The 57671-nt window shown below is 69.2% G+C and carries 47 protein-coding genes and 2 pseudogenes (2 of these 49 only partly in view); 25 read left to right on the top strand and 24 right to left on the bottom strand.

The window, feature by feature from the left end; genetic code table 11:
* The 6 genes from ACQEXA_RS55770 to ACQEXA_RS55745 all read left to right on the top strand — a co-directional run.
* Nucleotides 1-603, top strand: partial view of a bile acid:sodium symporter family protein gene (locus ACQEXA_RS55770; protein WP_433134101.1) — the 3' portion only. It extends 285 nt beyond the left edge of the window; the window shows 603 of its 888 coding nt (coding positions 286-888); the start codon falls outside the window, past its left edge; its stop codon occupies nt 601-603.
* 66 nt (nt 604-669) lie between these two features.
* A complete protein-coding gene (locus ACQEXA_RS55765) occupies nt 670-1224 on the top strand; it encodes a 2,4'-dihydroxyacetophenone dioxygenase family protein (RefSeq protein ID WP_433134099.1) in 555 nt (184 codons plus the stop codon).
* Nucleotides 1225-1241: 17 nt separating this feature from the next.
* Nucleotides 1242-2456: a CaiB/BaiF CoA transferase family protein gene (locus ACQEXA_RS55760; protein ID WP_433134096.1), complete on the top strand. Its 1215-nt coding sequence runs from the start codon at nt 1242-1244 to the stop codon at nt 2454-2456.
* Nucleotides 2443-2988: an FAS1-like dehydratase domain-containing protein gene (locus tag ACQEXA_RS55755; RefSeq protein WP_433134094.1), complete on the top strand. Its 546-nt coding sequence runs from the start codon at nt 2443-2445 to the stop codon at nt 2986-2988. The genes ACQEXA_RS55760 and ACQEXA_RS55755 overlap by 14 nt, the downstream gene beginning before the upstream one ends.
* Nucleotides 2988-3434: a MaoC/PaaZ C-terminal domain-containing protein gene (locus ACQEXA_RS55750; protein WP_433134092.1), complete on the top strand. Its 447-nt coding sequence runs from the start codon at nt 2988-2990 to the stop codon at nt 3432-3434. Before ACQEXA_RS55755 ends, ACQEXA_RS55750 begins: the two co-directional genes overlap by 1 nt.
* Entirely contained in the window at nt 3431-5227 is a 1797-nt protein-coding gene (locus tag ACQEXA_RS55745; RefSeq protein WP_433134090.1) for an acyclic terpene utilization AtuA family protein, read from the top strand. The genes ACQEXA_RS55750 and ACQEXA_RS55745 overlap by 4 nt, the downstream gene beginning before the upstream one ends.
* 216 nt (nt 5228-5443) lie before the next feature.
* On the opposite strand, the pseudogene ACQEXA_RS55740 reads toward ACQEXA_RS55745, so the two are convergent.
* The 3 genes and pseudogenes from ACQEXA_RS55740 to ACQEXA_RS55730 form a co-directional block, all read right to left on the bottom strand.
* Nucleotides 5444-6429 (bottom strand): annotated as a pseudogene (locus ACQEXA_RS55740) (transposase family protein).
* A 106-nt stretch (nt 6430-6535) separates the two neighbouring features.
* Entirely contained in the window at nt 6536-6760 is a 225-nt protein-coding gene (locus ACQEXA_RS55735) for a hypothetical protein (protein WP_433134088.1), read from the bottom strand.
* A gap of 1314 nt (nt 6761-8074) precedes the next feature.
* Nucleotides 8075-8731 (bottom strand): TetR/AcrR family transcriptional regulator, encoded by a 657-nt coding sequence (locus tag ACQEXA_RS55730; RefSeq protein WP_433134085.1) that lies wholly within the window; start codon nt 8729-8731, stop codon nt 8075-8077.
* A 156-nt stretch (nt 8732-8887) separates the two neighbouring features.
* Here ACQEXA_RS55730 and ACQEXA_RS55725 point away from each other — a divergent pair, with 156 nt between their 5' ends.
* The 7 genes from ACQEXA_RS55725 (at nt 8888) to ACQEXA_RS55695 (ending at nt 17521) form a co-directional block, all read left to right on the top strand.
* Nucleotides 8888-9841, top strand: coding sequence for a fumarylacetoacetate hydrolase family protein (locus ACQEXA_RS55725; RefSeq protein ID WP_433134082.1), 954 nt, complete (start codon nt 8888-8890; stop codon nt 9839-9841).
* A 94-nt stretch (nt 9842-9935) separates the two neighbouring features.
* Nucleotides 9936-11855, top strand: a complete 1920-nt coding sequence (locus tag ACQEXA_RS55720; RefSeq protein WP_433134079.1) for an acyl-CoA synthetase — start codon at nt 9936-9938, stop codon at nt 11853-11855.
* 65 nt (nt 11856-11920) lie between these two features.
* Nucleotides 11921-12271 carry a DoxX family protein gene (locus ACQEXA_RS55715; RefSeq protein WP_433134077.1) on the top strand — a complete coding sequence of 117 codons (351 nt, stop codon included), beginning with the start codon at nt 11921-11923 and terminating at the stop codon, nt 12269-12271.
* 251 nt (nt 12272-12522) lie between these two features.
* Complete coding sequence (locus ACQEXA_RS55710; protein ID WP_433134075.1) at nt 12523-12768, top strand: hypothetical protein; 246 nt, start codon at nt 12523-12525, stop codon at nt 12766-12768.
* 48 nt (nt 12769-12816) lie between these two features.
* Nucleotides 12817-14583, top strand: a complete 1767-nt coding sequence (locus ACQEXA_RS55705; protein WP_433134072.1) for an FAD-dependent monooxygenase — start codon at nt 12817-12819, stop codon at nt 14581-14583.
* A gap of 134 nt (nt 14584-14717) precedes the next feature.
* Nucleotides 14718-15863, top strand: a complete 1146-nt coding sequence (locus tag ACQEXA_RS55700; RefSeq protein WP_433134069.1) for a VOC family protein — start codon at nt 14718-14720, stop codon at nt 15861-15863.
* Nucleotides 15860-17521 carry a bifunctional 3-(3-hydroxy-phenyl)propionate/3-hydroxycinnamic acid hydroxylase gene (locus ACQEXA_RS55695; RefSeq protein ID WP_433134067.1) on the top strand — a complete coding sequence of 554 codons (1662 nt, stop codon included), beginning with the start codon at nt 15860-15862 and terminating at the stop codon, nt 17519-17521. Before ACQEXA_RS55700 ends, ACQEXA_RS55695 begins: the two co-directional genes overlap by 4 nt.
* Here ACQEXA_RS55695 and ACQEXA_RS55690 read toward each other — a convergent pair.
* The 8 genes from ACQEXA_RS55690 to ACQEXA_RS55655 form a co-directional block, all read right to left on the bottom strand.
* The gene (locus ACQEXA_RS55690; RefSeq protein WP_433134064.1) at nt 17518-17916 is read right to left on the bottom strand and encodes an ATP-binding protein; all 399 of its coding nucleotides are present in this window, start codon (nt 17914-17916) and stop codon (nt 17518-17520) included. The genes ACQEXA_RS55695 and ACQEXA_RS55690 overlap by 4 nt on opposite strands.
* A 278-nt stretch (nt 17917-18194) precedes the next feature.
* Nucleotides 18195-18755, bottom strand: coding sequence for a TetR/AcrR family transcriptional regulator (locus ACQEXA_RS55685; protein ID WP_433134809.1), 561 nt, complete (start codon nt 18753-18755; stop codon nt 18195-18197).
* A 331-nt stretch (nt 18756-19086) separates the two neighbouring features.
* The gene (locus ACQEXA_RS55680; RefSeq protein WP_359404251.1) at nt 19087-19608 is read right to left on the bottom strand and encodes a hypothetical protein; all 522 of its coding nucleotides are present in this window, start codon (nt 19606-19608) and stop codon (nt 19087-19089) included.
* A 152-nt stretch (nt 19609-19760) separates the two neighbouring features.
* Entirely contained in the window at nt 19761-20378 is a 618-nt protein-coding gene (locus tag ACQEXA_RS55675; protein ID WP_433134062.1) for a malonic semialdehyde reductase, read from the bottom strand.
* A 157-nt stretch (nt 20379-20535) separates the two neighbouring features.
* Nucleotides 20536-22554, bottom strand: a complete 2019-nt coding sequence (locus tag ACQEXA_RS55670; protein ID WP_433134060.1) for an acetoacetate--CoA ligase — start codon at nt 22552-22554, stop codon at nt 20536-20538.
* Nucleotides 22551-24182, bottom strand: a complete 1632-nt coding sequence (locus ACQEXA_RS55665; protein WP_433134058.1) for a bifunctional 3-(3-hydroxy-phenyl)propionate/3-hydroxycinnamic acid hydroxylase — start codon at nt 24180-24182, stop codon at nt 22551-22553. Before ACQEXA_RS55665 ends, ACQEXA_RS55670 begins: the two co-directional genes overlap by 4 nt.
* Entirely contained in the window at nt 24179-25117 is a 939-nt protein-coding gene (locus ACQEXA_RS55660; RefSeq protein ID WP_433134056.1) for a fumarylacetoacetate hydrolase family protein, read from the bottom strand. Before ACQEXA_RS55660 ends, ACQEXA_RS55665 begins: the two co-directional genes overlap by 4 nt.
* Nucleotides 25114-26259, bottom strand: a complete 1146-nt coding sequence (locus ACQEXA_RS55655) for a VOC family protein (RefSeq protein ID WP_433134054.1) — start codon at nt 26257-26259, stop codon at nt 25114-25116. The genes ACQEXA_RS55660 and ACQEXA_RS55655 overlap by 4 nt, the downstream gene beginning before the upstream one ends.
* A 137-nt stretch (nt 26260-26396) precedes the next feature.
* On the opposite strand from ACQEXA_RS55655, the gene ACQEXA_RS55650 reads away from it, so the two are divergent.
* Nucleotides 26397-27032 (top strand): TetR/AcrR family transcriptional regulator, encoded by a 636-nt coding sequence (locus tag ACQEXA_RS55650; protein ID WP_433134051.1) that lies wholly within the window; start codon nt 26397-26399, stop codon nt 27030-27032.
* 120 nt (nt 27033-27152) lie between these two features.
* Here ACQEXA_RS55650 and ACQEXA_RS55645 read toward each other — a convergent pair whose 3' ends face one another.
* From ACQEXA_RS55645 to ACQEXA_RS55635, 3 genes are all read right to left on the bottom strand, one after another.
* Nucleotides 27153-27785 carry a hypothetical protein gene (locus tag ACQEXA_RS55645; protein ID WP_433134048.1) on the bottom strand — a complete coding sequence of 211 codons (633 nt, stop codon included), beginning with the start codon at nt 27783-27785 and terminating at the stop codon, nt 27153-27155.
* A gap of 375 nt (nt 27786-28160) precedes the next feature.
* Nucleotides 28161-29207 carry a zinc-binding dehydrogenase gene (locus ACQEXA_RS55640; protein WP_433134045.1) on the bottom strand — a complete coding sequence of 349 codons (1047 nt, stop codon included), beginning with the start codon at nt 29205-29207 and terminating at the stop codon, nt 28161-28163.
* A 135-nt stretch (nt 29208-29342) separates the two neighbouring features.
* Nucleotides 29343-32564: a bifunctional cytochrome P450/NADPH--P450 reductase gene (locus tag ACQEXA_RS55635; protein ID WP_433134043.1), complete on the bottom strand. Its 3222-nt coding sequence runs from the start codon at nt 32562-32564 to the stop codon at nt 29343-29345.
* Nucleotides 32565-32808: 244 nt separating this feature from the next.
* On the opposite strand from ACQEXA_RS55635, the gene ACQEXA_RS55630 reads away from it, so the two are divergent.
* From ACQEXA_RS55630 to ACQEXA_RS55620, 3 genes are all read left to right on the top strand, one after another.
* Nucleotides 32809-33429, top strand: a complete 621-nt coding sequence (locus ACQEXA_RS55630) for a TetR/AcrR family transcriptional regulator (protein WP_433134040.1) — start codon at nt 32809-32811, stop codon at nt 33427-33429.
* A 108-nt stretch (nt 33430-33537) separates the two neighbouring features.
* Complete coding sequence (locus ACQEXA_RS55625; RefSeq protein ID WP_433134038.1) at nt 33538-34080, top strand: hypothetical protein; 543 nt, start codon at nt 33538-33540, stop codon at nt 34078-34080.
* Nucleotides 34065-35171 (top strand): FUSC family protein, encoded by a 1107-nt coding sequence (locus ACQEXA_RS55620; protein ID WP_433134036.1) that lies wholly within the window; start codon nt 34065-34067, stop codon nt 35169-35171. The genes ACQEXA_RS55625 and ACQEXA_RS55620 overlap by 16 nt, the downstream gene beginning before the upstream one ends.
* Before the next feature lie 142 nt (nt 35172-35313).
* On the opposite strand, the gene ACQEXA_RS55615 is transcribed toward ACQEXA_RS55620, so the two are convergent.
* The 3 genes from ACQEXA_RS55615 to ACQEXA_RS55605 form a co-directional block, all read right to left on the bottom strand.
* Nucleotides 35314-35643, bottom strand: a complete 330-nt coding sequence (locus ACQEXA_RS55615) for an NIPSNAP family protein (protein WP_433134033.1) — start codon at nt 35641-35643, stop codon at nt 35314-35316.
* A 222-nt stretch (nt 35644-35865) separates the two neighbouring features.
* Nucleotides 35866-36261 carry an SsgA family sporulation/cell division regulator gene (locus ACQEXA_RS55610; RefSeq protein WP_433134031.1) on the bottom strand — a complete coding sequence of 132 codons (396 nt, stop codon included), beginning with the start codon at nt 36259-36261 and terminating at the stop codon, nt 35866-35868.
* Between the two features lie 370 nt (nt 36262-36631).
* Nucleotides 36632-37030: a hypothetical protein gene (locus ACQEXA_RS55605; protein ID WP_433134028.1), complete on the bottom strand. Its 399-nt coding sequence runs from the start codon at nt 37028-37030 to the stop codon at nt 36632-36634.
* A 518-nt stretch (nt 37031-37548) separates the two neighbouring features.
* Between ACQEXA_RS55605 and ACQEXA_RS55600 the strand changes: the two genes are divergently transcribed.
* The gene (locus ACQEXA_RS55600) at nt 37549-39981 is read left to right on the top strand and encodes a SpoIIE family protein phosphatase (RefSeq protein ID WP_433134025.1); all 2433 of its coding nucleotides are present in this window, start codon (nt 37549-37551) and stop codon (nt 39979-39981) included.
* 130 nt (nt 39982-40111) lie between these two features.
* On the opposite strand, the gene ACQEXA_RS55595 is transcribed toward ACQEXA_RS55600, so the two are convergent.
* Together ACQEXA_RS55595 and ACQEXA_RS55590 are read right to left on the bottom strand one after the other, a co-directional pair.
* Nucleotides 40112-42268, bottom strand: a complete 2157-nt coding sequence (locus ACQEXA_RS55595) for an ATP-binding SpoIIE family protein phosphatase (protein ID WP_433134023.1) — start codon at nt 42266-42268, stop codon at nt 40112-40114.
* 399 nt (nt 42269-42667) lie between these two features.
* Nucleotides 42668-44809 carry a zinc ribbon domain-containing protein gene (locus ACQEXA_RS55590; RefSeq protein WP_433134020.1) on the bottom strand — a complete coding sequence of 714 codons (2142 nt, stop codon included), beginning with the start codon at nt 44807-44809 and terminating at the stop codon, nt 42668-42670.
* Between the two features lie 138 nt (nt 44810-44947).
* On the opposite strand from ACQEXA_RS55590, the gene ACQEXA_RS55585 reads away from it, so the two are divergent.
* Nucleotides 44948-45712, top strand: coding sequence for a transposase (locus ACQEXA_RS55585; RefSeq protein WP_433134017.1), 765 nt, complete (start codon nt 44948-44950; stop codon nt 45710-45712).
* A 65-nt stretch (nt 45713-45777) separates the two neighbouring features.
* Here the strand turns inward: ACQEXA_RS55585 and ACQEXA_RS55580 are convergent, their stop codons facing one another.
* The 4 genes from ACQEXA_RS55580 to ACQEXA_RS55565 all read right to left on the bottom strand — a co-directional run bounded on the left by ACQEXA_RS55580 (nt 45778) and on the right by ACQEXA_RS55565 (nt 50896).
* Nucleotides 45778-47217, bottom strand: a complete 1440-nt coding sequence (locus ACQEXA_RS55580) for an NF041680 family putative transposase (RefSeq protein ID WP_433134015.1) — start codon at nt 47215-47217, stop codon at nt 45778-45780.
* Between the two features lie 146 nt (nt 47218-47363).
* Nucleotides 47364-48287: an IS5 family transposase gene (locus ACQEXA_RS55575; protein WP_432929601.1), complete on the bottom strand. Its 924-nt coding sequence runs from the start codon at nt 48285-48287 to the stop codon at nt 47364-47366.
* A 143-nt stretch (nt 48288-48430) separates the two neighbouring features.
* Nucleotides 48431-48871 (bottom strand): hypothetical protein, encoded by a 441-nt coding sequence (locus tag ACQEXA_RS55570; RefSeq protein ID WP_432920757.1) that lies wholly within the window; start codon nt 48869-48871, stop codon nt 48431-48433.
* Between the two features lie 108 nt (nt 48872-48979).
* Nucleotides 48980-50896, bottom strand: coding sequence for a putative Ig domain-containing protein (locus ACQEXA_RS55565; RefSeq protein ID WP_433134012.1), 1917 nt, complete (start codon nt 50894-50896; stop codon nt 48980-48982).
* Nucleotides 50897-51228: 332 nt separating this feature from the next.
* Here ACQEXA_RS55565 and ACQEXA_RS55560 point away from each other — a divergent pair, with 332 nt between their 5' ends.
* The 4 genes from ACQEXA_RS55560 to ACQEXA_RS55545 all read left to right on the top strand — a co-directional run bounded on the left by ACQEXA_RS55560 (nt 51229) and on the right by ACQEXA_RS55545 (nt 54189).
* Complete coding sequence (locus ACQEXA_RS55560; RefSeq protein WP_432920762.1) at nt 51229-52065, top strand: TrmB family transcriptional regulator; 837 nt, start codon at nt 51229-51231, stop codon at nt 52063-52065.
* A 95-nt stretch (nt 52066-52160) separates the two neighbouring features.
* On the top strand, nt 52161-52619 hold the full coding sequence (locus ACQEXA_RS55555; protein WP_432920768.1) for a hypothetical protein: 459 nt from the start codon (nt 52161-52163) through the stop codon (nt 52617-52619).
* A gap of 124 nt (nt 52620-52743) precedes the next feature.
* A complete protein-coding gene (locus ACQEXA_RS55550) occupies nt 52744-53247 on the top strand; it encodes a hypothetical protein (RefSeq protein ID WP_432920771.1) in 504 nt (167 codons plus the stop codon).
* A 9-nt stretch (nt 53248-53256) separates the two neighbouring features.
* Nucleotides 53257-54189 (top strand): IS481 family transposase, encoded by a 933-nt coding sequence (locus ACQEXA_RS55545; RefSeq protein WP_432920774.1) that lies wholly within the window; start codon nt 53257-53259, stop codon nt 54187-54189.
* A gap of 1069 nt (nt 54190-55258) precedes the next feature.
* Here ACQEXA_RS55545 and ACQEXA_RS55540 read toward each other — a convergent pair.
* Entirely contained in the window at nt 55259-56089 is an 831-nt protein-coding gene (locus tag ACQEXA_RS55540; RefSeq protein ID WP_433134009.1) for a dienelactone hydrolase family protein, read from the bottom strand.
* Between the two features lie 32 nt (nt 56090-56121).
* On the opposite strand from ACQEXA_RS55540, the gene ACQEXA_RS55535 reads away from it, so the two are divergent.
* Both ACQEXA_RS55535 and ACQEXA_RS55530 read left to right on the top strand, forming a co-directional pair.
* Complete coding sequence (locus tag ACQEXA_RS55535) at nt 56122-57276, top strand: GlxA family transcriptional regulator (RefSeq protein ID WP_432920780.1); 1155 nt, start codon at nt 56122-56124, stop codon at nt 57274-57276.
* A gap of 231 nt (nt 57277-57507) precedes the next feature.
* Nucleotides 57508-57671, top strand: a pseudogene (locus ACQEXA_RS55530) (IS110 family transposase); its annotated part runs 16 nt beyond the window's last position; the annotation flags it as partial.

The raw sequence follows: 57671 nt of genomic DNA, 5'->3' as shown, positions 1-57671 counted from the left end.
GCGCTGAACATCACGCTGACCGCGATCAACTCCCTGCTGGCCGCGTTCACGCTGCCGGTCGTCGTCGCGCTGGCGACGTGGAGATTCCTGGGAGATGAGGCCTCGATCGGTCTGCAGTTCGGGAAGTTCGTTCAGGTGCTGGCCATCGTGCTAGTCCCGGTCGCCATCGGGGTCTGGACACGTCATCGGTTCAGCGCCTGGGCAGACGCCATGCGTCAACCCGCCAAGATCGCCTCGGTGTTGGTGCTGGCGCTGGCGACCGTTGGCGCCCTCACGCAATCCTTCGACGTCTTCGCAGCGAACATGGGCAGGCTCGGCGGAATCGCCCTGGTGCTCTGCACGCTGAGCTTGGTGATCGGCTACGTCGTGACTCGTCTCTTCCGGGTCAGCCGCCGCCAGTCGATCGCCGCGGCGATGGAGATCGGCCTCCACAACTCCACGCTGGCCATCATTGTCAGCGTCTCGGTGATCGGCGACGAGGTGATGGCCGTCCCCGCGGCTCTCTACGGAGTACTGATGTTCGTGCCGGCGGGCCTCGCCTCCTATCTGTTCTCCCGGCGCGCCGAGCCGATCATTGCGCCGGTTCCGGTACAGGGGCGGTAGTCCGGCTCCGCCGAAACCTGACAGCACTGTCCATACCGATGCACTCACATGGAAAGGCTCGAAAACATGACCGCACCCGTCTCTCCCGGCGTGGCCACCACCCGCGGCGGCGTTCCGCTGCCGTTGGTCGCTCTGCCGCAGGGTGAGCTTCTGACCGTCAACATCGACCAGATCCCGCTGCTCAAGGATCTCGTCGGCCCCGGCATTCACATCCAGACGCTGCGCCTGGACCCCGAGCGCGGCGAGTGGGTGTTCCTGGCCACCTTGGCACCCGGTTGCAAGCTGCCGCTCCACTACCACACCGGTCCGGCTCAGGTGTGGACAATCCAGGGCCGCTGGCTGTACCACGAGTACTCCGACCAGCCGCAGACGGCCGGCTCCTACCTGTACGAGCCCGGCGGCTCGGTGCACACCTTCTACTGCCCCGAGGGCAACACCGAGGACACCGTTGCCCTGGCCTGGATCGAGGGTGCGCAGGTCAGCTTCAACGAGGACGGCACCTTCCACTCGGTCATGGACTCGGTGGCCCTCCAGCACCTGACCGAGACCGGGGCGGCGGCACAGGGTGTGGAACCAGTCGGCTACCTCCACGGCGGCGCCGCCGGTGTGATCAAGTCCTGATCGGCAGGGGAGCAGCCATGCGACCGGCGTTCGACGGCATCCGGGTCCTGGAACTGGGCCAGATCTACAACGGCCCCTACTGCGGGCTCCTGCTCGCACAACTGGGTGCCGACGTCATCAAGGTCGAGCCACCCGGCGGTGAGCCACTGCGCTTCCGCTCGCACGAGCCGATCGAGTCCCACGAGTTCGTGATGCTCAACTCCCATAAGCGGAGTGTGGTGCTCGACCTGAAGACCGACGCCGGTCGCCAGGCGCTGCTCGACCTGGTCGAGACCGCCGACGTGCTCATCGAGAACTACGCGCCGGGCACGATGGAGCGCCTCCAGCTCAGCCCGGCGCGGCTCCTCGAACACAACCCGCGTCTGGTCGTGGCCTCCGGCAAGGGCTACGGGTCCACCGGCCCCTACGCCCACATGTCGGCCATGGACATCACCGTGCAGGCGATGTCCGGCAGCGCCTCGGCCACCGGGGAGCCCGACGGGCCGCCCACCAAGGGCGGCGCCGCGTTCGTGGACTTCTCCGGCGGCATCCACCTGTTCGGGGCGATCAGCGCGGCCCTGTTCCAGCGCGAGCGCACGGGACGGGGGCAGATCGTCGAGGTCTCGATGCACGACACCGTCTACCCGATGCTCGCATCCAGCCTGGGCGGCCTGCACAACAACCCCGGCCGAGAGCTCCCCGAGCGCACCGGGAACCGGCACACGGGCATGGCGATCGCGCCGTACAACATCTATGAGGCCAGCGACGGATGGCTGGCGATCATCTGCATCGCCGAGCGGCACTGGCGCGGCGTGGCAACCGCACTGGGCCGGCCCGAGCTGATCGACGACCCCAGGTTCCGCACGCGGAAGGACCGGGTCGCCCACATCGACGCGGTCGACGAGCAGATCTCTTCCCGCACCAGGACGCGGACGCGTGCCGAGCTGGTGCGGGACCTGCAGGCCGCTGGTATGCCCTGCGCGCCGGTCAAGTCGATCCGCGAGGTCGACACGGATGAGCATCTGATCCAGCGCGGCATGATCCAGTACGTCGAGCACCCGGCCAGGGGCCGGGTGCCGGTTGCGGGATGCCCTCTGAGGCTCAGCGACTCGCCGGTGGGCCCGCTGCGGACCGCCCCGCCGCTGGGCGAGTCGACGCGGGAGGTTCTCGCGGAGCTTGCCGGCCACGCGGATGCGGCCGGCGAAGCCGGCACCCAGATCAATGATGAGGATCCCAGGCATGTTCACACCTGAACCCGGTACTCCGCTGGCGGAGTACTACGCCCAGACCCAGCCGCTGACCGGCGCCGTCCTCTCGCGCCGGAGCCTCGGCACGCTGGACGCGGTGACCATCGGCCGCTACGCACTGACCATCGGCGCCACCGACCCGATCCACTACGACCCGGCGGCCGCACGCTCGGCGGGGTACGCGGATGTCGTGGCGCCACCGAACATGCTCGCCGCGATCGTGGAGTGGGGGATCGGCACTCCCGAGGCCCGGCTCCAGCCCGACGGAACCCCCGTCAGCGGTGACACACCCCTCGGTAACGGCGACCTCGGGCTGCGCGTGATGGGCGCCGGCGAAGAGATGGAGCTGGTCACTCCCCCGACCGCGGGGACGGAGGTGGTGCTCGAGAGCGTCCTCGAGGCGGTCACTCCCAAACAGACCCGCGCCGGTACCTGCGTGTTCGTCACCACCGTCAACACGTTCATGTCCGCCGAGGGTGCCGTCCTCAACCGCAACCGGCGCACCGTCGTACTGCGCAACCCACTGCAGGAGTCCTAGTGTCCATCAGCTTCCAGGTCGGGGACATGCTCCCGCGACTCAAGCACACGGCCACGCCATTCCAGCTGTTCCGCTACAGCGCGGTCACCTGGAACCCCCACCGCATCCACTTCGACGACCGCTATGCACGCGAGGAGGGCCACGCCGGTGTCGTCCTGCACTCCCACCTGCGGGCGGCGCTTGCCCTGCGCTGCGTCACCGAAGCTCTCGGCCCCGAGTGGCATGTGGTGAAGGTCGCCTACCGTTTGCGCAAGCCCGTCTACGCGCCGGCCAACCTGGCGTACACCGCCCGAGTGACCCATATCGAGGGCGAGAGCATGACCCTTGAGCTGGCCGAGGAGCACCTCTCCGGCGAGGTGGGGTTCGAAGGGACGGTACGGGTCAACAGGACCGGGGGCGAGAACACCGGCGGCCTTCGTCCCTCGACATCGGAAGAGTCAGCATGACGTCAGCATCAGGACAGGGGCAGCGTCCCCTCCGCGTCGGGAACTGCTCCGGCTTCTACGGCGACCGCGCATCGGCCATGGCCGACATGGCCCGAGCGGGCGACATCGACGTCCTCACCGGTGACTACCTCGCCGAGGTCACGATGCTGATCCTCGGCAAGGCGCGCGCCAAGGACAGCACGAAGGGCCACGCGACCACCTTCCTGCAGCACCTCGACGCGGCGCTCGAACACCTGGTCGCGCACAGGATCAGGCTCGTCGTCAACGCCGGAGGACTCAACCCCGCCGGACTGGCCGCCGCGACCCGCGAACTGATCGCACGCCACGGTCACGACCTGCGGGTCTCCCACATCGAGGGCGACGACGTCTTCGGCAGCCTCGACGGTCTGCGGCAGGCGGGCCATTGCCTGTCGCACCTGACGAGTGGTCAGCCGCTGTCGGACTGGCCGCACCAGCCGCTGACGGCCAACGCCTACCTGGGCGGATTCGGCATCGCGCGCGCCCTCCACGACGGCGCCGACATCGTCGTCACCGGCCGGGTCGCCGACGCCTCCCTGCTCGTCGGTCCCGCCGCCTGGTGGTGGGGGTGGACGCCTGATGACCACGACGCCCTCGCCGGCGCGGTCGCCGCCGGACACGTCATCGAGTGCGGGCCTCAAGCGACCGGCGGCAACTTCTCCGGGTTCCGTACGGTCCCCGACCTCGTGGAGCCGGGGTTCCCGATCGCCGAGATCGCCGCGGACGGCTCCTCGGTGATCACCAAGAACCCGGGCACCGGCGGTGTGGTCACCCGGGACACGGTCACCGCTCAACTGCTCTACGAGATCGGTGAGCCCGCCTATCTCAACCCCGACGTGACCGCCCACCTGGACACCGCCACGCTGACGGACCTCGGCGAGGACCGCGTCGGGGTCAGCGGCGTGCGAGGCTCGGCGCCACCCGGGACGACCAAGGTCGCGATCACCGGGGTGGGAGGCTGGACGAACAGCGCGACCCTCGCGCTCACCGGCCCGGACCTCGACGCGAAGGCCGCCCTCGTGGAGCGATTCGTCCACCGCTACACCGAGGCCGCCCGCGGGCTCGACGCGGTCGCCATCGAGCGCATCGGGCAGGCCCAGCCCGATCCCGACACCCAGAACGCGGGAACCGAGCTGCTCAGGATCACCGTGCAGGGGACGCAGCAGGCCGCTGGGCGCGTCTTCTCGTCGTGCGTGGTCGAGCTGGCCCTGTCCAGCTACCCCGGGCTGTACTCCCTCGGCCCTCCACAATCAGGGTCCGCATTCGGTGTCTACTGGCCTGCACTGCTCGACCAGCGACTGCTCCACCACACGGTCCACCACTACGACGGCACGACCGAGACCGTCGCCCCCGGCAACCCGGACGGCGCCGGTGGGGAGGTGACGCCGCAGGCCGAGCCGGCGCTCGCGCCATCGGTGCCTGCGCCGCGAGCAGACGAACTCGTCGTCGCCCCACTCGGTGAGATCGTGCATGCCCGCTCCGGCGACAAGGGCGGCGACGCGAATCTCGGCGTCTGGGTACGCGACCGTGCGGCATGGGACTGGCTCAGGTCCACCCTCACCATCGAAGAACTGCGACGCCTTCTTCCCGAAACACGCGCACTGGAGATCTCGCGCCACGAACTCCCCAACCTGGGCGCAGTCAACTTCGTCGTCCGAGGACTGCTCGGGACCGGCGCCACCTCGACACTGCGGCTGGACTCGCAGGCCAAAGCACTCGGCGAATGGCTCCGCTCACGCAGCATCAAGGTGCCTCGCTCTCTTGCCAAGACGTAGCTCAACTGTCCCGCGCGGGAGAGCCGTTCGTGAGGTTTTGAATGGTTCTGCCGTCGCCTGATTGGGGTGGGTGTGGGCGGAGTCGGCTGGTCCGCGGGCTTGGGCGTGTTGGGGGTGGCGGAGTAAGTGAGCGCAAGCCGTACCCCCGGTGACTTACGCGCTGCCCTGCGATTGATCTTGGGGCGTGCTGGCCTGGAGGTTCGGCTGGTGGGCGATTCAGCAGGCCGTCGGGCGGGCGAGTACGAGTTCGATGCTCGGCTTGCGGCGGGTGGCCCTGCGGGCGGCGCGGTCGGAGACGAGTCCGGCGACGGCACGGTGGGTCTCGGCGTAGGTCTCCCGGCGTCCGGTGTATCGCTGGAGCGGACGCCACTGACGGTGCTCGGCGTTGGCGTGCTCGACACAGATCCTGCGCGAGGACTGTCGGCGCTTCATCTCGCGCCAGCCGTACTTCTCGGTCAGCGGGGCGTCGTCCTTCTCGTGCTCCTTCGGTTTCTTCGGCGGGGCCGAGACCTGCTCGGGGAACTCGTTGGCCAGGCCCCGGTATCCGTCATCGACCTCGGCCTTCACGCCTGGGTGCTGGCGGAACTGCTCGGCAATGCCCTCGGTACGCATCACGGTCTGGTCGTGCATGCGGCCGGGCCGGGTGGCCCCGGACCACAGGGTGCGGCCCTGGCCGTCGCTGATCGTGGTGGTCTTGATGGTGTTCTGCTTGCGCTTGCCGGAGACAAACACCCGCCGTCCGGGCCTGCCCGCCTTCGGACGGCGGACCTGGCTCTCCATCCCGCGATCCGCAAGGTGACGTTCTCGGCCTCGGCGTAGGCGAACACGTCCTCCAACGTGCGCAACCGCAGCCCGGGCCGCTCCGGGACAGCGAAGCCGCGCTCAGCGAGCAGCGGGCGGATCTCACCGATCGCGCGGCCGATCGTGGACGAGCCCACCTCGTAGATCACGCCCAGCGCCGCGTGGGTGAGCCCGGTCCGCAGATGCACCAGCGTGGCCAGCAACCGGTCGACGAAGACCAGTTCGTACCTCGGCCCCGCCCCCGCCTCCCGGCGGCGGGCATTGCCACGTCGCTCGTGACGCCCGGACTCGCACCGCGCCTCCCAGCGCGGCGCGAGCTCGGCTACCAGCTCACCCAGGTGCTCCTCCGACAAGCCGCAGAAGGCAGAATGGGACATGGCCGCGCGGGCCTGACTCGTCATCACACCCGGATCAACTCGCGCGGCCTTCGCCATGTCCCCACCTGTGACCAAGATCAATCGCGGGGCAGCCCGTTAGACACTCCTGTTGCTGCCCGTTGATTCCTGCTCAATCGGGCATACGGTGGATACGACGGAGTCGCCAGGCGCGGACCTCGCCGTAGAGCACGGATGCCGCAAGTATGAAGAGCACGGTCTCTATGCTCGCTGACCACGGTTCAGGCACCCACCAGTGACCTATGACCGCCACCCCAGCGAGGATCGGCACGGCGAGGAGGTAGCCGCGCACACGCATACGCAGCCGACGCACATCGTGCCGTGGTTCAACTGCCATGATGACCCTGTGTCATCGCGGGATGATGCCTGATCACAAGCGTATGCTCCTAACCTTTGACCGGGAGGTCAATGCTCCAGCAAGGACTCGGGGTTGGATCACCTATCGGCTGGTTCTACTGGAAGTGATTCGGCCAGTCGCCCACTTGGGCCGATGCTCCAGCTTACCGCTGTGGCCTGCGCTGATCCGCTGGGTGGTTGTCATCGCCTGTCATCGTTGGCCGCCCTCGGACGGCTTGGAGACGGCCCCGTGGCTACTCGCGTCCGAGGCTCGGGGCATCTGGGCTTGCTGCCGCACGTCGTACGGGGCCTCTCGATGCCGAGCGCGTCGCCACTCCCGGGTCAGAAGTGCGCTGGCCACGAGAAACAGGACCCAACCCGGCCAAGTGATGTGGGCCATGTCGATGAAGGTGGAGATTGGGGCAGCCACCCAACCACAAGACACCAAGGCGAGCACTACGATGCGCCCTGCTCGGCCAGGGAACCTCGACGCGTCGGCCATACCGTCCCCACATGTTGCTTCTCGGGCTGCGAGCGGCAGTGTACGCGCGCTCGGTGGAGTCTCAAGGCCGAACACCTCTATAAACAATCTTGAAAACCGTCGTGGTGGCGACACCACCGTGGGTTTCAAATCCACTCTCCGCAGACAGGCCGGCCCCTGACCAGGATGAACGGTCGCGGGTCATCTGCGTGTCGGTGCACCGTGATCGCCCGTGGTTGGTTTCCCGCTCGATGGGCACGGAAGGGGTACGGGGTTAGGACTTGTTGCGCTTCTCTCGCCGGACGTCTCTGATCCAGTCCCGGATACCCAGCAAGTCGACTACGAAGGACACTGCGGAGCCGACGGCTCTCAGCACACGAGTAACAGCTGATGCCGTCAGGTCTTCCATGGCATCTCCTGGCTTGTTGGTCCGCACAGAGTACCTGTCGTCGTGCCCTTGTTCAGAAGCCGGAGTACTCATCAGCCATCGGCTGACCTCATACGGCTCAGAGATGGCCCCAGACTTGTCGCCGGGTCGCCGCCACTGTGGCGGCATGGGAGCTGCGCGTCGATCTGTGCGGTTGTCTTGGGCCCCTCGCTGTTCCAGTACTGGCCGGACTTCAATCTCGCTGCCGGCTGGCAGGCCGCCAACCATATGCGGACCGAACTCCCTCTGGACGCACTGGAGATGGCCCTGTGGCGGCGCCGGATCAAGACGGACTCCGGCCTGATCCACCCCAGCGACAATGAGTATGTGAAGTACCGGATGTCCCGGAGGAGGCCACACCACAGCCAGCGGTGCACTACCTCCAAGCCCGGTCCCTTAGGACCGGGTCAAGTTGACGTCGCGGGCAGGGGCCGGGTGGCGATCTCCTGTGCTTCGGTGCGCGTCAGGCCGAACATGCGCAGTAGGCGGGCGGCCAGTTGATCGGTGACGCGCTCGGCATCGAGGTCGGGGCGGGTCTCCAGGAGGTGCAGCACTCCGAGCAGGGCGCCGCCGGTCATGGCGACGGCGGTATGGGGGTCGTCGATGTCCAGCCGCCCGCTGTCGGCGGCAGCCTGCAGGTCCCGCATCGCCTGCGGGGCCAGGCCGCCCTCGGAAGTCAGGTAGGGCATGCCCGTACGCACGAAGATCCTGGCCATCTGCGGGTGGGTGCGCTGCAGTCGGCCGGTCAGGCGGACGCTCGCGGCGAATACCTCCGCCGGGTCCTTCAGATCTCCTACGACGGAGTCCAGAAGGGCGCCGTGTTCTTCCAAGGTGAGAGCGACGGCGGCGTCGAACAGCTCGTCCTTGCTGGTGAAGTGGTTGTAGAAGGAGCCAAAGCCTACGTCCGCCGCCTCGGTGATCTCCTGGATGCTCACGTCGGCCCGCCCCTGCTCGGAGAGAAGCCTCTGCGCGGCGGCGACCAGTGCGGCCCGGGTGCGTGCCTTGCGCCGATCCAGGCGGTTGGGCACCTGGCTGTTGGCCCTGCCCTGTCCGTCGATAGTCATCCCCACACCTTACCCATTGATCATGATGATTTATTCATCAGTGATTGAAACACCTCTTGACGAGTTCACCATCTGGACTGATTCTTTCATCACTAGTGACCGGAGGTTGCTCGCGGGAGCAGTTCGGTCGACGCTGTCCAGGACTCGGGAGAGCCGATGAGTATCCAGGTCGTCCGCACCTCAGACGGCTGGTGGGTGGAGAGCGGCACAGGATGGCTGCACCGCGTCGCAACCGATGCGGACACCACTGCCGGCCTGCTCGCCGACCGCTCCGCCGTGCGGGAGGCGGCCGCCCGCGCCGCGGCCGACCCAGACGCTGGGGTTTCCGCTGGAGAAGGGGAGCTGCTGTCGCCCGTCACCACCCCCTGCCGGGTAGTGGCGCAGATGGTCAACTACCGCTCCCACGCAGTGGACTCCGGATTCGACCCGGACACCGTCCCGCCCGCGTTCTTCCGCAAGGCCTCCGGGTCCGTCAGCGGCCCCTACCAGGACATCGTGCGTCCACAGCACGTGCGGTTCCTGGACTACGAGGTCGAACTCGGTCTCGTGATGGGCGCGGACCTGCCGGTCGGCACCGAGGTCACCGACTCCACCCTGCCGGAGTATGTCGCCGCGCTGGTCGTCGCCGACGACGTCAGCGCCCGCGACGTGCAGCTGCCCAAGACCCAGTTCTACGAGTCCAAGTCGTACCCCACCTTCACCCCGCTCGGCCCCCGCCTGCTTCTGGTCGACGCCGACGACCTGGCCCGACTGCCGGACCTGCGGCTCACGTTGAAGGTCAATGGGACCACCCGGCAGGACCACACCACCACTGACATGATCGTCCGGCCCGCGCGCGCACTCAGCCTGCTGGCCCGCTTCCAGACCCTGAAGTCCGGTGACGTCCTGCTCACCGGAACTCCCGGTGGCACCGCCCTCAAGTCCCCGGGCAAGCTCCTGGCCACGCTTGCCGCCCTGCTGCCCCCGCACAAGCGCTGGCAGAAGTTCTTCGCCCGCCAGCAGAAGAACCCTAACTACCTCAAGGACGGCGACGTCGTCACGGCCCGCATCGCGACCGACGACGGCGTCCTCGATCTCGGTGAGCAGCGCACGGTGGTGCGCGCCCGCTGACGACTCCCGGGATCCCCGCCCGGGACCGGCCGGCCCGGTTCCCCCGTACCGGGTCGGCCACTGACCCCATCTCTCACCCTGCAAAGGCGCACTGGTGACGCTGACACCCACCGACCTGCTGTGGCCCGCCTATGACAGTCCCGCGGACCTGCCTGCCATCGAGGCCGTCCCGCTGCACGAGCGCGGCCTGCCCGCCACCACCTACGACACTCTGCTCCGGGCCGCCCGATTGTGGCCTGACCGCCCGGCCCTGACAGTCCTGCCCGATGCCGCACGCTTCCTGCGTCCCGCCACCGCGACCTTCGCGCAGCTGCGCGACCGGGTGCATCGCACCGCCAACCTGCTGCGCTCTCTCGGCGTCACCCGCCGCGACGCCGTGGCCCTGCTCTCGCCGAACACCGCAGAACTGCCCCCCGCGCTTCTGGCCGCGCAAGCCGCCGGTATCGCCGCCCCGGTCAACCCGGGCCTGGCGCCCGAACACGTCGAGCAGTTGCTGCGGCGCGGCGGGGCAAGAGTGCTCATTGCCGCCGGTCCGCAGCTGGATGCGCAAGTGTGGGCCACAGCGCGGCAGGTCGCCGCCGCTCTGCGCCTGGACGCGCTGCTGGCCTTGGCCCCCACCGCGGCCGACGGTCCCGCCCTGGCCCTGGAGCCGGTCGAGGGCGTACGCGTGGGCTACCTCGCGGAGCTGGCCGCGGCGCACCCGGCCGAGAAGCTGGTGGACATCAAGCCCCCGGCCGCCGACGATCTGGCGGCCTACTTCCACACCGGTGGCACCACCGGGACGCCCAAGCTCGCCGCGCACACGCACGCCAACGAGGTCGTCGATGCTTGGATGGTGGCTGCGAGCATCCCGCTGGACACGGACTCGGTGATGTTCGCGGCGCTGCCGTTGTTCCACGTCAACGCCCTGATCGTCACCCTGCTCGGCCCGCTGCTGCGCGGCCAGCGGGTGGTGTGGGCCGGGCCGTTGGGCTATCGCGATCCCAAGTTGTACGGGGTGTTCTGGAAGCTGGTGGAGCACTACCGCATCGCCGCCATGTCCGGCGTACCCACCGTGTACTCCGTCCTCGCACGCGTCCCCGTCGACGCGGACGTCTCCAGCATGCGGTTCGCCGCCGTCGGCGCCTCCCCGCTCCCGCCCGCCGTACGGGAGTCCTTCGAGGAACACACCGGCATCCCGCTGTGCGAGGGCTACGGGCTGACCGAAGCGACCTGCGCCTCCGCCCTCGGCCTGCCCGGTCACACCCGACCCGGCACCGTCGGTCGGCGCCTGCCCTACCAGCAGGTCAAGACAGTGCGAATCGACCCGGACACCGGCCAGTGGCACGACCTGCCGCCAGGCACCACCGGGGTGCTCGCCGTCAGTGGCCCCGTGGTCTTCGCTGGCTACGTCACCGAGCACACCGCCCACGGGCCGTGCCTGCAGACTGCCGGGAAGATCTGCGACGGCTGGCTGGAGACCGGCGACCTGGCCCGCATCGACGCCGACGGCTTCATCTGTCTCGCCGGCCGCGCCAAGGACCTGATCATCCGCGGGGGCCACAACATCGACCCCGCCGGAATCGAGGACGCCCTCCTCGCCCACCCCGAGGTCACCGCCGCCGCGGCGGTCGGCCGTCCCGACCCGCACGCCGGCGAGGTGCCCGTCGCCTACGTCACCCTCACCCCCGGCGCCCGCGTGGACCCCGCCGAGCTGCTCACCTGGGCCACCGAACGGGTCCCCGAGCGCGCCGCCGCCCCGCGGGAAGTGCTCGTGATCGACGCCATCCCGCTCACCGCCGTCGGCAAGCCCTACAAGCTCGGGCTGCGCCTGGACGCCACCCGCCGCGCGGTCCACGCCGAACTGGCCGCCCACGGCGCGGACTGCGACCCGGAACGGATCGTGTGCCGGCCGCACGACGGCGGGGTCCGCGTCGTGCTGCCCGCCCCCGCCGACGAGTCGGTACGGCACAGGGTCACCGCAGCCCTTGACCGGTACGTCCTGCACTGGCAGTACGCCCCCCAGCACGCCTGACCTGGGCCACAGCGACCCGCTTCCGGATGGCAGCGAGCCATCCCTTCCGCACAGAGAGAACCTCCATGAGGACCACCACCATCGTCCTGGCCATCGTCCTGGCCGGGATCTTCCTCCTGCTGGGGTCGGCCAAGCTCGCGGCAGTGCCCGCGATGCGCCAGGCCGCAGCCCACGTTGGCATGACCACCACCCACTACCGCCTGCTGGGCGCTCTGGAGGCGGCGGCAGCGGCCGGGCTGCTGGCCGGCCTGCGGATCACAGCACTCGGCGCCGCCGCCTCAGCAGGCCTGATCCTGCTCATGGCCGGAGCCGTCGTCGTACACCTGCGCAGCGGCGACCCGGCCGCCCGCTGCCTGCCGGCCGCCGTCATGGGCGCCCTGGCCGCAGCCCATCTCGTCCTTCTGGTCGGCGGCTAGCCGACCGCACACCCGTGGCCGACGCCGACGTGTCGCCGTGACCGCCCAGCCGCCGCCTGGGACCCAAGGAGCATCACCATGAGCCGCATCGACGTCCGCCAGCATCTGCCGCCTCGCGCCTCCACGTGGTGGCCGAAGTAGCACAGCGTCCACGCTCCCGGCCGCCGCGAAGAAGGGCGGTTTCCTCTAGTACGCCGCCGACCGCATCATCGCCGCCCTGGGCGCCGAGACCAGCCGGCTGAGGCTTCGAGGTGATCCTCGAGGACCTGCGCGGCTTCTGGCTGGACACCGCTGCGTGTGGCAACGCCTCCGCGCTGCCCCGCCTGCCGGTCTTCACCCACCCCGACCGGGCGCTCTTCGGAACCGACCGGCCCCTTCGCACTGAACTCGCCGTCGCTCACTTCACCGGCGAGTACGACCGCCACCCGGCCTCGACACCGTCAGCCACCACGCCACCGGCCGGGCAAACGCCCTCGCGCTGTTCCTGCCTCTCCTGAGCCGTCCCCACCCACTGCCCGCGAGCCGCCACACCCCACGGAGTAGCCATGAACGACATCGACGTCCCCGTCCTCATCGTCGGCGGAGGCGGCGCGGGACTCACCGCCTCCATGCTCCTCAGCCGCATCGGCATCGAATCCCTGCTGGTCACCGCCTGGCCCAGCACCTCGGTCCTGCCCAAGGCCCACGTCCTGAACCAACGCGCCATGGAGGTCATGCGCGACGTCGACGTGGCCGACACCATCTACGCCGCCTCCACCCCGGCCGAGCAGATGTCCCACACCGCCTGGTACGTCGGCCTGGCCGGCGAGGGCGAGAACTGGGGCCGCCAGGTCGCCAAAATGGAGGCCTGGGGCGCCGGCGGCCACTCCCCGGAGTGGGTCGCGGCCAGCCCCGAGCGGCAGGCCAACCTGCCCCAGATCCGCCTGGAGCCGGTCCTGCGCGCCCGCGCCGAAAAACTCGCGCCCGGCCGGGTCCGGTTCCACCACGAGCTGACCGAACTCGCCCAGGACAACGAGGGCGTCACCGCCACCGTCACCGACCGCGACACCGGCGAGAGCTACCGGGTGCGGGCCCGTTACCTGTTGGGCTGCGACGGCGGCCGCACCGTCGGTCCCGCCGTGGGCATCGTGCAGGAGGGCGTGCGCAACCTCGCCCGCGTGGTCTCCTTCCACCTCTCCGCCGACCTGTCCCAAGTGGCGGCCGACCCCGATGTGCTGATCCGCTGGCTGTGGCTGCCCAACCTCGGCATCCCCGGCGTTCTCGTGCCCATGGGCCCCGACCACTGGGGACCCGCGTCCGAGGAGTGGGTCTTCCACCTCAACTACGGGCCCGAAGACGACCGCGCGCTGGACGACGAGTCCGTGCTGGCCGACCTGCGCACCGCGCTGGGGCTGACCGAGCAGCAGACGACGGTCCACATGATCTCCCGCTGGTCCCTGGAGGGCGTGGTCGCCGACCGCTACCGCTCCGGCCGCGTCCTGATCGCCGGCGACGCCGCCCACCGACACCCGCCCACCGGCGGCCTCGGCCTGACCTCGGCCATACACGACGTCCAGAACCTCACCTGGAAGGTCGCCGCCGTCCTGAACGGCCAGGCCGGCGACACCCTGCTGGACACCTACGAGGCCGAGCGGCGACCGGCGGACGCCGCCAACGTCCAGCGCTCGCTGGAGAACGCCATGAACCACATTGCGATCAACGCCCTCTTCGGCGGCGGGCCGCAGGCCGACGAGAAGGAGAACTGGCGGCAGGCCCGCCGCCTGTGGAGCGAGGACCCCGCGGACACCGACTTCCGCCGCACCTTCCTGGCCACCGTGGCCGCCCAGTCCATGGAGTTCAACGAACTGGGCATCGAGTTCGGCTACACCTACGACTCCGCGGCGATCGTGCCCGACGGCACTCCCGCCCCCGAGAACCCCGACCCCATCCGCGTCTACAAGCCCGCCGCCCGCCCCGGACACCCACTGCCCCACGCCTGGCTGGAAGACCTCGACGGCAATCGCCTGGCCCTGGCCCGCCTGGTCCGCCCCGGCCGCTTCCTGCTGATCGCCGGGGAGGACGGCCAGGCCTGGTGCGAGGCCGCCGAGAAGGCCGCCGCACAGAGCGGGCTACCGCTGGACGCGATCCGTGTCGGCCACCTCGACGGCGACTACCGCGACCTGCGCTCCACCTGGACCGCCGCACGCGGGCACACCCCGCGAGGCGCCGTCCTGGTGCGCCCTGACCGCTTCATCGGCTGGCGCGCCCAGGACGAGGCCACCGACCCGCTCGCCGAACTCACCACCGCGCTGAACACCGTGCTCGCACGGTAGGGGCCCCTCACCACCGCCCACGCCCGGCCCGCCGACCGCTCTCGCACCAGACGAGCCGGGCATCCCCACCGCCACCCAGCCCGCACCCGCCACCACTGCAACCGGTCGCGGGAGCCGCCGGAAGGGAATCCGCCATGAACGATCCCGCACCCACCCCCGTCCCCACGGCCGACGCCCACCAGGGCCTGCACAGCGAGCAGGGCGCTCTGCGCGGGGAACACCCCGGCCGCGCGGCCCAGCCCGTCATCAAGGTGGTCGACCTGGCCTGGCTCGAGTTCACCAAGCCCGACCTGGACCGCGCCGAGACCTTCGCCCACGACTTCGGCTTCACCACCGCCGCCCGTACCGACGACACCCTCTACCTGCGCGGTGCCCTGGCCGGCACCCACTGCCTGGTGATCCGCCGCGGCCCTGCCTCCCGGTTCGTCGGACCCGTCTTCCAGGCCGCCGACGCCGCCGACCTCGACCGTCTGGCCCGCGCCACCGGACACGAGGTCCGACCCCTCACCGAGCACGGCGGCGGCCGGGCCGTGGACCTGCTCGACCCCTCCGGCATCCCGGTCCGCGTCGTACACGGCGTCGCCGAGCAACCCGCACGCCCTGTGCAACAGCCCCTGGTCTTCAACACCGGCGCCACCGCCGCCCGGGTCAACGCCACCCAGCGTCCGCCCCGCAAGCCCGCTCAAGCGGAGCGCCTGGGCCACCTCGTGCTTTCCACTCGCGTCTTTCACCGCGCCTTGGACTGGTACCTGCAGCACCTGGGCCTGATCGTCAGCGACTTCCTCTACCTGGACGGGCAGCGCGACCGCGGCCCCACCATGGCCTTCATCCGCTGCGACCGCGGCAGCGAACCGGCCGACCACCACACCCTGGCCATGCACCTGGGCCCGGACAACGGCTACGTCCACTCGGCCTACCAGGTCGCTGACCTTGACGCGCTGGCGGCCGGCGGTGAGTACCTGCGCGAGCGCGGCTACCGCCACTCCTGGGGCATCGGCCGACACATCCAGGGCAGCCAGATCTTCGACTACTGGCGCGACCCGGACCGCTTCATGCTGGAGCACTTCACCGACGGCGACCTCTTCGACAACACGCTGGAACCTGGCTGGGCCGCCATGTCCGCCTCCGGCCTGGCCCAGTGGGGCCCGCCTGCCAGCCGGGACTTCCTCGGCACCTCCCCCTCGCCCGGCATGCTATTCCAGGCGATCTCCGCGCTGCGCGAGGACAACGAAATCGACCGCACCCGTCTGCTGGGGCTGATGAAGGCGCTGAACTCGTGACCGCCACCGCCCCCGAGCACGTGCCCGTCGCGGTGATCGGTGCCGGGCCCACCGGGCTGACCGCCGCCACCCTCCTCGCCCGCCACGGCGTGCCCACCCTGGTCTTGGAGCGCCACCGCGCCCCGTATCCGCTGCCGCGCGCCGTCCACCTGGACGACGAGGTGCACCGCATCCTCCAAGCCGTGGGCATCCATGAGACGTTCAGTGAGATCACCCGCCCCGCCCGCGGTATGCGGCTGCTGGACGGCTCCCATCGGGTGCTGGCCGAGTTCCTGCGCGACAACCCGTGCGGCCGGCACGGCTTTCCCCAGGCCAACATGTTCGACCAGCCCGAACTCGAGCAGCTGCTCCGGGACAACCTCACAAACCACCCGCGGGTGACGCTGCGCGGAGGCATCGAGGTCACCGCCGTGACTGCGCCCCCGCACAGCGGCGCTCCGGTGAAGGTGTCCTTCCGGGACGAGGACACCGGTGTCTCCCACACGCTCCTGGCCGACGCGGTCCTGGGATGCGACGGCGCCAACAGCCTGGTCCGCGCCTCCATCGGCTCCCGGATGCAGGACCTCGCCACCGCCCAGCAGTGGCTGGTCGTCGACATCCGCTGCCGCCGGCCGCTGCCTGCCTGGGACGGCGTCCACCAGATATGCGACCCGCAGCGGGCGGCCACCTACATGCGGGTGGGCGAGGACCGCTACCGCTGGGAGTTCCGCCTGCGCGCGGGCGAGCAGCCGCAGGAGCTCACCGACCGCAAGCGTCTGCTCGAGCTGATCGCCCCCTGGACGCCGGGCATCTCCGAGGACGAACTGCACGTCCTGCGCACCGCCTCCTACACCTTCCGTGCCCAGGTCGCCGACCGCTGGCGCAAGGGCCGCATCTTCCTGCTCGGTGACGCCGCCCACCTCACGCCGCCCTTCATCGGCCAGGGCATGGGCTCGGGTCTTCGTGACGCCCACAACCTCGCCTGGAAGCTCGCCCGTGTCCTCACCGGACGGGCGAACGAGGTTCTGCTGAACACCTACCAGGTCGAACGCCGCCGCCACGCGCGGCAGCTGATCCGCACCGCCGTAAATATCGGCGTCCTCATGACCGGGGGTGGAACGGGCACCGCACTGGCCCGCAATGCCGTCCTGCCCGCCATCGCCCGCCTGCCAGGTGCCTCCGGTCTCGTGCTGTCCGCCGTCAGCCCGCCGCTGAGGCCGGGCCCCCTGGTCAGCTCCCGCCGCCGCCTCGGCCACCCGCGTCCCGGGACCCTGTGTCCCCAGCCCCTGATCCCCGGCACCGACGGCAGCCAACGCCCGCTGGACGACCTGCTCGGCGAAGACTTCGCGCTCCTGGCCGGCGCACCGCTCAGCCCGGCCCTGCACGCGCTGGTGCGGGCGCTGGACGTCCGCGTCATCCACCTGCACGACCCCCGGCGACCGGAGCCCGGCACAGGCGGCGCCGACCTTGGTGCCGATCCGGGCACCACCGCGCTGGTCCACTGGATGGGCACCGCAGGCGCTGTCCTGCTCCGTCCCGACCGGGTCGTCCTCGCCACCGCGGCCCGGCCCCGCCTCAGTAGGACGTGCGGAGACGACCTCGCGGCGGCCGTAACGGCCTGGGCTCCCATGCTGTGCAGCCGCGGCCGGGCAGCAGGGGGCGTCATCACCGCTAATTAGCCGTCCGGGTGCGGCGTGGGCGTGCTCGGCCCGTCGGATAGTGGCTGCTCGGCCCAGATGGTCTTGCCGTCCCCGGTGTGGCGGGTGCCCCAGCGGTCGGTCAGCTGGGCGACGAGCAGCAGCCCGCGTCCGCCCTCGTCCGTGGTGCGCGGGTGGCGCAGGTGCGGGGCGGCGGGGTTTCGGTCGGTCACCTCGCAGATCAGGGCCCGGTCGCGGATGAGGCGCAGTTGGACGGTGCCGCCCGCGTAGCGGATGGCGTTGGTGACCAGCTCGCTGACCACCAGCTCGGTGGTGAGCGCCAGCTCGGACAGACTCCAACTGGCCGACTGCCGCTCGGCCAGGGTACGGGCCGTGGCCACGATCGCCGGATCACTGGGGAACGTCCAGGACGCCACCTGCCCCTCGCCCAGGACACGGGGCGATCAGCAACACCACGTCCTCGTCCGGTCGTCCAGCCAGTTCGGAGTAGATCGCCGCGTCGCAGATTGCCTGCACGGAGGAACCGGGACGGGCCAGAATCCCCATCCACCGACCGATGCCTGTGGATGACGCTTGGGAAAATGAAGAAGTGCGTTGTGACCTGCAATGATGGGAGTTCTTCACGCTTCCAGCACGCACAATTCACTGATGAACCACGTAGCAGTTGTCACCCCCGCAGCACGTCAGCGGTTGGCTAGCGACTGATGCCGAGCGCCGACAGCACCACTGCGTCGATGTAGCGGTGTATGAAGGCGGCATCTACCTCCACGTCCTCCAGCAGACATCGGGTGACCACGGCGCCGAGCGTCATGTGCAGCAGGAGGTTGGCTGCAGGCACGTCAGCTTCTATCTCCTCGCGGCTGGCGGCTCGCCCCAGCAGCTGCCGCACTCCGGTGAGCTCGGGCTCAATCATGTGCTGGCGCATGGTCTCCGCGAGGTCGGGATTAATGGCGGAGGCATGGGCCAAACCCCGGATCAGCGGTACATCCACGGCCGAGCCGTCGCCGATGCGATCGGCGAGCTCGTGCAGGTCGCCGGTGAGCGAACCGGTGTCGATGTTCTCGACTTGGACTTCCTTCGTGCGCTTGAGCGCGGTCGCGACCAGCTTCTGCTTGCTCCTCCATCGGCGGTAGAGGGTCGCTTTGCTGCAGCGGGTGCGGACGGCGACCGCGTCCATCGTCAGGGCGTCGTACCCTACGTCGCGCAGCAGGTCGATCACTGCGCCGTACAGCTCCTGTTCCCGTTCGGGCGTCATTCGAGTACGGCGCGCCGGTGCGCTTGAGTCCGCGGTCACTTCCGTACTCCGTCTCTCGCCCCTGCGAAACTGCTTCGCATCCAATCCGACAAGGTGGCGTTGCCCGCCGAAACTGATGCGTTTCGAGGGGTTGGTCTCGACCACTCGGTCGCAGCTTCTGTGACTCGTGTGCGCAGTTTCTATACCGACCATGTTGAGGAGGGGCTAGCACACAGCCCGAGTGTTTTACTCCTCTAGCCCTCGCGCATGGCAGACGCCGTGGGCCTTGCCCAGGCCTACCAGCGCTGCGGGTAAACGGCCTTGACGCAAGCGCCGCTGCGGGCGGGAGGTCTCAGCGGGGCAGCGGGACAGCCACGGGTTCCGCCTGTCCGTCCCATCTCACCCAGACCTCGCCTGGGAGTGGGTGTCCGAATGTGGGAACCATCAGGAACTGCACCGACTCGCCGGGCCGTACCGTTGCGTTCTCCGGCACATTGCGCACGATCGCCGTCGCCCGGTTGCGGTCCAGATGCACTCCGGTAGCCGTCTCCGCACCCCCGTTGCGCAGCAAGTAGGCGTGCTTCCCCCGGCGCTGCAGGTCCCATCCCACCGCAGGACGGCCCGACAACTCAGGCGTCGCGAGCGGTTGCGGAGGCGTCGTAGCGTTCTGCGCCTGCGCGAGCAGTTTCAGAGACTTGGCCAGGCCCTCTTCCACAGCGATTGCTCTGCGCTCGGCCGCCTCGACCTGTGCCTGACCGGCGATGTTTGCTTCCTCGGCAATTTCCGCTTGCCTCTGCGCGTCGCGGCGCGTGAGGAGAGAGATCAGCATGGTGATCACGATGCCGACCCAGGTGGCGATGTTTCCAGCTTGCATGGCTACCACGGCGGGAGGGGCATCCCGCCTTCCTTCTTGCTGTTACTGATTTTCAAAGCACAGTCGTGCGGTGACGGGCTGTCTGCCGTCAGCCCGTCGTGGCTTCTCCTGCCGTGGTGAAGCGGGCCACGGCCGAACGGCTGGAAGTGCCGTCAGGCCCAGGCGACGGCGTCCTCGATGGGCACGCGGGGCAGCCGCGGGAACCACGGGTCGGCACCGGGGTGACCGATGTTGACCACCAGATGCGAACACCAGCTGGTACCGGCGAAGAACTCCTCGTCCACGCCGGCTTTGTCGAAGCCCGCCATGGGACCGGCCGCGAGCCCCGCCGCACGTACCGCGAGCAGGAAGACCCCGGTCTGCAGTGCCGCGCTGTAGGCCGCGAGGCTCTCGCGCGTCTCGACCTGGTGGGCGAACGCCGCTCGCAGCATGTCGCCGCGGGCCGGGAAGACGGTCGGCATCTGCTCGTGGAAGTCGACGTCGTACGCCAGGACCGCCACGGCCGGCGCGCTGAGCGTCTTGGCCCTGTTGCCCTCCTCGAGATGCCGAACCAGTCGCTCCTTGCCCTCGCGGGTGCGCACGAAGAGCACGCGCAGAGGCTGACTGTTGGCAGCGCTCGGCGACCAGCGGGCGAGTTCCCAGATCATGGCGAGTTCGTCGTCGTAGACGGCCTTTGCGGCGAAGGTGTTCGCGGTGCGGGCCTCGGTGAACAGCAGCTTTCGCCCGGTGTCGTCCAGGACATCGAGGGCCTGCGGTTCGCGGTCGGTCATGCTCACGGTTTCTCTCTTACGTGGATGTGCGGATGGTGTGGCGCCGAGCGGGATCTCCGCCCGGCACCACTCGGGGGAAACAGGGTTTGCGGAGCCGAGCGGGGCACAGAATCCCGGTGCTGTCGCTCGCCTGGGCTTGTGGGCCCCTTGCCGACGGTCATGTGTGGTGCGTTGACCGCCTGCTCCGTTCGGCGCCCAACCGGGCGAAGAAGTCGATGAGTTCGGGGTTGTCGAGTGCCGCGGGGTTGAGGACCTGTGCGGCGGGGGCACCCTGGAGCAGGCGTTTGACGGGAACCTCGAGTTTCTTGCCGGTCTTGGTGTGCGGGATGGCCGGCACGGCGAGGATCTCGTCGGGGACATGGCGGGGTGAGGCGCCGGTACGGATCGCTTGGCGGATCCGGTCGCGCAGGGCGCCGTCCAGGGTGACGCCGAGGGCGGGGACGACGAACAAGGGCATCCAGTAGCCGCCGTCGGGTTCCTCCGCACCGATGACGAGGGCCTCGGTGATCTCGGGGAGGCGTTCGACGATGTCGTGGATGTCGGCACTGCCCAGGCGCACACCGTTGCGGTTGAGGGTGGCATCGGAGCGGCCGTGGACGATCACCGAGCCGTGAGAGGTGAGGGTGATCCAGTCGCCGTGCCGCCACACGCCCGGGTAGGAGGCGAAGTAGGCGTCGCGGTAGCGGCTGCCGTCGGGGTCGTTCCAGAAGTACAGCGGCATGGACGGCATGGGGCGGGTGACGACCAGTTCGCCGACCTGATCCAAGACCGGCCGTCCCGCGCCGTCGTACGCCGCCAGTGCCACGCCGAGGTTGGGGGCGGACAGCTCTCCCGCCCAGACGGGGGTCGTGGGGGCGCTGCCGGCGAAGCCGGAGACGACGTCGGTGCCGCCGCTGGTCGAGGCCAGCTGGATGCCGGACCCCACATTGTCACGGACCCAGGGGTAGGCGGAGGCGGGCAAGGTGGAGCCGGTACAGCCGATGACACGGATGGCCGACAGGTCGTGCACGGAGGGTTCGATGCCCAGCTTGGCCATGGCCAGCAGGTACTGGGGGCTGGTGCCGAAGACGGTGACCTTGTGGCGGGCCGCCAGCTCCCACAGGATGTCCGGGCGCTCGATCGGCGCTGGGCTGCCGTCGTAGGTGCAGGTGGCGGCACCGGTCAGCAGGGTGGAGACGACCAGGTTCCACATCATCCAGTGGGTGGTGGTGTACCACAGCAGGCGGTCCCCGACGCCCAGATCGCTGTGCAGGCCGAGGGTCTTGAGGTGCTCGAGCAGGATGCCGCCCTGCCCGTGGACGATGCCCTTGGGCAGGCCGGTGGTGCCGGAGGAGAAGACGACCCACAAGGGGTGGTCGAACGGCACCGGGGCGATGGTGAGGTATTCGGTGCGGGTGGCCGCGTCCTCCCAGGGAACCGTCAGCGCCGAGTGCCCGCCCTTGGCCCACGCGAGGTCCACGTGGTCCACGAGCACCGTGGCCTTCAGCGTGGGCAGGGCGCGCGCCAGTTCGAGCGAGGAGGCGCGGCGGTCGTGAGTGGTGCCGTTGAAGAGGTAGCCGTCCGCGGTGATGAGCACCGTCGGTTCGAGCTGGGCGAAGCGGTCGGCGGCGGCCTTGGGTGCGTAGTCCTGGCCGCACACCGACCACACTGCGCCCAGGGCGGCGGTGGCGAGGAAGGCGATGACGGCGTGGGGGGTGTTGGGCAGGTAGCCCACCACCCGGTCGCCCTGTCCGACGCCCAGATCGCGCAGAGTGGCCGCGACGGAGGCGACCTGGGCGCGCAGCTGCCGGCCCGTGATCTCGTAGGAGGCGCCGGTCTCGTCCAGCGCGGTGATCGCGGGGGCGTCCGGGTGCAGGTTGCGCAACGCGTGGTGGGCGTAGTTGAGGGTGGCGCCGGCAAACCAGCGGGCTCCGGGCATGGTCTCCTGGGCCAGTACCCGCTCGTACGAGGTTGTCGCATCGATGGCGAAGTACTCCCACACCGCGGCCCAGAACCCTTCCAGATCGGTGACGGACCAGCGGTACAGCGCCTGGTAGTCGGTCGGGTCGGGGGCGCCTTCGACGCTCCGGTGCCGGGCGGCCCACCGGGCGAAGTCCGCGATGCGGCTGTTCGCGGCCGCCTGCGGGTCGGGCGCGAGGAAGGGCTCCGGATACGGCGCGGGGTGCGGGGCGGTCATGGTGTGGTGCTCCTCGGCGAGGGGACGGACCGGGCATGGGCGGGACGATGGGCCGTGCGCAGCAGCGGTGCCCAGGCGGCGGTGCCGGTGAATTCGCCGGTGCCGGCGGGGACGGTGTCCATCACAACGCGGTCGGGGCGCAGCAGGACGGCGTCCGCCCGGCCGCGTGCCAGCCAGGCGGCCACGGTGCCGTCGTCGCCCAGGTCCTCGACGCCGATCACGGGTGCGCCCAGCGCCGCGGCCACGGCCGTCACCTGCGGGGTGGGCGGCACGGTGCTCAGGACGGCGAAGGAGTCCCCCAGGACGTCATCGAGGCGCACCCGCCTGCCGTCGACGCTCACCCAGGGCTGGGGGCAGAAGGTGCCGGCCAGCACGCGGCCGACCAGCCGGGGGCGGCATCGCACCAGCGGGCCCGCGGTCAGGGCGGGGCTGAGGTCGCGGCTCACCGTCGCGGTCACGCCGGGGATGCGGCAGGCTGCGCCCACCAGGGCCCGGCGCAGCGCCGCGGCACGGTCCTGTCCGCCGGTCATGGCCCAGCCGACAGCGACCGCGAGGCGGATCACGTGGCGTGCGTGCGGTTTGCGTTCGCGCTCGTAGGTGTCCAGCAGTTCCTCGTCTGCGCCCCGTTTCAGGACCTGGGCGAGTTTCCAGGTCAGGTTGTGGGCGTCGCGCAGGCCGGCACACAGGCCCTGCCCGATGAAGGGCGGGGTGAGGTGGGCTGCGTCGCCGAGCAGGAAGATGCGACCCCTGCGCCACCGGTCGGCGAGGCGGGCTCGGAAGGTGTACTGCGCCTGCCGGATCACCTCGAAGTCGTCGCCCGAGGCGTTACGCGGCAGGTCCACCCAGGGGGCGACCAGGTTGCGCAGGCGCTCCAGCCCGTCCGGGCCGTCCAGGCGCTCGTCCTCGGGCAGCCGGAACTCCCAGCGGTAGCGGTCTTCGCCGACGCGCATGAAGGTGGCCGGCCGGGTCGGGCAGCAGATCTGCTCGACGCCTTCCCAGGTGCGCACCCGGCGGCTGGTGCGCACGTCGATGACCCTCCAGCTCTCCTCGAAGCGCAGGTCCTCCCATACGGCGCCGATGGCGTCGCGGGTGAGGCTGCCCGCACCGTCGCAGCCGAGGACGGCATCGGCCCACACGTGCTCCTCCTCGTCGCTGCCGTCGCGGCGGAAGGTGACCCGGACCGGACCCGTCGAACCGGTTGTTCCGTCGGTGTCCTGGGTGACGGACACGACTTCCACCCCGCCTTGCAGCTCGCATTCCGGGCGGCGCGCCAGGGCGTCGCGCAGGAGGTGTTCCAGCTCGGGTTGGTCGAACATGCTGGTCTGGGGGAAGCCGTGGTGTCCGTGCGGGGACCGCGGGAATTCGCCGATCAGGCGGTGCCGGGCGTCCAGTAGCCGCAGCCCGCGGGCCGTGCGGGCGCGGGCGGCGAACTCCTCGTGGATGCCGGCGCTTTGCAGGATCCGGCGGATCTCGTCGTCCATGGCGACGGCGCGCGGCAGGGGGTAGATGTCCTGGTGGCGTTCCAGGATGAGGCTGCGCACGCCGTGCCGGGCGAGCAGGAGCGCGGCCGTGACTCCCACGGGTCCTGCGCCGATGATCACCACCGGTCTCCTGGATGCGGCGCTCATGGGGTGTCCGTCACAGGGGTCCGCTGCTCGCCGAGGTCGATCCGCCCGTCCGGGGTGGCGATGGTGGCGGTGATGAGGTCACCGTTGCGCAGGTAATGGGGGTTCTTGGCCTGGCTGTTGAAGAAGGCCTTCCATTTCAGTGCGGGCGGCAGCAGCGCGGCGATCTTCTCGACCGGCTTGGGCGGGGCCTTCAGGGCGGTGCCCCCGGGCGTGCCGGTGAGCAGCAGGTCGCCCGCATCGAGGGTCTGGAAGCGGGCGAGCAGGGTGAGCGCTTGGGCGGGCCGTACGATCATGTCGGCGAGCGTGCGGTCCTGGCGCGGCTCGCCGTTGACCGACAGCCGCAGCCGCAGGTTGAGCAGATGGGCGAAGTCCTCGGGCTCCAGCAGGACGAGGTAGGGCCCGGTCGGGGTGAAGGTCGGGTAGGACTTGCTCTCGTAGAACTGGGTCTTGGTCAGCTGGACGTCGCGGGCGCTGACGTCGTTGGTCAGGACGAGCCCGGCGACGTAGTGCGGCAGGTCCCGCTCCTCGACGACCGTGCCCACCGGCAGAGGGGCGCCCATGACGAGGCCGAGTTCCACCTCGTAGTCGAGGAACTTCACGTGCGCGGGGCGCACGATCGTGTCGTGCGGGCCGCTGACCGAGCCGGACGCCTTGCGGAAGAAGGTGGGCGGGATCTCGCCGGTGAAGCCCGAATCGCGGGCGTGGCTGCGGTAGTTGACCATCTGGGCGACGACCCGGCAGGGGGTGGTGACCGGAGGCAGGGCCAGCAGGTCGGTGACGGGCGTGCCGCTCTCGGCCGAGGCGGCGGCCTCGCGGACCGCGGCCCGGTCGGCGAGCAGTTCGGCGGTGGTGACCGCCTTGGACTCGATACGGACGGCGCGCTCGTCCCGGACGACCCACCAGCCGTCGGTGGTGCGCAGAACGTTGGTGCTCATGAGTTCATCGCTTTCATCAGGCCCAGCAGGCGTGCGGGGTCGAGTTCGTTGTCGCCGCGCAGGGCCGACATGACCTCGCGGAGCTTGGCGGGGGACGGGTTGGTGCCCAGGAAGTCCCGGGTGACCGGCGGGCCCCACTGGGCCAGGCCGCTCGCCGACATCGGCGCCCAGCCGGGCTCGAGGTCGCAGGAGAACAGGTCGCCGTCGGCGAAGTGCTCCAGCATGAAGCGGTCGGGGTCGCGCCAGTAGTCGAACAGCTGACTGCCCTGGATGTGCCGGCCGATCCCCCAGCTGCGCTGGTAGCCGCGCTCGGCCAGGTACTCACCGCCGGCGGCGATCGCGTCGAGGTCGGTGACCTGGTAGGCGGAGTGGACGTAGCCGGTGCCGGGCCCCAGGTGCATGGCCAGTGTGTGGTGGTCCACGGCCGTGCTGCCCTGGTCGCAGCGGATGAACGCCATGGTCGGCCCGCGCCCGCGCTGCCCGTCCAGGAACAGGAAGTCGGACACGATCAGCCCGAGGGTGTCCAGGTACCAGTCCAGGGCCCGCAGGAACACGCGTGTCTCGAGCACCACGTGACCGAGCCGCTGGATACGCGAGGGCTCGCGGGGCGGTCGCTGGGTGGCGTTCGTGCGGCGGTGTTCGGTGCCGACATTGAGGATCAGCGGCTGCTGCTCGGACAGAGCGGGCAGCTGTTCGGCGCAGTGCACGACCCGGACCGGGAGGCCCGAGGGATCGAGCAGGGCGAGGGACTGCCCGCCACCGGGGACGTCGATGTCCTGGACGGTATTGCCGGTGGCGCGGGCCAGCCGGTCCAGGTCGCCGCGCTCGGCCGCGCGGAAGGCCGGCCCGATGAAGCGGGACGCACGTCCGCGCCGGATGACCATGCACGGTGAGCCCGCGAACGTGCCGCGCAGCCACAGTTCCCGCTCGGTGCGGGCGGCGATCGCGAACCCGAAGTCACGGGCGAACACCTCGGCCCGGTCCAGGTCCGGCTTTTCGAACTCCAGCCAGGCCAGATCCGCCACCTTGATCACGGGATTCCGGGCCCGTCCGGGGTGCTCGCCGCGCAGGGCGCCCTGCTCGCTGTGGAGATCTTGGTGGGGCGTCTGGGGAGCGGCCCTGTTAACGGGGGTTCGAGACATGGTGCCCTCCAAGCAACACTGCTGTAATGAGGAAATCATCAACTTTGCTGATCCTCATCGTCAATAGGGCGACCCTAGATTATTGATAATCTCATCAGTAATGCCAGACTCATCGCGACGGTTGTTACACTCGCTGTATGCCGACGTCAGCCCCGCCCAAGAACCGCTTCGAGCGGCGCCGTGCCGAGACCCGTCAGGCGCTCGTGCGTGCGGCCCGGCAGATCCTCGCGGAGACCGGGGACACCAGCGCCAGCATCCAGGTGATCGCCGAGCGCGCGGACGTGGGTTTCGGCTCCTTCTACAACCACTTCGCGTCGAAGACGGAGCTGTTCGACGCCGCGGTGACGGACGCCTTGGAGGAGTTCGGCCAGGTCATCGACGAGCGGGTAAAAGGGATCGACGACCCGGCCGAGCTCGTCGCGGCGGGCTTCCGGCTCACGGCCCGGATGGCCGACTCCCACCCGGAACTGATGCGGATCCTGCGTGATCGCGGTCTGGCCTACATTCACTCCGACCGAGGACTTTCCCCGCGGGCCCTGCGCGATCTGGAGCGCGGCATCGCCTCAGGCCGCTTCTCCAGCGCCGACCCGACCACGGCTCTGTCCGCCCTGGGCGGCACCCTGCTGTCCCTCGTGGCGCTGAGGCTGTCTCGCCCCGACCTCGACGGCGACGAGACCGCCTCCGACCTGGCCGAGATGGTTCTGCGCATGCTCGGCGTCCCCCCGGACGACGCCCGTGAGGTCACCCGGCGCCCCTTGCCCGGCCTCAGCTGACTCCGAGTCGGGCCAGCAGGCTGGCCCGGCTACGCCGTGCCACGGGACCCTCGATGCCGGGGCCACAGGAGACGGAAGACCCGGGTGTCTCGGGACGCGAGCCGCGTCGCCGTGCGGCGCTCAGCGTGGGGAACGACGAGCGTGGGGGCCCACGAGCCGGAAGGGCTCTCCTGCCAGGTCGGCAAGCAGGACTCCCGACTGCCCGTTGCACAGCCAGTGCACCTCGACCCGCCATGTGACGTCTTCTGGCGTACTGAGCTTCGAGTGGACGATGAAGCGCTCGGGGTCAAGATGCGAAACCGTGTACGGGAAATCAGGTACGCCGGCGGCCGGTCTCGGCAGGGGCGTCGGGTCGCTGAGGTTCACCTCGAACGTGCGCACCCTCTGCGGTGCCATCGGTGCCGGCCTCGGTGGTTCACCGATCAAGCCAATGTCGGGGGGAGCAGACCGTGATTCCACTCGCACGCGTAACTCACGGAGGATCACGGCGCGATCGGCGGTGGCCTCGACAAACAGGCTCACCGTTGCGCCTGACAGAGCTACCCAGTTGCGGGAGTCCGGGCGCGCTGTCGGGCTTCGGGGCTGTGGGCCGATGTGCCCGCTCAAGATGCCGGTCTGTGCAGCGCGCACGGTCAAAGGGGCTAACGGTGTCGAGGCCAGCAGTGCATGACGGCCACCGGTGATCGCTTTGTCGGCGCCGCGGCTCACGAGCCCGCTGAGAGCGGAGGCGAGCCCGGCGAGGACCGCTGCCACGACCCACTTCCCCACTCCTGGCATGGCGACAGCGGTGATGACGGCCGCAAGCAGCAGGGCGATTACTCCAGCCCGCACGATGAGTCGACGAGAGCGCACCGTATCCCCTCCCCAGCCGCCTGCGATGCCTCACGATGCCCGACCCTCGTAGCACGGACTCCGGGGCGCTGTCGATCGAAGGGGCTGACAACAGGGCGGAAACGCCACGCCTTACACGGGATCACCATACGGCAGGGCGGGAGCGGGTCTTCGCTATGTCCTTGGGTGCGGTTCACGGGCAGGGAAGCGACAGACTGTGGGCGCCGGTGCTCCCTGCAGCGCCGGCGCCCACTCACCCCTGCCCGAGGTGGTCTTGATGAACTTTCTGTTCAGGTATCAGGGGACGAGGATGAGGCGGATCGGGTCGCCGATCTTGTTCTCGAGCCGGTGGATGGCGTCGGCGGCCTCGGCGAGCGGGATGTGGTCGGTGATGGAGGGGGCCAGGTCGAGACGGCCGTTGGACGCCAGCTGCACCAGCTCGGTGACGGACTCGGGGAAGCCGCCGTAGTGACCGCGCACCTGCTTACACAGGTAGTTGAAGGTCAGGCCTTCGGTGATGGTGAGCGGCTTGGGCGCGATGCCGACCAGGATGAGGGAGCCGCCCAGGCCGAGCACGGAGGCGGCCTGCTCGCGGACGGCGGGCACGCCGGCGCAGTCGAAGGCGAAGTCCAGGCCGCGTCCGCTGGTGGCGGCGCGTACCTGGTCGGCGAAGTCGGGGGCGGCCGGATCCAGAGCGAAGTCCGCGCCGAAGGCCAGAGCGCGTTCCCTGGCGCTGGGCAGCGGGTCGACGGCGATGATCGGCGCGGCGCCGACCAGGCGGGCGAGGCGCACGTTGTGCGCGCCCACTCCGCCCACGCCCCACACGCCGACGGACTGGGCGGGACGGACGCCTGCGGTGGCGACGACGGCGGCGTAGGGGGTGGAGACCGCGTCGGGGATGATCGCGGCCTGGTCGAAGGGGAGGCTGTCGGGGATGGGGATGAGGGTGTCCTCGCGGGCGAGGGTGTACTGGGCCCAGCCGCCGTCGTAGTCGATGCCGGCGGTGAGCATCTGGGTGCAGGGGCGGCGGCGCACGCAGCCGGCGCACTGGCCGCAGGTCTTGCCGGCCTCCAAGGTGACGCGGGTGCCGACGGTCAGACCGCGCTTGAGGTCGGGGCCGAGCGTGTGGATCACACCGGAGACCTCGTGGCCGACGGTGACCGTGTCGGAGGTGGCGAACAGCGGGACGAGAGAGCCGTCGATCAGGTGGACGTCGGACAGGCAGACGCCTGCGGCCTTCACCTCGATGAGGACCTCGCCCGGACCGGGCACGGGGACGGGGACCTCCTCCACAAGGAACTTCTTGCTGTCCAGGTGGAAGCGTCCGGCGAGCATGGTGTCCATGGGGATCTGCTTTCTGTGAGCGGCACTCCGCGCGGTTCGGGCCGATGGGTGCCGTGTGGTGTCTGGCTGGCTTGTGGTGGCCGGGAGGCGTGCGGGGTGGCAGGACTGCGCCGCACGCCTCCCGGCGTCCGGGGGTCAGGCGAAGACGTCCTGCTGGTAGCGCTCGTCGGCCTCGAGCTGGGCGAGCCACTGCTGGGCGGCCTCGTCGTCGCTGCCGGTGTGCTGGCGGTAGATGGCCGCGAGGGCTTCGCGCACAGCGGGCGCCATGCGGCGGCCGTCACCGCAGACGTAGATGTACGCGCCGTCTTCGATGGCCTGCCACACCGTGTCGGCGGCGCCTGCGATGGCGTTCTGCACGAACCGGGCGGGGTGGCCGGTCACCGCGGAGAAGGCGGTGTGGACCTGGGCGATCCCGGCCTGCTCCCAGTCCTGCATCTCCTGGCGGTAGAAGTAGTCGTGCTCGGGGTGGCGGCAGCCGACGAACACCTGCGACAGGCCGACCTGGGTGCCGTTCGCCTGCTGCCAGGCCCGCTCCTCCAGGAAGCCGCGCAGCGGCGCGATGCCGGTGCCGGGGCCGATGAGGATCAGCGGGGTGGTGGGGTCGGCCGGCGGGGCGAAGGTCGGGGAGGGCACGCGCACGTAGCCGTAGACGACGTCTCCGGGCTGAAGGCGTGTGATGTAGGAGGAGCACACGCCGCGGTACTGGCAGTCGCCGGACAGGGCGGGGCCTTCCAGCAGGCCGACGGTCAGGCGCACATGGCGCGGGTTGGCCAGTGGGGCGGAGGAGATGGAGTAGAAGCGGGGACGGATCGGGCCCGTCATCTCCAGGAAGACCGCCAGCGGTAGTTCGACGGCGGGGAAGCGCTCCAGGAGGCCCAGCACCGAGACGCGCTTGCCGAGGATCTCCTTTTGGTAGCGCTCTTCGGCTTCCTCGGTGTCGGCGGTGTAGGCCTGCAGCTGCGGCCGGGTCCACGGGCACTGGGTGTGCTCGGCCAGGATGCGCACTTGGGTGCGGGTGGCCACGTCCTGCAGCTCCAGGAACTCGGTGAACAGCAGGCCGGCGGTGACGGGCGTGCCCACCGGCAGGTGCGTGCGGCCGCCGCCGGGCTGGTCGAGCCGGAGGACCTGGTCGCGGTCGACGGCGAGCCGTGCCAGCGCACGGTTGACCAGGGACGGCTCGTTCTTGGCGAAGACGGCGAGGTGGTTGCCGGTCTCGTAGGTGACGCCCTCGGGCAGCTCGATGGTGATGGACTTCGCGGACGGGCGCGGCGGCTCGATCTGGAAGTCCCACAGTCCGGTCGCGTCGGCCACGAGTTCCTCGTTGGCGACCACGGTCAGGGGGTAGGCCTGCTCGGAGACGATGGCGGGGCGCACGTCCGCCTCGGTCAGCAGCTGCACCTGGTAGCGCGGCGCGCCGTCGTCGGAGGTGTCGGCGGCGTACTCCTCGGCCAGGGTGGCCCACAGGGTGTCCATCCAGCGGGTGGCCATGCCGTCGAAGTCGCCGGCGGCGTCCGCGATGCCGCGCTCGATGACGGGGGTGGCTCCGGCGGCCAGCAGGGCGGCCTCGATCCGCTTGGGGAAGGCCTGGTAGGTCGCCACCCACTGGGTGTTGCCGGCGCCCAGCAGTGCGAGCCGCACATTTGCCAGTGAGCCCTCGCTCAGCCCGGTCGCGATCAGGTCGTCGAAGCGCTGGGCGTTGTCGGGTGCCTTGCCGTTGTAGCTGGCGGCGATGACGACCAGCAGGCCCTCGGTGGGCAGGTTGTCGCCCAGCTCGTCCAGGCTCATCAGCGTGGTGCCGAATCCGGAGCGCTCGCTGCGGTCGGCGATGGTGCGCGCCAGGTCCTCGCACGAGCCCAGGCTGGAGCCGTAGGCGACGGTCAGGTTCACCCCGACACCGCTGACCGCTGTCTGCGCCTGCGTGTCGTCGGTCTGCAGGTCGGCGGCGCCAAAGACGGTCCGCTGGTGCTCCTGACGTTTGCGGACGACCAGCTGGAAGTCGCCGGGCTTGCGCGTCAGCGCCTCGCGGACGTCCATCTTGTAGTCGGTGGTGTCGGAGAACCTGAACTTCTGCAGCACCAGCGCCAGCGCCAGACGGGCCTCGGTCAGTGCGAACTGGCGGCCGATGCAGGCACGCACCCCGTTGCCGAACGGCTTGTAGGCGTGCGGGTGCTGCTCGGCGCGGTTCTCCGGCAGCCACCGGTCGATGTCGAACTCCTCCGGCCGCTCCCACGCCTTGGAGTGGGAGTGCAGGGCGCCCATGAGGATGTTGGCCCTGGTTCCCTTCTTCAGCTCGTACCGGTCGCCGATGACGGTGTCGTCGATGGGCGCCTTTGCGATCAGCGGGATGGGAGCCCACAGGCGCAGGGTCTCCTCCAAGATCCGTGGGATCACGTCGAGCTGCATGATCGTGTCGTAGTCCGGGACCGTGTCACCGGGCATGAGGCGGTCGACCTCGGCGTACGCCTGCGCCAGGACATGCGGGTTACGCATCAGCGAGTACGTGGCGAACGACAACAGACCACTGGTGGTCTCGTGACCGGCGATCAGGAAGGTCACCACCTGGTCGCGGACGTTGTCGTCCCCCAGCAGCCTGCCGGTCTCCGGGTCGGTGGCCTCCAGCATCAGGCCGAGCAGGTCCTCCTCGCCGGTACCCTTCCCCTCACGGCGCTCCTTGATCACACTCTCGACCAAGTCCTGCATCAGCTGGATGTTCTCGCGGTACTTCCTGTCGTCCGCCTTACGGAGCTTGGTCATCATCGGCAGTTCCTGGGAGCGCCGCATCGACTCGATCAGCGCCTCCAGCAGTGCGTTGAGGAAGGGGTGCAGCTCCTCCTTGTCGAAGGAGTGGAAGCGGTAGCCGAAACCGGACAGAGCGATGGTGTCCAGAGTGAGCCGGGTGTAGTCGTCGGTAATGGCGACCGGCTGGCCCTCCCGGCTCTCCCACTTGCCGACCAGGTTCTGGGCGATCTCCAGCATCTGACCGAAGTAGGTCTTCATGGCCCGCTGGCTGAAGGCCGGCAGGAGGATCCGGTGGGCCATGGCCCATTCCTCTTCGTGCTGGTGGGCCGTGAACAGGCCCGCACCCGTGTAGTCCCGCACGTGGCTGAGCGGCGTCTTCTCGATCTGCTTGAAGAACCGCGTCTCGTCGCAGACCTCGGCCACCAGGTCCGGGTCGTAGACGAAGACCTGCTCGATGCCGGCGATGTCCATGCCGTAGATGCCCTCGGGGAACCGCTTGGACAGCTCGTTGAAGTACTCCACCGGGTTGGTGTCGGGGATCTGCGGCGTGTTGCCGAGGAGGGGAACCCCACGCGGGGACCGTATGGGGCGAAGGTCGTTCGCGGAGTGGGTGGCCATGGCTTGCTCCTTTGTGCGGAGAGGGGATGGGCAAGGGCGCCGGTCTATGCCGCGGTGCACCACAGAAACATACGCCGTATGGAAGTAATAACATACGCCGTATGGAAAGTCGAGCGCCCTTCGGCCGCACGATCACCTGAAGTCGCCACCTGCGATTAAGACTTTCCGTACGCCGTATGCGGCTGGTACCGTACACGGTATGGAAAAGGCGAAGCGGCCCCCGCGGGGGACCAGAAAAAGGGACGTGCCTCTGACCGAGGCGGGGATCTATGCCGCCGCCCTGCAGCTCATCGACGCGGACGGGGTCGAGGCGCTCACCATGCGCAAACTCGCGACCGTGCTGGATGCGAACCCGATGTCGCTGTACCACCACGTGCCGAACAAGGACGCCCTGCTGCGCGGCGTCGCGAGAATGGTCGGCGCCCAGTTCCGCACCGTGACGCTGGAGGACTCTCCCTGGCAGGAGCGCATCCGCCTGCTCGCCACGGATTTCCGGACGCTGGCGCACCGTCACCCCAAGCTGATGGCCTACTCGTTCAGCCAGCCGGACTTCATCCAGCCCGAAGACCCCTTCTGGACTGCGCTCACCGCGACACTGGACTCCGCTGGGGTGCCACACGCAGAGGTCCCGCAGATCGCCGCTGTCATGTGCGCTGTCGTCATCGGCGTCCTCACCGCCGAACTCAACGGCGCGCTCCACCAGTGGTCGAACCTCACGCCCACCGCCCCCGCTGCCGGCGAAAACGGGCCCACGGAGACAGGCCCTGACGAGAACCGTATGTTCCGCCTGGTGCTGGACACGATCATCACGGGCCTGGAAAGCCGGCTCACCGCCGATCGTGACGGCCAGCGCGCCGGTCGTTGAGTCCGCAGTCCTGAGGCGACCTGCCCCCCTTCAGGCAAGCCCGTGGTCGGGCGAGCTCAGGCGTCGGCGCATAAGGAGGCATCCATCACAGCCGGAGAGGCCGTCTCGATGCGGCCGCTGCAGATGCGCGGTGTGCTGCGGCTGGGCCGGGCGATCGATCTGTGGCCCAAGACAGCGCTCAGTGTCCTGCTCGCGATGGCCGTGCCAAGTCTGCTGCTGCTGGCCGTGGGGCGCGTCGACCTGATGGTGTACACCGTCGGCGGATCCGCGTGCGCGCTCTACGGGCACAGCCTGCCCTACGCTGCCCGCGCCCGCCCCCTGGCCTGTGTGGTGCTCGGTATGGTCGTAAGCAACGGGGTGGGGCTGGCGACTGCGGCCGCCACCAGCAGCACCGCGGTCCGGGTCGCTGTGGCAGCCCTCCTTGCTGCTGCTCACAAGGTTGTGTGCGACGCCACCCGGATCGGGCCGCCGGGCAACGTCGTCTTCACGTTCGTCGCCGCCGGCTGCGCCTTCCTTCCGCAGCACTTCGCCACATCCCCGGCCACCTCGCGCTCACTCTTGCCGCGGGGTTGCTCGCCTGGATGGTGTGCATGGCCCCCGGCCTCGTCCGGTCCCAGGAACCGCAGCGTCTGGCGGTGGCCAGGGCCCTGAACGCTGCCGCGCAGCTCGCTCGCACTCCAAACGACGACCCCGCCCACGCCTCCGCCTGCCGAGCCGCGGCCGCGGCCTGGCGCACGATGTCGCTGGTACACACCCACTCCCCCGAGCGCCAGACCCTGGCACTGCTGCTGACCCGCGCCGAAACCGGCAGCACCGACCCCCGGGAGCTCGCCCGCTGGGCGAGACTCCTGCGCAAAACCACGCCGCTGCCGAATCTCCTTTCGCCCCGCCCGGAAGACAATCAGCTCACCGACGCCGGCGCCGCATTGAGCGCGGACTGGAGCAGACCGTGCCGCGGCGGCCCGCTGAATCGGTATCACGTCCGCCTGCCCAGCGCCCTCCGACCCGGTTCGCACCTGCTGCTCCTCAGCGCCCGGGTCGCGGTCGGCTGCGCCCTGGCCGGCTGGGCGTCCATGGCATTGGGCGTCGGCCGCCCCTACTGGGCCGTGGTTGCTGCCGCCTCGATCTTCCAGTCCAACCTGGCCCCCACCTGGCGACGCGCCCTCAACCGGGTCTTCGGCAACGTCGTCGGCCTCGCATTGTTCGCCGCCCTGCTGCCGATCACCCGCACCGGATCACTCGACCTCGTACTGGCTGTCCTGTTCTTCCAGGTCGCCACCGAGGCGACGATCAGCCGCGGCTACTGGCTCGGCCAGATCTGCATCGTCCAGATGTCTTTGCTGATGCCCCAGTTCGCGCATGTGCAGTCGGCCGGCGAGTTGCTCACGGACCGAGCCCTTGACACCCTCACGGGCTGCGCGCTCGGGCTGCTCGTTGCTATCGCGATCGCTGACCGCCGAGCCGTGGAGCGCGCCGAGAGCGCTCTGGCGGCGGTGGACGCATCCCATGCGGCCGCCGCGTGGTTGATGGCCCAACCGTCCGCCCCCGACCTCGCCGATCTCGTCCATGCCCGCTGCCGTCTGGCGAGCGCCTTGGCCGAGTTGCACGAAGCCGCCGAGGTAGCCTCCGGCGAGTGGCGGCAACGCGCCCCGCCCCAAGAGCGCATCGCTGCCGCCGAGCACGAGAGCCGCCAGATGCTGACCCTTCTGGCGACGTCACTTTCCGCGGGTCAACGTCGATGAGCAGCGATGCTGCTGGGGACCGCGAAGGTTCCCGCGGCGCAGGAGGCGGTGACTCCCGAAGAGACAGTTCCTAGGTGGCCCACCGATGAGACGAGTGTGTCGACCCGGCGGCGACCTACCCCCCTTCAGCCTCACTTCACTGTTACCGCAAGGGTGAGTCGGCGATGGACGTCAGCGCGGACTCGGCGACAATGACGATCTGGCTGATGTCGAAGCCCTCCATGTCGGCGCGAAATTCGGGGCTGGACAGGTACGCCTCCATCCGCTCCTGCACATCGTCGGCGTCTTGGTAGGAGACGAGGGCGTACAGCTGGGGCGCTTCCCTGCCGGGGGCCACCGGCACCGTCCAGACACCGTGTGTGGTGATCCGATGTTTGGCCAGACCGGGAATGTGCTTGGCCCAAATGCTCTCGTAGGCGACGAGCGCCTCAGGGCTGCGCAGTGTGTAGACACGAAGCTGGTACTGGGACATGAAAACTCGTTCCTCGTCTTCGCGAGCACGGATGTCAGTGGTCGGGGCGCGGCGCAGTGGAGGCCGTGTCCGGTCCCTCCGTCCGGCGACGGCGGGACGAAGGGGCGTGCAACGGGCGGCACGCACAGCGCAGGGCGCGGCGGAGGCCGGCGATTGGGACGCGAGCCGCACACGGCTGCCGGGATAAGTACGTCCATTCGCCCGGTAGTTGGGGGGACCTTCTCAGCCTTCCGTGAGCAGATTCGCCAGTTCGGTGTCCCACTCGATGCGCCTGGATTCGGTGCCCTGCGGCACCAGAGCCTGTGTGTGCTGCAGGAAGGTCTTGACATCCCGCATGGGAACTTCGAGCAAGGCGGTACCCGCGGAAGACGTGAGGGCGATGTACATCGCTTGGGCACCATGGCCGACGGCCGACCAGATCCGGACGTCTCCTTCGCCTGCGCAACCCTTCAGGCCATCGGCCAGAAGGTCACGCCCCAGGACCCATTCCACCGGCTCGTCATCGCTGTCGGCGGTGAAAAAGGCGGCATGGACGACATAGGGATCACTGGGCTCGCACCGCAGACGCATTCGCATGCACAGCGAGTAGTTGCGCTCGATGATGAGCTGCACGGCCATCCCCTGTACCAGGGTCCTCAAAGACTTCATTGGCTTTCACTCCAAGGCGCCTCTGCCTCGGCTGTGCCACGTCGCCGGACCGCGCTGGCCGGCAGTGGGGAGGCATCGAAGAGAGGCGTTACAGCAGGGTCCGGGCGCTGGGCGGCATCTGCGGACTGCAAGATTTGTGGCGTCGCAGCGGTTGGGCGATGCGGTCTGCGGCATACGGTGGGCGTCCGCAGGCAGGCGTGAGGGGACAGGCCCTCACCAGGCCGGTTGCCTGGGCGGCGGGCAGGGACCACTGGTCCGTGCTGGAGGTCGCCTCCCTGCCGCCGGCGGGCGTCACGGCGATGCGTGCGGCCTGGGCCCATGGGTACAAGCGGCGCCTGGCTCACCAGTCACCGTGGTTGCGGTCGTGGTGGTACCAGTTCCGGCCGTCGTGCTCGTAGCGGTTCCAGTCGTACCGGTGGTGGGGCCTGTCGGACTTCCAGTCGCATTCCTTGTCGTCCCAGCGGTAGGAGTGACCATCGCGGCCGTGCCAGGCCGAATCGGTGGCGCTGTCGTCGTGATGCCAGCCGCGGATGCGGTCCCAGGAGTAGCCCTCCTCATGCAGGTATCCGACACCGTGGTCCCAGCGGTAGTCGGTGGCCTTGGCGCTGACAGCCGGACGCTGGGCGTGCGTGGTCACAGGAGTCGCGGCCGAAGCGGCGCCGCCCGCACCGAGAACGGCAACACCCGCGACCACCACGGAGCAAGCAGTGGCAGAGATCAGCTTCGTGAGCTTCTTCATGGTCTTTCCTTTCCAGATTGGTGCGGTCTGCACCATCGGCGCTGTGCAGGCGATGTGATGCGTCTGGAACTGGCCGAGCAAGCTTTTCCATACGCCGTATGGAAGCTCTCTCCCAGTAGTACCATACGACGTATGGAAATGTCGAGAGCATCCCGCCGAAGAAGGTCTGGGGTCACAGCGATCCGCCGCCCGCTCGGCGTGCCACGCAAGGACGAGCCGCCGACACTGTCACCGGCACGGTCACACCTGATGACGCGATCAGTTTTGGTGGTATTGGCGATGAAACGGTCTTATCTGATAATTTCATCAGAAATGGGGCAAACGTCGCCGGCTGTCGCGCCCCCGTAAGCCGCTCAACCAGCGACGAGGGCGCTCGCAGCATCGCTCGCCCGGGGCGGCCAGTACCGCCCGAGGGTTCTCAGCCCCTGGCCTTCACCGTCCACCACGGCTACACATCGGGCCGCCGCGCCCCATGCCGACGCTTTGTCACCCCCCGCACCGATGGGATCAACACCGCGATGACGAACACCGACCACATGCCACTCGCCGAGCCTGCCAGCTCTAGCGAGATACCCGTCGATTCCGGTGGCACCGGCAGGGCGTACAGGTTCGACGGTCTGGCAGCCGCCGTGCTCGACAACCGAGGCTCGGTGGTGCGGTGGAGCAGGGCGGCAGAGGACCTGACGGGGGTTACCGCCGAGGAGGTCTGCGGCCACCCTGTGCTGGAACTGGTGGCCGACCTCCCCGACGATCTGCGCAGTGCCACGCAGATGCCGGCATCCGGTCGGGTACGGCTGCTGCACCAGTGCGGCAACATCATCGATGTCACTTTCCGGGCCATCGAGGTGGACGACGCGGAGGAGTTCCTCGTCCTCGCGGCGCCTACCCACCACGTCGCCGACCACGAGCAGGGCGCAGCGCTCCTGCGCGCGCTGTCCTCACAGAACCGGATCACGATCGCTCTGCACGACATGGATCTCGCCACTGTGCAAACCAACGCCACGCCGGGCACTTTCGACGACCGTCCAGTACAGCCCGGCACTCGGCTGTGCGACGTGCTGTGCGCCGAGGACGCCGAGACCCTCGAGGCGGTGTTGCGCCAGGTGCTCGAGACGGGTGCCCCGGTGGTCCGCCAGAAGCAGCAAGTGAGCTGGCGGCACGATCCGGCGCGGCGTCACGCCCTGTGTTTGTCCGCCTTCCGTCTGGAGGACGCGCGAGGACGCCCGACGGGGGTCGCAGCCCTGTACATCGACAGCACCGACGCGCTGCGCGCCCGCCGTAATCTGGATCTCGCCCGCGAGGTGGCCGAGCAGGTGGGAAAGTCCCTGGATGTCGTACGCACCGCGCAAGACCTTGCGGACGTACTCGTACCCGCGTTCGGGGATCTCGCCGCAGTCGTCCTTGCGCAGTCCGTGTTCGACGGGGACAAACCACCCAAGCAGTTGGGCGGTGGAGATCTCCATCTGCGCACTGCGGCCCTGGCGCCGACCACCGCCGCATGGCCGGCCGGGAGCAGGTGCGGCGCCCCCGTCCCACCACTGTCCGACCACCCCCTCCTACGCAGTTCCCAACACGGCAAGACCGTCGTCTATGGCCGTGACGACTTCATCGCCCTGATGGGCGGCCCACAACCGGCCGAGTCCGTTCTCCCGAAAGACGCCCATGCGGTGATGGTGGCGCCGCTGTACGCGCGCGGCCTCACCCTCGGCCACATCGTGGTCTGGCGCACCGGCCGATCCGACCCCTTCACCGAGGACGAGACAGATCTCATGACACAGATCGCCTCACGGGGCGCGCTCGCCATCGACAACGCCCGCCGCTACACACGCGAGCACAGAGCGGCCGTGGCACTGCAGCAGCGCCTCCTTCCCCCGGCCACGACCGACACTCCGGCAGCCGAGACTGCCGGCGTCTACCTGCCCGCAGGCGGCGGGGCGGACATCAGCGGCGACTGGTACGACGCCATTGCTCTGCCCTCTCTCCGGCTGGCCCTGGTCGCCGGAGACGTGGTCGGCCACGGCATGCCTGCAAGTGCCACCCTGGGCCGCCTGCGCGCCGCCATCCAGACGCTCGCGGACCTCGAAATGGAGCCGGACGAGTTGCTCACCCGGATCGCAGACCTGGTCCAGCGCCTTGCAGCCGAAGCCCCACCCGGCGACCACGACAGCATCGGCGCCACCTGCCTGTACGCGGTCTACGACCCGGTCACCCAGCGCTGCACCCTGGCCAGTGCCGGGCACCCTCCACCCGTCCTGCTCCGGCCCGACGGGACCGCCGAAGTCGTCCCTATCTCGCCCGGGCCACCACTGTCCGTCAGCGGCATGCCGTACGAGACCACCACGATCGACCTCGAGCCGGGCAGCATCCTCGCCCTCTACACCGACGGCCTGGTCGAACGGGGCGGCCGTGACATCGACCAGGGGTTTCGGCGTCTGACGGATGCCCTCGCCGCGTCCTGCCGTCCGGACCGTGCGCTGGACGAAACCGGCCGGGCCCTCCTCGCTCACCTGGTGGACCAAGCGCCGCGTGACGACGCGACCCTGCTGCTGGCACGCACCCGCGCCATACCGGCCGAGGACACCGCTCACTGGGAGATCCCGGCCGATCCTGCCGCCGTCTCCAAGGCCCGAGAATGGGCAACCCGCCAACTCACCGCGTGGGGGCTGGACGACCTCCTCTTCGCCACCGAACTCATCGTCAGCGAACTGGTCACCAACGCCATCCGCTACGGTCGTCCGCCGTCGCAGCTGCGCCTGATCCGCCACAACGTCCTGGTCTGCGAAGTCACCGACTCCAGCAGCACCCAGCCCCGCCTGCGGCGGGCCCGCACCACCGACGAGGGAGGACGCGGCCTGTTCCTCGTCGCTCAACTCGCCGCGCGCTGGGGCTGCCGCCACGGCCAGAATTGCAAGACGATCTGGTGCGAACAGCTCATCGAGTGTCCCCCCTGATCACGCTCAGAGCTCGACACGACGTTCACCTGCGCGCTGACACCCGTTCGCGGGCTGCTTCCGACCGTGTCTTCTCCGTGATCGCTTGTGCGCGTCCGACTTCCTGCAGAGTTCTTGACCATCGTGGAACCTACAGAAAGTCCCAGGTCGGGAATCCGACGGACGCCTTCTCGCTCAGCTCGGCCCACACCGTCTTGCCTTGTCGGGCGTGGCGTGTTCCCCAGCGCTCGGCGATGTGGGCGACCAGGAGCAGGCCCCGGCCTCCCTCGTCGAAGGTGCGGGCCCGGCGCAGGTGAGGAGTAGTGCTACTGGTGTCGGAGACCTCGCACACAAGGGCACGGTCGTGGATCAGGCGCAGCCGTATGGGAGGGCGACCGTAGCGTATGGCGTTGGTGACCAGCTCACTGACCGTCAGTTCGGTGGTGAACTCGAGCTCCTCCAGGCCCCAACTGCGCAACTGCTGGGCGACGTTCGATCGGGCACGGGACACGGAGACGGGGTCGGCATCCACGTCCCAGCTGGCAACTTGCCGAGCTCCAAGGGCGTGGGTGCGGGCCAAGAGCAGGGCGACATCGTCCTGCGGTCGATCAGCCGGTAGCAAAGCTCCAAGCACGGTGTCGCACGTGGCTTGCAGGGAGGCAGCAGGCTGGGCGAGGGCTTGGCGGAGCAGGGCGACACCCGCGTCGATGTCGTGGTCGCGGGCTTCGATCAGGCCATCGGTGTACAGGGCAAGGAGGCTGCCTTCGGGTAGGTCGAACTCTGCCGCCTCGAAAGGCAGGCCGCCCAGACCCAGCGGCGGTCCGGGGGGCAGGTCGAGGAGGTCGGCGGTTCCGTCCCGGCTCACCAGGGCCGGCAACACGTGCCCCGCGCGGGCGAGGGCGCACTGGCGGGAAACGGGGTCGTAGACGGCGTACAGACAGGTGGCGCCGATGTCCCCGGCCGCTTCGACGGTCGGGTCTGCGGAGGCTTCGGCCGACAGACGGATGACCACGTCGTCCAGGTGCGTGAGGAGTTCGTCGGGCGGCAGGTCAATGTCGGCCAGCGTGCGGACGGCGGTCCGCAGCCGCCCCATGGTGGCGGCGGCATGGATGCCGTGTCCGACCACGTCACCCACCACCAGGGCGACGCGAGCCCCGGACAACGGGATAACGTCGTACCAATCGCCGCCCACGCCGGCCTGGCCCCCCGCAGGCAGGTAGCGGTAGGCAATCTCCACAGCCGACTGCTCCGCGGTGTGCTGCGGGAGCAGGCTGCGCTGCAGGGTAAGGGCGGTGGCACGCGCGTGCGTGTAGCGGCGGGCGTTGTCCACGGCCACCGCCGCCCTGGCGGCGATCTCCTGGGCAAGAAGCAGGTCCTCGTCGTCGAAGAGGTCGGGATTGCGGTGCCGAATGAACTGCGCGACGCCCAGCGTGGAGTCCCGCGCCCGCAGGGGCACCACCAGCGTCGAGTGGGCCACCAGTTGGTCACCGCCGACGACATCACGGGGCGCTGCCGGGCCCACGTGCCGGGAGGGCTGACCGGTGATCAGGGCGCGAGCCGGTGGCGAACCCTCCGGAGGGATGTGGAGCTGCTGCGGCCGGATCGTCGATGCCGGGTCGCCCTCCACCACCGACCGCTGGGCGACCCGCCTCAACGTCACAGGGCCCTCCACCGGGGTGTCGTTTCCGTGCAGCACGGAATCGAGCAGATCAACAGTGACAAGGTCAGCGAAACGCCCGATGGCGAGGTCCGCCAGTTCTTGCGCGGTGCGGGCGATGTCCAGCGTGGTGCCGATGCGCATGCCCGCCTCGATCACCATCGACAGCCGCCACTGCAGTCGCCGGTCCCGCTCCCCCTGGTAGACCACCACGCCCTGCTCCGACATGCGGTCGACGTAACCGGTCATCGTCACGATCAGCTTGCGCGCCGCTGCGCTGAGCAAGTCGGCATCGTCGGTCAGCCGGGGCATCTCTTCGAGTAGCCGGTCGACGATGACACCCTGCCCGAGCCGGAAGGCCCGCAGTATCACGCTCAGCGGCGTCCGGTGGCGAGCAAGCCGACCCGCGCGGTCAGCGTCGGCCATCGGCGTTTCGATCCGGCCCGGCTCGATGCCGTCCGCCAGGCCGGCCAAGGCCGCGAGAACGTGCTCGGCGACATTCTCCGCCGTCATGCGGGCGATGTCCGGGTCTTCCCACACCTCAGGAACCCCACGCTGCAAGGACCGCTCCACATCATGGATCAGCTGGTCTGCTCGCAGGCTGACCTCACGCGCAGCACGGGACACAAGACTGTCCGCAGTGAAGCCCACAAAAACGACGTTACGCCGCACCGGCGTGCAGAGCCCGTCTCTCACTCGTTCCGGGCCTGTGCGAGCAGTTGGGCCATCACGTCGTCTGAGCCGTCCCTGAGCCAGGTCGTCCAGCACGGTCCTGTTCTCGTACAGCTGCCGCTAGTAGCTCTCTGTAGCGGATCAGGGGTGCTTGGCTGAATTTTCGATCTTTCCGTTTTGTTGCTCGTGTTGCTCGGTCACGGTGGTCAGGTCATGACGACCATGAGGAGGCCGGGATGCGGCAGGAGTGGGAGCCGGACGACCTGCACCACCCCGGGCCCCGTGCGGGGCAAGACCATCCACGTCCGCCTTCCACGGTGACAGCTCCCCTGACGGATCAACCGCGGCCGCGGCCGGAGGAATTGATCCCGCTAAGAGTCATCCCGTATTGGGATGCCACCCGATCAGTTCCCGCGCAGGGATACCGCCGCGGGCTGCGGTGTTTCCTGTGTGGGCGGCTGTTCCGACGTGGTCCTTGTGCCGCTGGTTCGCGGGTCGGGTCTCATTCGGGGTGGGCCGGTGCCGGTCGGGGGTGTTTCGTCGAGCAGAGGCCTGCCGGCCGGGGATTCCCGGATCGTGGGCTGCCGCGTGGGTGCGGCCCCTGCTGGGGCGGCCACCGCGCTGCGGTTGACTCGACAGGGCTTCTTGCAGCCCTGGTGAGAACAAGATCTGTGTGGTGCGGGCCTGGACGGTGTCCAGGCCCGCCGTGCTGGGATCGTCCGGGTTTTGAACCCGGACGTGCGCGGCGAGTGCGGCGGAGACCATGTCGCGGTCGGCGACCAGGCCGCAGGAGGTGCAGGTGTGGACCCGGTCGGCGAGGCTTTTCCGCACCTGGGCGCCGCACAGGCAGGTCTGGGACAGCTTCGTGGTGAAGGTCGACGCGCGCAGCAGGCGGCCGCTGGTCTTCTCGCATTCTTTGCCGATCGCGGCGATGAGCCGGCCAGGTGTGGTGGCTTGCAGGGCGCGGCCCCACAGCCGGTACCAGGTGCGGATGTCGCAGTCCTCGACGGTCAGGTTGGCGCCATGATCGGCAACGATCCGCTCAGCGATTCGCCGTGCGCGGTGGTCTTTCGCGGCGGCCGCAGTGGCCGCGGCCTCGGCGAGCTTCGCCCGGTCAAGGCGGTAGCCGGCCGAGAGGGTGTCCCTGCGGTTTGCCTGTTTGGGTACTCCGGCCTTGTTCGCCGCCCGCGCGCCGCCCGGAACGTGAACGTGCCGTTCCGGGAGTCCGGCGGTCTTGCGTCGTGCGGCTCGGGCCTGCCGGCGTTTCGAGGGCGCGTACTGGCCTGGGTTGGTGGCGCGGCGGGACCGGTCGAGGGCACGTTTGCGGCCCCGTTCCTTGCGACGGGCCTTTTCGAGTGCGGCCCTCTCGGCGTCGGTGAGCTCGACCCTGGTCGAGTGCACCTGTCCGTCTGCGGGGTCGAAGGTGTCTGGGAAGGAGACGACGGACAGGTTGGAGACGTTGCCGTCGATCCCACCGACCCGGTTCAGGTCGGCTGCGGCAGCCCGCCGGGCCCGGGTAGCTGGGGACGCGTATCCGCTGGTGAGGACCATCAGGTGCGCCTCGTATGCCCACCCACCAGGAGACGAGGCGTCTCGGCGGCGGACCAGGTCCACCTTGTGCCACGTCGTCGGATTGTTCAAGAAGTGCACCAGCCGCGGCCAGCGGCCGGCACCGGAAGGCAGCCGCACGGGCAGGACGAGGTCGCCGCGCTGGGAGTCGGCGCCGCCGGTGAACACCAGGGCGAGCGGGCCGGTGTGGTCCCACCAGGTCGCAGCCCGGGTTTTTGGTTTTCCCTTCGCGCTGACGTCGCCGGTCTCCACTCGGCGGGGCCTGGTGGGTTGGGGCATGCGCCGCGGCTGCGCGAGAACACTCGTGGTCGGCGCCAGCCCGGCCGCCTGCTCCGGGGTGGTGATGGCCTGGTCGAGGTCCCGGTGCCGGTAGGCGTCCAGATGCCCGGCAAGGGTGCCGTGCAGAGGGAACGTCTCCCACTTGCGGGCCGTGGTGTGCGAGCGGGCACGGCCGGGGATGCGGGTGTAGTCCCACCAGGTGCCGGTCCTCGGCCGCCCGAACCGGCGACCGGACTCATCGGGGAACAGGTGCCGACTGACGCCTTCCCACACCTCGTCGGCCTGATGCATCACCAGAGCTTTGGTGACGTGCCGGCCCAGATGCCGGGAGCGTTCCATGTGTCGGTACCCGCGGCGTTCCATGCCCTCGCGGGACAGGCCCAGCTCGACACGCCACCCTTTCGCGTCGACATCGCGGCGCACGTCCCCGGCCCAGTACGCGTCGACCGCGGCCCGGGCATCGCGCCGTAGCGCGCGTTTGACCGACCACATCGCCCAATACAGCTGCTCCACCCGATGCCGGCTGTCGAGCCCTCTCACCTCGAGCGGCAGCCGGATTACCGCGAGCCCGGTGCCCTCGCCACGCGTCCACCGCTTGCCTTTGTTCTTCCCACGGAACCGGCGGGCAGACACGTCAGAGGCAGATACCGGGTCGAGCAGCTCTGCACTCACGGCATCCCACCTCCTTTGTCTACGGCAACGGCGATGCCCTGTCCGGAACTTGGCAGCTCCGGCAAGCAAGTCCAAAGCTACAGACGCCCACTGACAACGGCTGGGCGACGGACATGCTTGGCGTTCTAAGGTGCCCTTATGCGCCTGACTCCGGCCCGCTGCACGAGCGTTGAACTCCGCGCCTTCACCGGGCTCACCGGGCCACAGATGCAGCACCTCGTCGAGCAGCCGTGGGAACGGAGACCAGACGCCGACCACGGCCGGAACCGGGCGCTTGCGTTCCCCGACCGGGTCCTGCTGCTCGTCCTCGCCTACCGGACCAACCTCACCATGCAGCAGTTGGCGTCACTGTTCGAAACAACCGACTCCACCGTACACCGCGTGATTTCCCCTCTCGCACCGCTCCTCGGGGAACTCCCGGGGCCGCCCCCGGGTGACCGGCCGGAGCTGTGGGTCGTCGACAGCACCCTCATCCCCGTCCACGACCACACCCACACCGCGAAAAGCAAGAACTACCGGCACAGCGTCAACGTCCAGGTCGTCTGCCGGGCCCGGGACAGACGCATCGTCGCACTCGGTGACGCATGGCCAGGGAACCGCAACGACATCGTCGTCTTCCGGGAAACTCTCGGCCGGACCCTTCCAGCTCACCCGCGGCTCGCCGGCGACGCCGGCTACCGCGGCTGCGCTCACATCAGAACACCACGTCGCGGACCAGACGGCCGCATCATCAAAGATCGGACCTACAAACGGTTCCGGAAACGGCGAGCAGTAGCCGAACACACCATCGCACGCCTCAAAGACCATCAAATCCTGCGGCAATGCCGCCGCCGCGGCGACGCCATCAACCACGCCGTCGCCGGCGTCGCGGCGCTTCACAACCTCAAGATCGACATCAGCTAACTGAAGCCCCAGAGGTGGTGAGGCACGCACCGAACCGCATTACGGGATATCTCTTAGCTTGATCTTTAACCTGCACGGTTCTTGTGTTCCGCGATGCTGAGATCGCGTTTCACGGTTTTACCGACGTCGTGGTTGGGTGCCCGGCGGCGGTTCTTCGAGCCGGTCGGGCGTCCGGGGCCGGGCCGGGAAGGTTTGGGTGCGGCCGCCGGACGGGCCGTCTTCGCTCGGAGGTTCCGAAACCCCCGCCGCACCCGCGCGGGCGTGAGCCGCCCCGGCTCGGCGGGCTTCTCCCAGGGGCGGCGAAGATCCTCGGCGAGTGGGCGGGCGAGCCGGAGCTGCGTGTGGGCGATGATGACCAGCCAGGTCCAGCGGTCCGCCGTATCGGGCTCACGGACCTTCGGACGGGTCCAGCCGAGCGTCTGCTTGATCATCCTGAAGGTGTGTTCAAGATCGAACCTTCGCAGGAAGGCCTGCCAGAACACATCGACCAGTCCAGCGCTCGCACCGGTGACCGACGACCACAGCCAGACCGGCTTGGGGTCACGGTCACCGGGCAGGTACTCGACCCTGAGGCGGATCAACGTGCCATGCAGAACGGGGAGTTCGCCCTCGTGGTCCAGCCAGGGCCCGCGGTGGGTGAGCCGGGGATGCATCCGGTCCCATGCCATCGCCTCGGCTTTCCCATAGCGGGTGGTGTCGGTGACGGTCGCCACCTCCGGCTCGTGCCAGGTGTCGGACTTGGCCAGGGTGAAGGTTCCGCCGTGCTTGCGGGGCCGGCCCCCCTTGGGGCTGTAACGGTGCGGTGGTGCGGGTCGAAGCAGCACCCGGTCGGAGCGGAGACGGCCCACCAGCTCGACCGGCAGGTCCGTGAGGACGAAAGCGAGGCGGGTGACGTCGTAGCCGGCGTCCATCACAATCAGGATGTCCGGGTCACCGTCGCTCCAGTGCCCTGCAGCGATGATCCGGTCGACAACTTCGCGGAGCTGGGCGGCGGTCACCGCAGTGGCGTCGTCGGCCGGGCCCAGCCGCACCGCGTCCAGCAGCGCGGTCCAGGATGTGCGTCCGGTCTCCAAGGCAGCGACGAAAGAGTAGGGCCAGCCCGGGATGAACTGCGAGTTGCTCTTGGCCCGCCCGTAGACATGACAGAACAGCCGCTCCGCGCTGGTCGGCGCATCGGGCCGCAGCCACGGCGAGACATCGACCGCCAGCACGATCCTCCCATCGGCCGCCCTGGGTAGCGGCAGGGACGCCAACGACCGGCGCAGACGTTCCACCTGGAGGCGCCCGCAGTTCAGCGCGTCGTACATCGCGCCGTGTCCCCGCTGGTGCTCCGCCACCAGCGTCAGGTCGACCAGCGAGGTGACCGGGCCGTCGGCACACAGAACCGCATCCGTCAGCTCGAACAGTGCATCCGCTCGCCGGGACAGGCAGGCATGGAAGTCCTCACGGAAGCAGGACAACACGGACAGCGACTCGACGCAGGCGGCGTCATCCAGAACACTCATCACAGCGGCCGTTTCTTGGTGCTTCGTTGCTCGACACTCCGAAGCCTCAAGGACGGCCGCGCTCTCTGTCCGGCGAATCAAGAACCCCGACAAGAAACGATCTTGCCGAGGTTAAAGATCAAGCTTAGAGCCCGTGAACAAACTGATCATTTCCGGTGCTTGGCGTCCTTCGTGCCCGCCAGGCGCCGGGACATCAGCATGATCATGGACCACTTGACCATGGCTTCATGGTGCTCGGGTAACCGTTCGTAGTCGCGTACGCAGCGGCGGCGCTGGAAGATCCACGACAGCGTGCGCTCAACCACCCACCTGCGTGGCAGTACCACGAAGCCCTTGACGTCGTCGTTGCGCTTGACGATCTCGATCGTGAGCTGGAGCTTCTTCTTGGCCCAGGTGACGAGTTTCCCGGCGTAGCCGCCGTCGGCCCAGACCAGGCTGATTGATTCGAAGAGGTCACGCAGGTGCGTCAGCGAGGGGCGGGCGCCGTCGCGGTCCTGCACGCTCGCGCTGGTGACCATGACGACGAGGAGCAAGCCGATCGTGTCCACGATCACGTGGCGCTTGCGGCCTGCCACCTTCTTGCCCGCGTCGTACCCGCGGCTGTCGGCGCCGACCGTCTCCGCAGCGCGTACCGACTGCGAGTCGATGATCGCGGCGGTCGGGTCGGTGTCCCGGCCCTCGGATCGGCGGACCTCGTCACGCAGGTCGTTGTGGATGGCGTCGACGCTTCCGTCCTGCCACCACCGGGTGAAGATGGTGTGCACCGTGCGCCAGTGCGGGAAGTCGCCTGGCAGGTTGCGCCACTTGTTGCCGTTGTCCGCGACGTAGAAGATCGCGTCCACGATCAGCCGACGGCAGTACTCCTCCGGCCGCCCGCCATTGCCGTCCAGCCATGCCGGCCACGGCAGTACCGAAGCGATGACCTGCCACTCCGCATCCGTGGTGTCTGAGGTGTAGCGGCGGGGCCGGGCCGGATGACGGCGACCGTGCCCGAACCGGCAGGCCAGGCAGGGGCAGTGACCTTGCCCGTCTGGGGTGACAGCGGTGGCGGCAGGGGCGTACAACGGCATGACAGGACCTCTTGGCGCGACTGGGCTTCGACACCGCAGTTGCTACCAAGAGGTCCTGGTCGTTCACGTCACTTCACCGATTCCCACCCGCCGACAACGATCAGTTTGTTCACGGGCTCTTAGACGCTCCTGAACCACATTGTTTATCCACGGATCTTCACGGTCACGCTGTATCGGCCCTCATCGCCGACGCAGCGCCGGGCCTCGCCGCAACTGGTGCGGCGGGCTGTGATGTCTGCTGAGCCGGGCCGGACGGCGCGCAGGGTCAGTTCGACAGTGCCGCAGCCGGCGCCTGGGACACACGTGTGGGCTGGTGTGACCCGCGAGGTGTCGGCGGCGGCCAGGACATCCGGTGTTCTGCTGGTGAGGTCGGACCAGTATGTGCTGTGCAGTGTGATCACCACCGAGGTGCCCACGGTGGCGGAGACGGTGCTGTGGTTCGCGCGCTCGTCCAGCCGGAGGTGTGTGGGCGTTGGCGTGGTCGGCGTGGCAGGCTGCGCGGCGTCGGTGCCGCAGGCCGAGGTGGCGGCGAGAGCCAGGCATGCGGCGAAGCGGAGTGCAGAGTGGGTGCGCGGGAGCGCCATGAACGGGACCTTTCCAGGCAGTTTGTGCCGATGAGACGGTTCCGCCCCGGCGGTGGTTCCCTGCCGGGGCGGAACGTGTCGTGCTGTGCCCAGGGAGTCCTGGTGGTGTCAGGAGGCGTTGAGGGCGGTGTCGTCGACCACGAAGCTGGTCTGGAGGCTGGAGTCCTCGGTGCCGGTGAACTTCAGGGTCACCGTCTGACCGGCGTAGCTGGACAGGTTGAAGGACTTGAGTGCATAGCCACTCGCCGCGTTCAGGTTGGAGTAGGTGGCCAGGGTGGTGGAGCCGACCTGGACGGTCAGCTTGTCGTAGGCGGTGGTCGTGGTGGTCTCGGCGGTGTCGATGTGCAGGTAGAAGGAGAAGGTGGCGCTGCATCCGGACGGGATGGTCACCGACTGGGACAGGGTGTCGGTGTGGGCGCTGCCGTAACCGTCCATCCAGGCCTTCCAGCTGCCCGAGTGGGCGGGCTCACCGGCGGAGTTGTCGATCACGCCGGTGCTGGCCGTCCAGGGCGCGGCGGTGCCGGTCTCGAAGCCGGGGTTGCCGAGCTTTTGGCCCGGGCTGGAGCAGCCGCCGGTGGTGCTGATGGTCCAGGTGAACGAGGTGCTGCCGGCAGCGTTCGTGCTGTCCTTGGCGGTGACCGTGACGGAGGAGGTGCCGGCCGTGGTTGGGGTGCCGGTGATCTTGCCGCTGGAGGAGATGCTGAGCCCCGCTGGCAGTCCGGTCGCCGTGTAGGTGAGGGTCTGGCTCGTGTCGGAGTCGGAGCCTGTCATCTGCAGGGACACGGCGGTGCCCACGGTGCCGCTCTGGTTGCCGGGGTTGTTCACTGTGACCGTGTTGCCCGTGGTGCCGCCGACGATCGCGTGCGAAATGGCGCACGCGTTGGTGTCGTTGGACCAGCTGGCCTGCTCGGCGAAGGTGCCGGTGCCCATCGTGACGTTGGCAGCTCCACCTGTCTGGCCCGGAGCGATCCAGGCGCATTCGTCGGAGTTCTCCTGGCCGTTGTACGAGCTGCCGGTGTGGTTGGTCCAGCCCCCGGCCGGGTTCTGGTCCGACATCATTTCGTGCCATTCGTGGCCGAGTGTCATGGTCCAGCCGTCGAGGGTGCCGGGGGAGTTGACGAACCCGACGCCGCAGCCCGCGCCCGAGTCCATGTTGTACGGCTGGTTGCTGAAGGCGACATCGCCGACGGTCGATGTGACCGCACCGCCCGTCAGCGTGGTGTCACCGTTCCAGTCGTGCCACGCGCAGTACTGCCCCTGGTAGTTGTCCGGGTTGGTGCCGTGGGGCGACAGGATCACGTAGTACGCGTCGCGGTTCGACGCAGCCGTGGTGTTGCCGAAGTGACTGGCTGCCTTCACAGCCTCGACGCCGAGCTGGTGCCCGGTGGCGGCACTGGGTGACGCCCCCGAGTTGTCGTACCAGGTGCCGGCCAGCACGCCGCCGCTCTGGTAGGGGACGAAGTTGGCGTTCGCCGGGCAACTGGTCGCGCCGGTGGTCACGTTTGGACCGTCGCACCACTGGGTCAGGTCAGCCGACCAGCGCTCGTTACCGGTGCCGATGTCCTTGAACATCTCCTGGGCAACGGGCGCGGCGCCCGCCGAGTCGCCGGAGAAGGTCAGGTCTCCGCTGCCGTTGGTGCTCTGCGTACCCCACTGGGTGCCGTAGAAGACCAGGTAGACCTTCGAGTGGCTGCTCTGGACACCGATACCGTCGACGCCGCCGCCGTAGGACAGTGTCTGAGGCCCGGTCGCGACGCTCGCGGACTTCTGGGAGGCCGCCCATGCCTTCATCTTGGCATGCTGCTGGAGGGTCGGCAGCGCGCCGTGCCGGTACGGGTGCTGGTACGCGGGGCTGTAGGGGTTGGCGACGGAGCCGCTCGAAGCCTGTGACGCCACCGCCTGGGGTGCGACGGCCAGCATGCCGCCGGCTATCAGGGCTGCGGCCGACGTCAGCGCGGCGGCCCCGCGGCGGGTGAATTGCCGGAGCGGGTTGGGTCTCGTGTGGCCTGTGTTCTGTGATCGCAAGCGACTGCCCTTCCTGGGGAGTTGGTGCCCTGCGGCGGAATCCCTTTCCTGCCAAGGCCATGACAAATCAACCATGCTTTGACAGGACACGGGTCAACTGCCGCCGGGACCTCAAGTGGCGCACGTTCTTCGGTGTGAGCTGCCACCCCGGTCAGTGGTGGTCCCCGCGATGCTACTGAGCGCCCGCCCCGACTGACCATCAGTCAATGGCAAAAGCCTTTGCCTCGTTAGGCAATGCGACGGAGCCCCAACCGCGGTAAATCCAGACAGAGTTGATGTCGTCCATTCCCCGACCAGGAAGACGGAGCGGATCGGCTATAGCGTGTGACGCCATGGACGTGGACGACGAATCAGTCAGTGACCTCACAGCACTGGGCCTGGCACGCTACGAGGCACGGATCTACCTCGCGCTGGTCAGGCGCGAGTCGTACACTGCCGCCGAGGTGGCACGTGAGGCGGATGTGCCCCGTCAGCGCGTCTACGACGTATTGGACGCCCTGGTGCGGCGTCGCCTCGCCACCGTGCGCCCGGGCCGGGTGGCCACGTTCTCCGCGGTCGCACCCGAGCTTGCCACCGCCCGGCTCATGGCGCTGCAACGCGAATCCCTCGAGCGGCTCGAGCAAGTGTCTTCGGCACTAGTCACTGCCCTGCTGCCCGTCTGGTCCGACGGGCGCACAAAGACCGACCCGCTCGACTACATCGAGGTCCTGCGCGATCCCAAGGCCATCGCCGAACGATTCGCCGACATCCAGGAACAGGCCGGACGTGAACTGCTGAGCTTCTCCCAACGGCCCTTCCTTGCCCCGGTCGCCAACACCGAGGGGATCGCGGCGGTGCGCCGACTGCGCAGGGCAGGCGGCCGGGCCCGAGCCATCTACACCCATGACGCGCTCAACGACGCCGAAGTACTGGAGCACGTACGGTGTTTCAGCGAAGCCGGGGAGGAGGCGCGATTCATCGCCGAGCTGCCGCTTAAGCTGATCATTGCCGACGCTTCGCTCGTGCTCTGTGACATGCCGGACCCGGTTGCCGGAACCGGCGCCACCACCGCGCTCTACATCGAACACCCGGCGCTCGCCAACTGCTTGCAACTGGCTTTCCAGAACGTCTGGGACCGCGCCGATCCGACGAACACTGCCCGCGGAGTCTATGGGAAGTCCCGTAATTAGGGCGGGGGTACGCGTGTAACACTGTCGGCATGCGGTGGGGTGCGTTCGGGCGTGGGACGAGGGTGCCACTTGCGATTGCGGCGGGATCCCTGGGAGTGGCACTGGCGGGAGGCTGTTCGCTGGCTGGCGAGATATCGGACGCCCGCCGTATCGACGCCTCACCCGTGCGGGTCCACGGTGTCGTCGAACGGGTGATGCCGGTCAAAGGGGGGACGACGTTCAGGGTCTCCTACCAAGTCGAAGGTCAGCGGTTCGCCACCGAGGACTTGCCGGTGGGCCAAGGGGCCAATCTGATGGACCCCACGGTGGGTACCACCGTGTGCCTCGAAGCCTCGACCGTGCACCCAGAGACGGTACGGCTGTGCGGCCAGAGGTATCCGAGCGGCGACGACATGATCCCCACCGAAGGCCTAATCGTGGTGGCAGGCGCAGCAGGCACCCTGATGGCCGCCGGCTGGATCCTGGTGGTCACCCGACAGGAGCGTCGGGAGAACCGCCGGTCCGTCTCGGCTGCGCAGGCGACTGACCTGACGCCCGCAGGCACCGAAGCTTGAGCGACAGAGATCATTTGCGGGACAGCCTTTAGCCTCGAACCCGGGTGCTGGCGTGAAGAATTAGCCTCTCGTCTGGCGCGAGCCGATGCAGTCTCGTCAACTCCTATCCGCTGGGGGCCGTTGCATGAGCGCTCCGAGTGCCGCCCAATCAGCCTGGTCAGTCCGGCTGTGGCAGTACAGCGACGATCCATGCCGCGGGTGGACCAACCACCTGTTCTCCGACGCAGAGATCACCGGCACCGTAGACGGCGAGCCGATCGGCCCCTACCGGATCACCTCGTTCGATACCACCTCTAACCACCAACCGGGCCAGCTGCGCCCGGTCCTGGAACTGGGCAGTTGGTTCCGCGATCCCAAAGAGGAACCCCCAGCCTCAGGCAGCTCAGGCTGGACCGGCCTGTCGATCCACCAGGAGGTCACCGCACTGCTGTCCCTGATTCTCGGGATCAGGCTGAGTGGCGACGATCCGGTGATCCACCGCCGCGGCGACGACGGAAGCATCACCACCTACCACCCGAGTGCGCGGATCGCACCGAGCGCGCCGTCCTCTCCGTGGGCATCGCCGATCATCCCCGGCCTAGCTCTAAAACTGACGGACGTTATTGACAGGTGGGTCTCCCGTCCCTAGGAGACCCCCATGACTGAACGCGAGCTCGCAAGACGCGCCCGGCACCGGCTCGCTGTGCTGCGCCACGCGGAAGAGGTGAGCGGCAACATAGCCGCGACCTGCCGCTACTACGGCATCAGCCGCCAATGCTTCTACACCTGGCGCCGACGCTACGAAGCCGAGGGCCTGGACGGCCTCAAGGACCGCTCCAGCGCTCCCCATCACACGCCGCATGCCACGACGGCCGATGTGGTGGAGAAGATCCTCTGGCTGCGTCAGCAGTACCACTTCGGCCCAGCGAAGATCTCGATGTATCTGCAGCGGTACCACGACGTGGCGATCAGCACGTCCGGCGTCTGGCGGATCTTGAAGAAGGTCGGCCTGAACCGGCTGCCGGCCTCGCAGCGCTACAAGCGCCGGTCCATTCGCTGGAAGCGCTACGAGAAGCAGCGGCCCGGCCACCAGCTGCAGGTCGACGTCAAGTTCATCGAGCCGCTCGGCCAGAGCGGCCGCAAGAAGCGCTACTACCAGTACACCTCGATCGACGACTGCACCCGCCTGAGGGTGCTGCGCGCCTATCCTCGCAACGACCAGAAGACCGCGATCCAGTTCATCGACTATGTCCTGGCCAAGCTCCCGTTCGCGGTCGAGCAGGTCCAGACCGACAACGGCCAGGAGTTCGGTCAGGCCTTCCACTGGCACCTGCTCGACAAGGGCATCGGGCACGTTCGGATCAAGCCCCGTACCCCGCGGCTGAATGGAAAGGTCGAGCGATCCCACCGCATCGACTCCGAAGAGTTCTGCCGCCTCCTAGAAGGCCAGGTCATCGACGACGTCAACCTGTTCAACAGCAAACTGCAGGAGTGGGAGGACTACTACAACTACCATCGCCCCCACGGCGCCCTCGCCGGCCAGACCCCCTATGAACGCCTACGACAGAAGGCCCGAGACCCACTGTCATAAGCGTCCGTCAGCTGCACACCTGGCTGCCATGGTCGGGCTCATGGTCGGGCCCACCACGCACCTTCAGCCCGGGCGCTCAACGGTTGCGCAGCCCGATTGCGCAGCCCGATTGCGCAGCCCGATTGCGCAGCCCGATTGCGCAGCCCGATTGCGCAGCCCGATTGCGCAGCCCGATTGCGCAGCCCTGAGCGGGCGTTGCGCAATCGGGCTGCACAACACCAGCCGCATCTTGCGCAGTCGGGCCTCGCGCAACAGGCTGCGCAACCGGTCGAAGATCCTGCGCAGTCGAATTGCGCCGGGGGTGGCTGCGCAGTCGTCGGGTTTCTGATCTTGTCTTGCGCAGAACTGTTTGGCGCACTGCGCAGGCGTCTGTCGCGGCCCGGTCGGCTTCCGTCTGCGCATCGTTGTCCAGGGCCTGTGACCGAGCGGCACCTGATCTCACGAGCGTCGCCGCTCAGGGGGATCGTGCGCCGGGTGCGAGGACCTGTCGCCCGTGCGCGGCTAACCCATGGTTGGGGTCAAGGTCTGGGCCGACCACGACCCCAACCCCTGTTGACCTGCCCGCGGCAGAACACCGGCCGTATCAAGGTCTCCATCCCCCGCATTCCGCCGCGTCCGCCGCCGATCCGGGCGGCTATGCGCAGGTGTTCGTCGGCGCGTGGCCTTCGGGCAGCATCGATGCGAGCGTCAGCCATCGCTCAGCGTGCTCAATCCACGGAAATGGAGCCAGACCCTGAGACCGCGGGGTCGGTACAGGGGGCAGCCAGCGGCTGCGAGTTCTTGGGCCGGGTCCGGGTGCTTCGCAGCTTCACGCCAGCAGCGCTGCTGGGGTGTCAGGTCGCGAAGGTCTGGACGAGCGGGCAGGTCCCTCCAGAGCAGTCGATGCGGGACTTGAACACGACGCCCTCGCGATCTGGCGGTGATCCCGCCACCGGCCACGAACCCGACCCAAGGGCGGTAGCAATGGCGCGATCACCGCCCACGCGGCGTCAGGATCCGCTCCGCCTCTTACAGCGGGACCAATGATCTGATGATGGGAAAGGCACCCCCGTCCGGTGGACCAGGGCCCTCAGGTGGCGGGCAGCGGTCGGTTCGTGTGCGGGTGCAGGCGGTCGGTGAGGAAGGCGAGGATCTCGTCGCGGGCCCGGACCGTGGGGTGGCCGGCCTCGTCGACGAGATGGGCGGTGACCACGCTGTGCGGGGTGCCGACCAGGTCGGCGAAGAAGGGCGGCGGGGCCGGGTTGGCGGCACTGTCCGGGAGGACGCGCCCGTCGAAGGCGTCGCCGAGCAGTGCGCAGTAGGCGGCGAAGCGCTGCCCCGTGCACCAGCGGTCGCCCTCGAAGCGGTAGGCGAGGACGGTGAGTCCGTCGCGGTTGAGTCGGTCGCGTACCGCGCGGGCGTCCGCGGCGTCGAGTTCGAGTCCGCCTGGGTCGTCGAGCGGCAGCGACGGGTGGTTGACCACCGGGGCGATCACCGCCGGCTCCAGGGCCATGGTGAGGGCGAAGTTGCCGGTGAAGCACAGGCCGATCGCGCCCACCCCGAGGCCGCCGCACGCGGTGTGGGCCTGGCGCGCCAGGCCGCGCAGCCAGACCGTCACCGGGCTGGTGCCGCCCCCGGCGAAGGCGCGGAACTCCGCGCTGACGCAGGCGCGGCGGACGACCTCCCGGCCGCCGTCGACCGTGGGGAAGGCGCCGTCCGTTCCGAACAGGGAGGGCACATGGACGGTGAAGCCCGCGTCCCGCACCCAGCGCGCGAGCCGTAGGACGTCGGGGCTGATGCCCGGCATCTCGGGCAGCACCACAACCGCGGGCCCGGCTCCGGCCACGTACACCGTCTTCTCCACCCCCTCCACGGCCACGCGACGGCGGGTGAAGTCGTTGATCGGATCGTCGTCGTTCATGGGGTCAGCCTGGTCCCGGGGCCAGCCGCCGGGTGAGGGGCCAGATCGCCAAGGCCAGGGGTAATCTCGCCACACGCGAGGGCGTCGAGCGGTACGTGGTCGGCGATCCGGGGTCGGGGACACCAGGGGGTGCGGGAACGATGGCGGAGGCGGCACGGCAGGCGGAGGACGGTGCGGGTCCGGGCGCCGGACCGGGGGCGCTGCGGGTCGGAATCCTGGCGTACCCGGACTGTTTCGCGTCCGAAGTGTTCGGCGTCCCGGACCTGTTGACGATGGCGGGGCATGTCGCCGGGCCGGACGCGCCCCGCTACCGGGTGTCGGTCGTCTCGCCCCGCCGCCGGGTGATCGCCTCGGGCGGCGCGAGCCTGGACGTGCGTCCCTTGCGCGAGGCCGACGTCCTCGTGGTCCCCGGCTTCGAACTGCGCCCGAACACTGACCTCGACGCGCGCCTCGCCCGGCTCGCCCCCGAGATCGCTGCGATCCGCACGCAGGCCGCCGCAGGCACCGCAGTCGTCTCCCTCTGCGTCGGCGCGTTCCTGCTCGCCGAGGCCGGGCTCCTCGAGCGGCGCCGGGCCACCACCTCCTGGCTGCACGCCGGCGAACTGGCCAGGCGCTGCCCGGACGCCGACGTCCAGCCCGAGCACCTGGTCGTCACCGACACGGGTGTGACCACCACGGCCGCTTTCAGCGCCATGTACGACTTCGCGCTGGACCTGATCCGCCGACACAACGGCGCCCGGGTGGCCCGGACCACGGCCCGGGTGGCGCTGGTCGACGACGCGCGGACCTCGCAGACCCCGTACGTCGACCCGCTGCTCCTCCCGCAGCCCGGCCGGGAGTTCTCCCAGCGGGTCATGCGACGGCTCGAGCAGAACCTCGCCGAGCGGTACGACCTCGCCGCGCTCGCGGACGCCTTCCGGGTCAGCACCCGCACGCTGCTGCGCCGTTTCGCCGAAGAGACCGGACGCAGCCCGCTGGCCCACCTCCAGGCATCCCGAGTCCGTCGCGCCCGCCATCTTCTCGAGACCACCGACCGCACCGTCGCCGCCGTCGCCACGGCCGTCGGCTACCAGGACCCCGGCACCTTCGCCGCCCTCTTCGCCCGCCACACCGGCCATCGCCCGAGCGCCTACCGGGCCGCTTTCCGCCGCACGGCCCGGGCGTCCGCCCCGGACGGCGGCGTCTAGGCATCTTTCCGGTCAACGGATCGTTGGTCAGGTCGTGAGGGATGGGGAAGCTCTCTGACACCGCGTGGGCGGTGATCGCACCTACCGCCGGTAGGAGGCCATGTGGCATGGGCGCGTTTCCCATCCGGGCGATGGCGGGCGAGCCCGCGCGCGGGGATGGTCCCGCCGTACGTCTGCCCTGGTCTGGGAAAGACCCCCAGCGGGTCAAGAACCCAGCGGCTGGCTGCCGTCGGCCACGTCTGGGCCTTCGCATCCCTGACTGCCTCCCCGGGCGCCAGAGCCCACTATGACCGCCGCAAAGGGGCAGGTGACCGCCACATTGCCGCGCAGCGCAACCTCTTCAACCGCTTCACGGGGATGCTCTTCCACTCTCTCCAACACGACGAGCACTACGA

The organism is Streptomyces sp. CA-106110, from assembly GCF_050936285.1.
Lineage (GTDB): Bacteria > Actinomycetota > Actinomycetes > Streptomycetales > Streptomycetaceae > Streptomyces.
This window is presented reverse-complemented; position numbering and strand designations above follow the sequence as displayed.

Excerpts from the sequence above, each read along its gene's own strand:
- ACQEXA_RS55605 (WP_433134028.1), bottom strand. The coding sequence starts at position 37,030 with ATGAAGAAGCTCACGAAGCTGATCTCTGCCACTGCTTGCTCCGTGGTG.
- ACQEXA_RS55730 (WP_433134085.1), bottom strand. The coding sequence starts at position 8,731 with ATGACTATCGACGGACAGGGCAGGGCCAACAGCCAGGTGCCCAACCGC.
- ACQEXA_RS55665 (WP_433134058.1), bottom strand. The coding sequence starts at position 24,182 with ATGAGCGCCGCATCCAGGAGACCGGTGGTGATCATCGGCGCAGGACCC.
- ACQEXA_RS55715 (WP_433134077.1), top strand. The coding sequence starts at position 11,921 with ATGAGGACCACCACCATCGTCCTGGCCATCGTCCTGGCCGGGATCTTC.
- ACQEXA_RS55735 (WP_433134088.1), bottom strand. The coding sequence starts at position 6,760 with ATGGCAGTTGAACCACGGCACGATGTGCGTCGGCTGCGTATGCGTGTG.
- ACQEXA_RS55580 (WP_433134015.1), bottom strand. The coding sequence starts at position 47,217 with ATGAGTGTTCTGGATGACGCCGCCTGCGTCGAGTCGCTGTCCGTGTTG.
- ACQEXA_RS55755 (WP_433134094.1), top strand. The coding sequence starts at position 2,443 with ATGTTCACACCTGAACCCGGTACTCCGCTGGCGGAGTACTACGCCCAG.
- ACQEXA_RS55625 (WP_433134038.1), top strand. The coding sequence starts at position 33,538 with ATGCGGCCGCTGCAGATGCGCGGTGTGCTGCGGCTGGGCCGGGCGATC.
- ACQEXA_RS55705 (WP_433134072.1), top strand. The coding sequence starts at position 12,817 with ATGAACGACATCGACGTCCCCGTCCTCATCGTCGGCGGAGGCGGCGCG.
- ACQEXA_RS55660 (WP_433134056.1), bottom strand. The coding sequence starts at position 25,117 with ATGAGCACCAACGTTCTGCGCACCACCGACGGCTGGTGGGTCGTCCGG.
- ACQEXA_RS55540 (WP_433134009.1), bottom strand. The coding sequence starts at position 56,089 with ATGAACGACGACGATCCGATCAACGACTTCACCCGCCGTCGCGTGGCC.
- ACQEXA_RS55545 (WP_432920774.1), top strand. The coding sequence starts at position 53,257 with ATGACTGAACGCGAGCTCGCAAGACGCGCCCGGCACCGGCTCGCTGTG.
- ACQEXA_RS55615 (WP_433134033.1), bottom strand. The coding sequence starts at position 35,643 with ATGTCCCAGTACCAGCTTCGTGTCTACACACTGCGCAGCCCTGAGGCG.
- ACQEXA_RS55650 (WP_433134051.1), top strand. The coding sequence starts at position 26,397 with ATGCCGACGTCAGCCCCGCCCAAGAACCGCTTCGAGCGGCGCCGTGCC.
- ACQEXA_RS55570 (WP_432920757.1), bottom strand. The coding sequence starts at position 48,871 with ATGGCGCTCCCGCGCACCCACTCTGCACTCCGCTTCGCCGCATGCCTG.
- ACQEXA_RS55745 (WP_433134090.1), top strand. The coding sequence starts at position 3,431 with ATGACGTCAGCATCAGGACAGGGGCAGCGTCCCCTCCGCGTCGGGAAC.
- ACQEXA_RS55550 (WP_432920771.1), top strand. The coding sequence starts at position 52,744 with ATGAGCGCTCCGAGTGCCGCCCAATCAGCCTGGTCAGTCCGGCTGTGG.
- ACQEXA_RS55760 (WP_433134096.1), top strand. The coding sequence starts at position 1,242 with ATGCGACCGGCGTTCGACGGCATCCGGGTCCTGGAACTGGGCCAGATC.
- ACQEXA_RS55575 (WP_432929601.1), bottom strand. The coding sequence starts at position 48,287 with ATGCCGTTGTACGCCCCTGCCGCCACCGCTGTCACCCCAGACGGGCAA.
- ACQEXA_RS55700 (WP_433134069.1), top strand. The coding sequence starts at position 14,718 with ATGAACGATCCCGCACCCACCCCCGTCCCCACGGCCGACGCCCACCAG.
- ACQEXA_RS55635 (WP_433134043.1), bottom strand. The coding sequence starts at position 32,564 with ATGGCCACCCACTCCGCGAACGACCTTCGCCCCATACGGTCCCCGCGT.
- ACQEXA_RS55610 (WP_433134031.1), bottom strand. The coding sequence starts at position 36,261 with ATGGCCGTGCAGCTCATCATCGAGCGCAACTACTCGCTGTGCATGCGA.
- ACQEXA_RS55600 (WP_433134025.1), top strand. The coding sequence starts at position 37,549 with ATGACGAACACCGACCACATGCCACTCGCCGAGCCTGCCAGCTCTAGC.
- ACQEXA_RS55585 (WP_433134017.1), top strand. The coding sequence starts at position 44,948 with ATGCGCCTGACTCCGGCCCGCTGCACGAGCGTTGAACTCCGCGCCTTC.
- ACQEXA_RS55680 (WP_359404251.1), bottom strand. The coding sequence starts at position 19,608 with ATGCAAGCTGGAAACATCGCCACCTGGGTCGGCATCGTGATCACCATG.
- ACQEXA_RS55675 (WP_433134062.1), bottom strand. The coding sequence starts at position 20,378 with ATGACCGACCGCGAACCGCAGGCCCTCGATGTCCTGGACGACACCGGG.
- ACQEXA_RS55560 (WP_432920762.1), top strand. The coding sequence starts at position 51,229 with ATGGACGTGGACGACGAATCAGTCAGTGACCTCACAGCACTGGGCCTG.
- ACQEXA_RS55655 (WP_433134054.1), bottom strand. The coding sequence starts at position 26,259 with ATGTCTCGAACCCCCGTTAACAGGGCCGCTCCCCAGACGCCCCACCAA.
- ACQEXA_RS55725 (WP_433134082.1), top strand. The coding sequence starts at position 8,888 with ATGAGTATCCAGGTCGTCCGCACCTCAGACGGCTGGTGGGTGGAGAGC.
- ACQEXA_RS55685 (WP_433134809.1), bottom strand. The coding sequence starts at position 18,755 with ATGACGCCCGAACGGGAACAGGAGCTGTACGGCGCAGTGATCGACCTG.
- ACQEXA_RS55640 (WP_433134045.1), bottom strand. The coding sequence starts at position 29,207 with ATGGACACCATGCTCGCCGGACGCTTCCACCTGGACAGCAAGAAGTTC.
- ACQEXA_RS55670 (WP_433134060.1), bottom strand. The coding sequence starts at position 22,554 with ATGACCGCCCCGCACCCCGCGCCGTATCCGGAGCCCTTCCTCGCGCCC.
- ACQEXA_RS55765 (WP_433134099.1), top strand. The coding sequence starts at position 670 with ATGACCGCACCCGTCTCTCCCGGCGTGGCCACCACCCGCGGCGGCGTT.